Annotated in this window: 65 protein-coding genes and 1 tRNA gene (1 of these 66 cut by a window edge); 32 read left to right on the forward strand and 34 right to left on the reverse strand. The window is 67.1% G+C overall.

The genetic code is table 11. The features are described 5' to 3' along the window. Nucleotides 1-178: 178 nt before the first annotated feature. The 4 genes from GGQ62_RS13220 to GGQ62_RS13235 form a co-directional block, all read right to left on the reverse strand. Nucleotides 179-667: a demethoxyubiquinone hydroxylase family protein gene (locus tag GGQ62_RS13220; protein ID WP_152578305.1), complete on the reverse strand. Its 489-nt coding sequence runs from the start codon at nt 665-667 to the stop codon at nt 179-181. Between the two features lie 38 nt (nt 668-705). Continuing rightward, the gene (locus tag GGQ62_RS13225; protein ID WP_152578243.1) at nt 706-1,170 is read right to left on the reverse strand and encodes a disulfide bond formation protein B; all 465 of its coding nucleotides are present in this window, start codon (nt 1,168-1,170) and stop codon (nt 706-708) included. Further along, on the reverse strand, nt 1,160-1,753 hold the full coding sequence (locus GGQ62_RS13230; protein WP_153401352.1) for a YqaA family protein: 594 nt from the start codon (nt 1,751-1,753) through the stop codon (nt 1,160-1,162). The genes GGQ62_RS13225 and GGQ62_RS13230 overlap by 11 nt, the downstream gene beginning before the upstream one ends. A gap of 118 nt (nt 1,754-1,871) precedes the next feature. After that, nucleotides 1,872-3,227 carry a S41 family peptidase gene (locus GGQ62_RS13235; protein ID WP_152578303.1) on the reverse strand — a complete coding sequence of 452 codons (1,356 nt, stop codon included), beginning with the start codon at nt 3,225-3,227 and terminating at the stop codon, nt 1,872-1,874. 157 nt (nt 3,228-3,384) lie between these two features. Between GGQ62_RS13235 and GGQ62_RS13240 the strand changes: the two genes are divergently transcribed. Further along, nucleotides 3,385-4,200: an alpha/beta fold hydrolase gene (locus GGQ62_RS13240; protein ID WP_152578242.1), complete on the forward strand. Its 816-nt coding sequence runs from the start codon at nt 3,385-3,387 to the stop codon at nt 4,198-4,200. A gap of 41 nt (nt 4,201-4,241) precedes the next feature. On the opposite strand, the gene GGQ62_RS13245 is transcribed toward GGQ62_RS13240, so the two are convergent. Together GGQ62_RS13245 and GGQ62_RS13250 are read right to left on the reverse strand one after the other, a co-directional pair. Beyond that, nucleotides 4,242-5,819: a M28 family metallopeptidase gene (locus GGQ62_RS13245; RefSeq protein WP_152578241.1), complete on the reverse strand. Its 1,578-nt coding sequence runs from the start codon at nt 5,817-5,819 to the stop codon at nt 4,242-4,244. 20 nt (nt 5,820-5,839) lie between these two features. After that, complete coding sequence (locus GGQ62_RS13250) at nt 5,840-6,199, reverse strand: hypothetical protein (protein WP_152578240.1); 360 nt, start codon at nt 6,197-6,199, stop codon at nt 5,840-5,842. Nucleotides 6,200-6,225: 26 nt separating this feature from the next. Here GGQ62_RS13250 and GGQ62_RS13255 point away from each other — a divergent pair, with 26 nt between their 5' ends. Genes GGQ62_RS13255 through GGQ62_RS13295 form a run of 9 tightly spaced genes read left to right on the forward strand, consistent with a single transcriptional unit; the run spans nt 6,226 to nt 12,200 of the window. Continuing rightward, nucleotides 6,226-7,341: a serine hydrolase domain-containing protein gene (locus GGQ62_RS13255; RefSeq protein WP_152578239.1), complete on the forward strand. Its 1,116-nt coding sequence runs from the start codon at nt 6,226-6,228 to the stop codon at nt 7,339-7,341. Further along, nucleotides 7,338-7,823: a UPF0262 family protein gene (locus GGQ62_RS13260; protein WP_152578238.1), complete on the forward strand. Its 486-nt coding sequence runs from the start codon at nt 7,338-7,340 to the stop codon at nt 7,821-7,823. Before GGQ62_RS13255 ends, GGQ62_RS13260 begins: the two co-directional genes overlap by 4 nt. A gap of 3 nt (nt 7,824-7,826) precedes the next feature. Next, nucleotides 7,827-8,261, forward strand: a complete 435-nt coding sequence (locus tag GGQ62_RS13265; RefSeq protein WP_152578237.1) for a GNAT family N-acetyltransferase — start codon at nt 7,827-7,829, stop codon at nt 8,259-8,261. A 40-nt stretch (nt 8,262-8,301) separates the two neighbouring features. Continuing rightward, nucleotides 8,302-8,856: a dCTP deaminase gene (dcd, locus tag GGQ62_RS13270; RefSeq protein ID WP_152578236.1), complete on the forward strand. Its 555-nt coding sequence runs from the start codon at nt 8,302-8,304 to the stop codon at nt 8,854-8,856. Further along, complete coding sequence (gene rarD, locus GGQ62_RS13275; protein WP_243446179.1) at nt 8,857-9,741, forward strand: EamA family transporter RarD; 885 nt, start codon at nt 8,857-8,859, stop codon at nt 9,739-9,741. A gap of 49 nt (nt 9,742-9,790) precedes the next feature. Then, nucleotides 9,791-10,036 carry a type II toxin-antitoxin system Phd/YefM family antitoxin gene (locus GGQ62_RS13280; RefSeq protein ID WP_152578235.1) on the forward strand — a complete coding sequence of 82 codons (246 nt, stop codon included), beginning with the start codon at nt 9,791-9,793 and terminating at the stop codon, nt 10,034-10,036. Beyond that, nucleotides 10,033-10,458 carry a type II toxin-antitoxin system VapC family toxin gene (locus GGQ62_RS13285; protein ID WP_153401350.1) on the forward strand — a complete coding sequence of 142 codons (426 nt, stop codon included), beginning with the start codon at nt 10,033-10,035 and terminating at the stop codon, nt 10,456-10,458. Before GGQ62_RS13280 ends, GGQ62_RS13285 begins: the two co-directional genes overlap by 4 nt. A gap of 45 nt (nt 10,459-10,503) precedes the next feature. Further along, nucleotides 10,504-11,784, forward strand: a complete 1,281-nt coding sequence (gene murA / locus GGQ62_RS13290) for a UDP-N-acetylglucosamine 1-carboxyvinyltransferase (RefSeq protein WP_152578301.1) — start codon at nt 10,504-10,506, stop codon at nt 11,782-11,784. Continuing rightward, nucleotides 11,781-12,200, forward strand: coding sequence for a DUF2948 family protein (locus GGQ62_RS13295; RefSeq protein WP_152578233.1), 420 nt, complete (start codon nt 11,781-11,783; stop codon nt 12,198-12,200). Before murA ends, GGQ62_RS13295 begins: the two co-directional genes overlap by 4 nt. Before the next feature lie 43 nt (nt 12,201-12,243). On the opposite strand, the gene GGQ62_RS13300 is transcribed toward GGQ62_RS13295, so the two are convergent. The 10 genes from GGQ62_RS13300 to GGQ62_RS13345 form a co-directional block, all read right to left on the reverse strand. Continuing rightward, entirely contained in the window at nt 12,244-13,242 is a 999-nt protein-coding gene (locus GGQ62_RS13300) for an NADP-dependent oxidoreductase (protein WP_152578232.1), read from the reverse strand. Between the two features lie 78 nt (nt 13,243-13,320). Next, nucleotides 13,321-15,123 (reverse strand): monovalent cation:proton antiporter-2 (CPA2) family protein, encoded by a 1,803-nt coding sequence (locus GGQ62_RS13305; protein WP_243446178.1) that lies wholly within the window; start codon nt 15,121-15,123, stop codon nt 13,321-13,323. A gap of 2 nt (nt 15,124-15,125) precedes the next feature. After that, a complete protein-coding gene (locus tag GGQ62_RS13310; RefSeq protein ID WP_152578231.1) occupies nt 15,126-15,563 on the reverse strand; it encodes an iron-sulfur cluster assembly scaffold protein in 438 nt (145 codons plus the stop codon). A 106-nt stretch (nt 15,564-15,669) separates the two neighbouring features. Beyond that, on the reverse strand, nt 15,670-16,398 hold the full coding sequence (locus GGQ62_RS13315) for a DUF4163 domain-containing protein (RefSeq protein ID WP_152578230.1): 729 nt from the start codon (nt 16,396-16,398) through the stop codon (nt 15,670-15,672). Continuing rightward, nucleotides 16,395-16,784 (reverse strand): DUF5615 family PIN-like protein, encoded by a 390-nt coding sequence (locus tag GGQ62_RS13320; protein WP_152578229.1) that lies wholly within the window; start codon nt 16,782-16,784, stop codon nt 16,395-16,397. The genes GGQ62_RS13315 and GGQ62_RS13320 overlap by 4 nt, the downstream gene beginning before the upstream one ends. Before the next feature lie 6 nt (nt 16,785-16,790). Then, complete coding sequence (locus tag GGQ62_RS13325) at nt 16,791-17,012, reverse strand: DUF433 domain-containing protein (protein ID WP_152578228.1); 222 nt, start codon at nt 17,010-17,012, stop codon at nt 16,791-16,793. Nucleotides 17,013-17,063: 51 nt separating this feature from the next. Next, nucleotides 17,064-18,428 carry a cysteine--tRNA ligase gene (gene cysS, locus GGQ62_RS13330; RefSeq protein WP_152578227.1) on the reverse strand — a complete coding sequence of 455 codons (1,365 nt, stop codon included), beginning with the start codon at nt 18,426-18,428 and terminating at the stop codon, nt 17,064-17,066. Between the two features lie 5 nt (nt 18,429-18,433). Then, nucleotides 18,434-19,087 carry a CvpA family protein gene (locus tag GGQ62_RS13335; protein ID WP_152578226.1) on the reverse strand — a complete coding sequence of 218 codons (654 nt, stop codon included), beginning with the start codon at nt 19,085-19,087 and terminating at the stop codon, nt 18,434-18,436. 53 nt (nt 19,088-19,140) lie between these two features. Beyond that, nucleotides 19,141-20,541, reverse strand: coding sequence for a DNA repair protein RadA (gene radA / locus GGQ62_RS13340; protein WP_152578225.1), 1,401 nt, complete (start codon nt 20,539-20,541; stop codon nt 19,141-19,143). Nucleotides 20,542-20,598: 57 nt separating this feature from the next. Continuing rightward, on the reverse strand, nt 20,599-20,922 hold the full coding sequence (locus tag GGQ62_RS13345; RefSeq protein WP_152578224.1) for a polyhydroxyalkanoic acid system family protein: 324 nt from the start codon (nt 20,920-20,922) through the stop codon (nt 20,599-20,601). Between the two features lie 145 nt (nt 20,923-21,067). On the opposite strand from GGQ62_RS13345, the gene GGQ62_RS13350 reads away from it, so the two are divergent. After that, a complete protein-coding gene (locus GGQ62_RS13350) occupies nt 21,068-23,413 on the forward strand; it encodes a patatin-like protein (RefSeq protein WP_152578223.1) in 2,346 nt (781 codons plus the stop codon). A gap of 16 nt (nt 23,414-23,429) precedes the next feature. Here GGQ62_RS13350 and GGQ62_RS13355 read toward each other — a convergent pair whose 3' ends face one another. Beyond that, nucleotides 23,430-24,164: a hypothetical protein gene (locus GGQ62_RS13355; RefSeq protein WP_152578222.1), complete on the reverse strand. Its 735-nt coding sequence runs from the start codon at nt 24,162-24,164 to the stop codon at nt 23,430-23,432. Nucleotides 24,165-24,396: 232 nt separating this feature from the next. Between GGQ62_RS13355 and GGQ62_RS16460 the strand changes: the two genes are divergently transcribed. Next, nucleotides 24,397-25,254: a DUF4394 domain-containing protein gene (locus GGQ62_RS16460; protein WP_152578299.1), complete on the forward strand. Its 858-nt coding sequence runs from the start codon at nt 24,397-24,399 to the stop codon at nt 25,252-25,254. Nucleotides 25,255-25,339: 85 nt separating this feature from the next. Here GGQ62_RS16460 and GGQ62_RS16465 read toward each other — a convergent pair whose 3' ends face one another. Then, complete coding sequence (locus GGQ62_RS16465) at nt 25,340-25,897, reverse strand: PEPxxWA-CTERM sorting domain-containing protein (protein WP_243446177.1); 558 nt, start codon at nt 25,895-25,897, stop codon at nt 25,340-25,342. A 307-nt stretch (nt 25,898-26,204) separates the two neighbouring features. On the opposite strand from GGQ62_RS16465, the gene GGQ62_RS13370 reads away from it, so the two are divergent. From GGQ62_RS13370 to GGQ62_RS13400, 7 genes are all read left to right on the forward strand, one after another. Beyond that, nucleotides 26,205-26,741 (forward strand): F0F1 ATP synthase subunit delta, encoded by a 537-nt coding sequence (locus GGQ62_RS13370; RefSeq protein WP_152578221.1) that lies wholly within the window; start codon nt 26,205-26,207, stop codon nt 26,739-26,741. Nucleotides 26,742-26,744: 3 nt separating this feature from the next. Next, nucleotides 26,745-28,274: a F0F1 ATP synthase subunit alpha gene (atpA, locus tag GGQ62_RS13375; RefSeq protein WP_152578220.1), complete on the forward strand. Its 1,530-nt coding sequence runs from the start codon at nt 26,745-26,747 to the stop codon at nt 28,272-28,274. Nucleotides 28,275-28,385: 111 nt separating this feature from the next. Further along, nucleotides 28,386-29,279, forward strand: a complete 894-nt coding sequence (locus GGQ62_RS13380) for a F0F1 ATP synthase subunit gamma (protein ID WP_152578219.1) — start codon at nt 28,386-28,388, stop codon at nt 29,277-29,279. After that, complete coding sequence (locus tag GGQ62_RS13385) at nt 29,276-29,575, forward strand: hypothetical protein (RefSeq protein ID WP_152578218.1); 300 nt, start codon at nt 29,276-29,278, stop codon at nt 29,573-29,575. Before GGQ62_RS13380 ends, GGQ62_RS13385 begins: the two co-directional genes overlap by 4 nt. Before the next feature lie 9 nt (nt 29,576-29,584). Further along, on the forward strand, nt 29,585-29,989 hold the full coding sequence (locus GGQ62_RS13390) for an organic hydroperoxide resistance protein (protein WP_152578217.1): 405 nt from the start codon (nt 29,585-29,587) through the stop codon (nt 29,987-29,989). Nucleotides 29,990-30,012: 23 nt separating this feature from the next. After that, nucleotides 30,013-31,467 carry a F0F1 ATP synthase subunit beta gene (gene atpD, locus GGQ62_RS13395; RefSeq protein ID WP_152578216.1) on the forward strand — a complete coding sequence of 485 codons (1,455 nt, stop codon included), beginning with the start codon at nt 30,013-30,015 and terminating at the stop codon, nt 31,465-31,467. Nucleotides 31,468-31,479: 12 nt separating this feature from the next. Then, the gene (locus GGQ62_RS13400; protein WP_152578215.1) at nt 31,480-31,857 is read left to right on the forward strand and encodes a F0F1 ATP synthase subunit epsilon; all 378 of its coding nucleotides are present in this window, start codon (nt 31,480-31,482) and stop codon (nt 31,855-31,857) included. Between the two features lie 13 nt (nt 31,858-31,870). Here GGQ62_RS13400 and GGQ62_RS13405 read toward each other — a convergent pair whose 3' ends face one another. Further along, nucleotides 31,871-32,185, reverse strand: a complete 315-nt coding sequence (locus GGQ62_RS13405; RefSeq protein ID WP_152578214.1) for an REDY-like protein HapK — start codon at nt 32,183-32,185, stop codon at nt 31,871-31,873. Nucleotides 32,186-32,371: 186 nt separating this feature from the next. Between GGQ62_RS13405 and GGQ62_RS13410 the strand changes: the two genes are divergently transcribed. Both GGQ62_RS13410 and GGQ62_RS13415 read left to right on the forward strand, forming a co-directional pair. Continuing rightward, nucleotides 32,372-32,869, forward strand: coding sequence for a hypothetical protein (locus GGQ62_RS13410; RefSeq protein ID WP_152578213.1), 498 nt, complete (start codon nt 32,372-32,374; stop codon nt 32,867-32,869). A gap of 14 nt (nt 32,870-32,883) precedes the next feature. Further along, a complete protein-coding gene (locus GGQ62_RS13415; RefSeq protein WP_152578212.1) occupies nt 32,884-34,062 on the forward strand; it encodes an acyl-CoA dehydrogenase family protein in 1,179 nt (392 codons plus the stop codon). A gap of 94 nt (nt 34,063-34,156) precedes the next feature. Here the strand turns inward: GGQ62_RS13415 and feoB are convergent, their stop codons facing one another. The 3 genes from feoB to GGQ62_RS13430 all read right to left on the reverse strand — a co-directional run bounded on the left by feoB (nt 34,157) and on the right by GGQ62_RS13430 (nt 37,086). After that, on the reverse strand, nt 34,157-36,010 hold the full coding sequence (gene feoB, locus GGQ62_RS13420; protein ID WP_243446669.1) for a ferrous iron transporter B: 1,854 nt from the start codon (nt 36,008-36,010) through the stop codon (nt 34,157-34,159). Then, nucleotides 36,007-36,270: a FeoA family protein gene (locus tag GGQ62_RS13425; protein ID WP_152578211.1), complete on the reverse strand. Its 264-nt coding sequence runs from the start codon at nt 36,268-36,270 to the stop codon at nt 36,007-36,009. Before GGQ62_RS13425 ends, feoB begins: the two co-directional genes overlap by 4 nt. A 153-nt stretch (nt 36,271-36,423) precedes the next feature. Continuing rightward, the gene (locus GGQ62_RS13430) at nt 36,424-37,086 is read right to left on the reverse strand and encodes a COQ9 family protein (RefSeq protein ID WP_167649679.1); all 663 of its coding nucleotides are present in this window, start codon (nt 37,084-37,086) and stop codon (nt 36,424-36,426) included. A gap of 219 nt (nt 37,087-37,305) precedes the next feature. On the opposite strand from GGQ62_RS13430, the gene rpsU reads away from it, so the two are divergent. Next, nucleotides 37,306-37,512 carry a 30S ribosomal protein S21 gene (gene rpsU / locus GGQ62_RS13435; RefSeq protein WP_152578209.1) on the forward strand — a complete coding sequence of 69 codons (207 nt, stop codon included), beginning with the start codon at nt 37,306-37,308 and terminating at the stop codon, nt 37,510-37,512. Nucleotides 37,513-37,523: 11 nt separating this feature from the next. After that, nucleotides 37,524-38,045 carry an FKBP-type peptidyl-prolyl cis-trans isomerase gene (locus GGQ62_RS13440; protein ID WP_152578208.1) on the forward strand — a complete coding sequence of 174 codons (522 nt, stop codon included), beginning with the start codon at nt 37,524-37,526 and terminating at the stop codon, nt 38,043-38,045. 172 nt (nt 38,046-38,217) lie between these two features. Here GGQ62_RS13440 and GGQ62_RS13445 read toward each other — a convergent pair whose 3' ends face one another. The 11 genes from GGQ62_RS13445 to GGQ62_RS13495 form a co-directional block, all read right to left on the reverse strand. Beyond that, nucleotides 38,218-39,288 carry an RluA family pseudouridine synthase gene (locus GGQ62_RS13445; RefSeq protein WP_152578207.1) on the reverse strand — a complete coding sequence of 357 codons (1,071 nt, stop codon included), beginning with the start codon at nt 39,286-39,288 and terminating at the stop codon, nt 38,218-38,220. Then, nucleotides 39,288-39,677, reverse strand: coding sequence for a fluoride efflux transporter CrcB (gene crcB / locus GGQ62_RS13450; RefSeq protein ID WP_152578206.1), 390 nt, complete (start codon nt 39,675-39,677; stop codon nt 39,288-39,290). Before crcB ends, GGQ62_RS13445 begins: the two co-directional genes overlap by 1 nt. A 37-nt stretch (nt 39,678-39,714) precedes the next feature. Then, on the reverse strand, nt 39,715-40,530 hold the full coding sequence (locus GGQ62_RS13455; protein WP_152578205.1) for a hypothetical protein: 816 nt from the start codon (nt 40,528-40,530) through the stop codon (nt 39,715-39,717). Beyond that, nucleotides 40,527-40,856: an MmcQ/YjbR family DNA-binding protein gene (locus GGQ62_RS13460; protein WP_243446668.1), complete on the reverse strand. Its 330-nt coding sequence runs from the start codon at nt 40,854-40,856 to the stop codon at nt 40,527-40,529. The genes GGQ62_RS13455 and GGQ62_RS13460 overlap by 4 nt, the downstream gene beginning before the upstream one ends. Then, a complete protein-coding gene (locus GGQ62_RS13465; protein ID WP_152578203.1) occupies nt 40,853-42,181 on the reverse strand; it encodes a replication-associated recombination protein A in 1,329 nt (442 codons plus the stop codon). The genes GGQ62_RS13460 and GGQ62_RS13465 overlap by 4 nt, the downstream gene beginning before the upstream one ends. Before the next feature lie 11 nt (nt 42,182-42,192). Further along, nucleotides 42,193-42,480: a DUF3297 family protein gene (locus GGQ62_RS13470; protein ID WP_153401346.1), complete on the reverse strand. Its 288-nt coding sequence runs from the start codon at nt 42,478-42,480 to the stop codon at nt 42,193-42,195. 105 nt (nt 42,481-42,585) lie between these two features. Further along, nucleotides 42,586-43,188: a 50S ribosomal protein L9 gene (gene rplI, locus GGQ62_RS13475; RefSeq protein WP_152578202.1), complete on the reverse strand. Its 603-nt coding sequence runs from the start codon at nt 43,186-43,188 to the stop codon at nt 42,586-42,588. Between the two features lie 11 nt (nt 43,189-43,199). Beyond that, a complete protein-coding gene (rpsR, locus tag GGQ62_RS13480; RefSeq protein WP_152578201.1) occupies nt 43,200-43,424 on the reverse strand; it encodes a 30S ribosomal protein S18 in 225 nt (74 codons plus the stop codon). 15 nt (nt 43,425-43,439) lie between these two features. Further along, entirely contained in the window at nt 43,440-43,883 is a 444-nt protein-coding gene (gene rpsF, locus GGQ62_RS13485) for a 30S ribosomal protein S6 (RefSeq protein WP_152578200.1), read from the reverse strand. Between the two features lie 159 nt (nt 43,884-44,042). Next, nucleotides 44,043-45,086: a phytase gene (locus GGQ62_RS13490; RefSeq protein ID WP_152578199.1), complete on the reverse strand. Its 1,044-nt coding sequence runs from the start codon at nt 45,084-45,086 to the stop codon at nt 44,043-44,045. Between the two features lie 4 nt (nt 45,087-45,090). Then, nucleotides 45,091-47,868: a TonB-dependent receptor gene (locus GGQ62_RS13495; RefSeq protein ID WP_152578198.1), complete on the reverse strand. Its 2,778-nt coding sequence runs from the start codon at nt 47,866-47,868 to the stop codon at nt 45,091-45,093. Nucleotides 47,869-48,081: 213 nt separating this feature from the next. On the opposite strand from GGQ62_RS13495, the gene GGQ62_RS13500 reads away from it, so the two are divergent. The 8 genes from GGQ62_RS13500 to GGQ62_RS13535 all read left to right on the forward strand — a co-directional run bounded on the left by GGQ62_RS13500 (nt 48,082) and on the right by GGQ62_RS13535 (nt 52,112). Next, a tRNA-Trp gene (locus GGQ62_RS13500) sits at nt 48,082-48,157 on the forward strand. A gap of 140 nt (nt 48,158-48,297) precedes the next feature. Further along, nucleotides 48,298-48,537, forward strand: coding sequence for a preprotein translocase subunit SecE (gene secE / locus GGQ62_RS13505; protein WP_152578197.1), 240 nt, complete (start codon nt 48,298-48,300; stop codon nt 48,535-48,537). 15 nt (nt 48,538-48,552) lie between these two features. After that, nucleotides 48,553-49,089, forward strand: coding sequence for a transcription termination/antitermination protein NusG (gene nusG, locus GGQ62_RS13510; RefSeq protein ID WP_152578196.1), 537 nt, complete (start codon nt 48,553-48,555; stop codon nt 49,087-49,089). Nucleotides 49,090-49,170: 81 nt separating this feature from the next. Beyond that, complete coding sequence (gene rplK / locus GGQ62_RS13515; protein WP_152578195.1) at nt 49,171-49,605, forward strand: 50S ribosomal protein L11; 435 nt, start codon at nt 49,171-49,173, stop codon at nt 49,603-49,605. A 4-nt stretch (nt 49,606-49,609) separates the two neighbouring features. Next, nucleotides 49,610-50,308: a 50S ribosomal protein L1 gene (rplA, locus tag GGQ62_RS13520; protein WP_152578194.1), complete on the forward strand. Its 699-nt coding sequence runs from the start codon at nt 49,610-49,612 to the stop codon at nt 50,306-50,308. A 313-nt stretch (nt 50,309-50,621) separates the two neighbouring features. After that, complete coding sequence (rplJ, locus tag GGQ62_RS13525) at nt 50,622-51,137, forward strand: 50S ribosomal protein L10 (RefSeq protein WP_152578296.1); 516 nt, start codon at nt 50,622-50,624, stop codon at nt 51,135-51,137. A 64-nt stretch (nt 51,138-51,201) separates the two neighbouring features. Beyond that, complete coding sequence (rplL, locus tag GGQ62_RS13530) at nt 51,202-51,576, forward strand: 50S ribosomal protein L7/L12 (protein ID WP_152578193.1); 375 nt, start codon at nt 51,202-51,204, stop codon at nt 51,574-51,576. Between the two features lie 146 nt (nt 51,577-51,722). After that, entirely contained in the window at nt 51,723-52,112 is a 390-nt protein-coding gene (locus tag GGQ62_RS13535) for a cupin domain-containing protein (RefSeq protein ID WP_152578192.1), read from the forward strand. 63 nt (nt 52,113-52,175) lie between these two features. On the opposite strand, the gene GGQ62_RS13540 is transcribed toward GGQ62_RS13535, so the two are convergent. Continuing rightward, nucleotides 52,176-52,808, reverse strand: coding sequence for an outer membrane protein (locus GGQ62_RS13540; RefSeq protein ID WP_152578191.1), 633 nt, complete (start codon nt 52,806-52,808; stop codon nt 52,176-52,178). A 456-nt stretch (nt 52,809-53,264) separates the two neighbouring features. Here GGQ62_RS13540 and rpoB point away from each other — a divergent pair, with 456 nt between their 5' ends. Continuing rightward, nucleotides 53,265-53,725 carry the 5' end (the start) of a DNA-directed RNA polymerase subunit beta gene (gene rpoB / locus GGQ62_RS13545; RefSeq protein WP_152578190.1) on the forward strand. It continues 3,682 nt past the right edge of the window, so only the first 461 of its 4,143 coding nucleotides appear in the window; its start codon is at nt 53,265-53,267; the stop codon falls past the right edge of the window.

A 53,725-nucleotide genomic window follows, 5' to 3' on the forward strand; every position in this document is an offset into this window, starting at 1 on the left:
TGCCGCTTTCGACCACTTGGATCACCGTCATCGCCGTGCGGGCGACCGCTGGCGCGGCGGGGTGGTTGTGCCCCGGGACAGCGTCGCTCGCGATGCGCTGCATCGCGCCGCTGCTCGCGTCTTGCCCTGAGCCAGAATCACCGCCGTGCCGATGACCCAAGTTTGATCGAAAACCGCTCTAAAGCCGCTTCGCCACGCCGATGGCGACGCGGCACCCGGCGCGAATGGCGGCCTGCATAATCGGGAAGCCATTCTCGCCGCTGTGGGCGGCGGCGGTCTCGCGATGGGCGACTTCGTCGGCGCGGAAATCATCGACCATCGCCGCCAGCGTCGGGTCGGCGCCATCGGCCAGCGCGTCCGCCTGCTCGCCATAATGGGCGTCGATGACGGTTTCGACCGCCACGGTCGCCGCCATCGCCGCCTTGGGGCCGATCAGCGCCGTCGCGGCGCCGAGCGCATAGCCGGCAACATGCCAGATCGGCGCGAACACCGTCGGGCGGACGCCGCGTTCGACCATCAGCGCATTGAACGCTTCGAGGTGGCGCTGCTCCTGCGCGGCCATATGGGCGATCTCGCCGGCAACGCGCCCGCGCCCGCCCATCACCGCCAGCTGTCCGGCATAGATGCGCGCCGCACCATATTCGCCGGCCTGGTTGACGCGGACCATCGGCCGCGTGTCGACCCGCCGGTCGCCGGGCAGGTGCCTTACGCGCGTTTCAGTCGCCACAGGGCCGTTCCTCCGATTGCGATCGATATCAGTGCATTCCACCCTGCCATGGAAATGCCGAAAAGCGACCAGGCGATGGCGTCGCACCGGACCAGCGGCTGTGCCATGATCTGGCCCATCACATCGGCGGCCGATCCGGTGACCGGTGCTGCGGCACAGGCGGTGATGCCCGGCCACCAGTGCTGCTCGACACCGACATGAAAGACCGCGATCGCGGCGCCCGCCAAGACCGCCAGCGCTGACAGTGCCAGCACGGCGCGGGCATGGCGCAGCACCCAGCCGAGCAACGCCAGCGCCAGCGCCGCGACCAGCGCCCAGCGCTGCCACAGGCACATTTCGCACGGCGCCAGCCCGCCGACATGTTGAAACGCCAGCGCACCGCCGAGCAGCGCCGCGGGGCCGGTCAGCAGCAGCGCCGTGACGGGCCAGCGGTCAGAGCGCATAGCGGACGATGACGAACCCGCCGACGAACAGCCCCGTCGCCACCAGCGCCAGCTGGTGGAAATATTTGTCGATGATGACCTGCGCCGCGTCGCCATAGCGGCGCAGCACCAGCGCGACGAGGAAGAAACGCCCGCCGCGCCCCAGGATCGACGCCGCGATCAGCACTGGCAGCCCCAGGCCCACACTGCCGGCGGCGATCGTCGCCACCTTGTAGGGGATGGGCAGAAAGGCGAAGGCCAGCATCCACCAGAAGCCATGCGCCTTGATGTTGGCGGCAAAGGCAACGAACCGGTCTTCATAGCCATACAGCTGCAGCAGCGGCACGCCGATCGTCTTGAACAACAGCGCGCCGATGGCATAGCCGAGCAGCGCCCCGCACACCGACGCGACGGTCGACACCGCGGCATAGCGGAAGGATTTTTCCGGCCGCGCGATCGACATCGGGATCTGCATGACATCGGGCGGGATCGGGAAGAACGAGGAATCGGCAAAACTGATGAATGCCAGCCATTTGATGGCACCGGGCCCGGCTGCCTTGGCGAGCGTCCAGTCGTAAAGGCGACGAAGCACAAGCGTTCCCATCAAGTCGGCGAGCTTGACCGCTTCCTTAGTCGGCGATGCTGCACTGCGCAATCGCCGCTGCCGGGTCTATTTCCGCAGCGAGGCTGCCAGGACTATTTCCGCAGCGAAGCTGCCAGGACTATTTCCGCAGCGAAGCGGCTGCCCCCGCCGGCGCCGCCGCCGCCGTCTGCACCGGGCCACCGGGCGCCAGCCGATCGATCAGCCGTGTGGCGTAATCGAGCTGGAAGTCGGTGATGCCCTTTTTCTTCAGCTGCTCGGGCGTGTCGGCAAAGCGCGGGTCGGTCTTGTCGTCGGTCTCGACGATCTTCTCCGTGCCGTCCTTCATCTCGTTGATCAGATGCTTGCGCAGATCGGCCTCGCGCACCCGCGGCCGGTCGGCGCGCGTCGCATCCGACAGCTGCGGTACGGTGATGTCGGGCTCGATCCCGGCCTCTTGGACGCTGCGGCCCGATGGCGTGAAATAGCGCCCGGTGGTCAACCGCAACGCCGAGTCCTGGCTGAGCGGAATCAGCGTCTGCACTGATCCCTTGCCGAAGCTGCGCTGCCCCAGCACGATGGCGCGGCGCTGGTCCTGCAACGCCCCGGCGACGATTTCCGCCGCCGACGCCGAGCCTTCATCGACCAGCACGACCACCGGCCGGCCGCCGGTCAGGTCGCCGGACTTGGCGAAATAGCGCTGGATGTCGTTCTTGGTGCGGCCGCGCTGCGAAACGATCTCGCCCTTGTCGAGGAACACGTCGCTGACATCGATGGCCTGGTCGAGCAGACCGCCGGGGTTGGAACGCAGGTCGACGACAAACCCCGCCAGCTTGTCGCCCAGCGTCTTCTCGATGCTCGTCACCGCCGTCCGCGTCGCGTCTCCGGTGGTCTTGTTGAAGGTCGATATGCGGATGATGCCGACATTGCCGCGGACTTCATATTTGACCGGCTTGATCTGGATGACTTCGCGCTTCATCGAAAAATCGAGCGGCTTGGTCGACCCTTCGCGTACCACCGTCAGCTTGACGTCGGTGCCGGGCTTGCCGCGCATCTTGTCGACCGCTTCCTGCAGCGAGGTGCCATAGATCAGCTCGCCATCGAGATGGGTGATGTAATCGCCCGCCTTGATCCCGGCGCGCGCCGCCGGCGTGTCGTCGGTGGGGGAAATCACCTTGACCGCGCCGTCCTCGGTGGTGACGGTCAGGCCAAGGCCACCATATTCGCCATCGGTGGTCTGGCGCATGTTCTGGAAATCGCGCGCATCGAGATAGGACGAATGCGGGTCGAGGCTGGTCAGCATGCCGTTGATCGCGCCTTCGATCAGCGCCTTGTCGTCGACCTTGTCGACATAATCCGCCCGCACCCGCTCGAACACGTCCATCAACGTGTCGAGCTCCTTGTAGGTGTCGCTCTGCGCCGCCGCACGCACGGCCACCCCGGCCGGAATCACCGCCAGCGCGGCAAGGGGCAGCACGATCTTCCAGCGGGACGACATCACGGGGCACCAGCCTTTTCGCAACACAGACGCACAGGATAGCACAAGCCGGCCGCCGCGCCAGCGCCGCGTTGCCACACAGATCGTGCCTCGGATTGTCACCGAAACCGGCTATGGGCATCGCGCGTTGACGCTGCACATAATCAGGAGAGCTTCCATGCCGATGATCGAAACCGACGATGGCACCGCGCTGTATTTCAAGGAATGGGGCGATGGCCCGGCGGTGATCCTCATCCATGGCTGGCCGCTCAGCGCCGACAGCTGGGACGACCAGGCCATGGCGATCGCCGAGCATGGCTATCGTGTCATCGCCTATGATCGCCGCGGGTTCGGCCGCTCCGACCAGCCGTGGGAAGGCTATGACTATGACACGCTCGCCGACGACCTGGCCGCGGTGATCGAGGCCTGCGACGTCGAGGATCCCGCGCTGGTCGGCTTTTCGATGGGCGGCGGCGAAGTCGCGCGCTACCTGACGCGCCACGGCGGCGCCTCCAAGGTCGCGCTCATCGCCTCGGTCGTGCCGTTCCTCCTGCAGACGCCCGATCATGCCGATGGCGTTCCGCAAGCGGTGTTCGACACGATCACCGACGGGATCGAAAAGGACCGCGCCGACTTCCTCAAGGGCTTCCTGAAGGACTTCTACGGCGTCGGCCTGATCAGCGCGCCGGTCAGCGATGCCCAGCTCGAATGGTCGCTGCAGATCGCGCTCCAGGCCGGCCTGAAGGGCACGATCGATTGCGTCGAAGCCTTTTCGGCGACCGATTTCCGCCCCGACCTTGCCAGCTTCACCATGCCGACGCTGATCATCCATGGCACCGCCGACAAGACCGTGCCGATCGAGATCACGGCGCGCGCTGCCGCCAAGGCGATCCCGCACGCCCGGCTCGTCGAATATGACGGCGCCCCGCACGGCCTGCTCGCAACCCACAAGAACGAGATCAGCCGCGACCTGATCGCCTTCCTCGACAGCTGAAGCCAAGCCCGGCCCGGGTGCGACCCCGGGCCGGGGGCCGGCTATTGCGGCCGGAACACGCTCGTCGCCAGCCACGCCGGCCGTGTGGGCGTGTCGGCGACGTCGCGCGCGATGGCGGTAACGAAATCGTCGAGCTTGATCGCCTCGTCGGCCAGCACGCCCGGTTGCGCCAGGTCGTCGTCGGGCGCGTGATAGCGGTTGGCGCGCCAGTCATGCTCGATGGCGAATTCCGGGCTGCCCTTGACGAAGCCGAACTTGAACGCCAGCGCCGGGATGCCGGCCTTGACGAAGCTGAACTGGTCGGTGCGAACGAAGCTGTTGCGGTCGGGCAGGGGGTCGGGCGTCAGCGCTAGCCCCTGCGTTCCCGCAACCTTGCGCGCCACGGCGCCCAGCGTGCTTTCGCCATCGCCCTGGACCAGCACCAACTTCAACGGCCACAGCGGCAGCGGCATGTCGAAGTTGAGGTTGGCGACGATGGCCGCCTTGGGCACCGTCGGCCGCTGCGCGAAATAATGGGAGCCGAGCAGGCCCTTTTCCTCCGCCGTGACGATGACGAACAGCATCGATCGCTTCGGCCGCGGCCCGGCCTTCAACTGTGCGGCGATGTCGAGAACGCTCGCCACCCCCGAAGCATCGTCCATGGCGCCATTGTAGATCGGGTCGCCGTTGATCGGCTTGCCGACGCCGATATGGTCGAGGTGCGCCGACATCACGACATATTCGGACCGCAGCCCGGGATCCGACCCGTCGAGCCGGGCGACCAGATTGGGGGACAGCACCGGCTGGCGGGTGGCAGCGACATCTGCCTGCAGCCGCCGGGCAAGGGCAAAGCCCGGCACCGGCTGCGACGCGTCGGCGAGGGCCGCCATTTCGGCAAAGCTGTGGCCCGATGCCGCGAACAGCGCCTCGCTGCGGGCCGGATCGACGCTGGCGATGAAGAAGCCGTCGGGCGTGTCGCGCAGCGCGGCATCGGCAAGATACATGCCCGACTGGCTGGCAAGCAGCATGCGCCGTGCCCAGGGGATTTCGACCTGCGCCGGCGTGACCAGGCTGATGACACCCACGGCCCCGGCATCGCGCAGAAAGCCGTTGCGCGCCGACCGGTTGGCCGCCTTCATCGGCCCCGGCAGGTCGGCCGGCCCGCCGGAGATCACCACGGCGATCTTGCCCTTCAGGTCGACGCCGGCAAGGTCGTCATGCCCGGGCAGTTTCAGCCCATAGCCGATGAACACCAGCGGCGCGTCGATCGTCGCTGCCCGCGGCGCATTGCCGGGGGAGATCAGCAGGTCGCTGCCGATCGCCAATGGCGTGCGGCTGCCGTCGGCACCGATCAGCGCTCCGCGCGACGCCGCATGGTCGACGCGCTGTTCCTCGAACCGCACCGGCTGGTAAAAGCCGTCGGTGCCCGCCGGCGCCAGCCCCAATGCCTTGAACCGGTCGATGACATATGTTGCCGCCAGGTCATAGCCCTTGCTGCCCGGCAGTCGCCCCTCGGTCGCATCGCCGGCGATCGCCTCGATATCCGCCCACCAGGCCTTGCCGCGCGGCGTGTTCGCCTCCGCCGCAAAAACCGGTGTCGACAGCAACAGGGCGGAAATGGCGAGCGAGCGAAGGATCATGCCCCCACGCTAACGGCTTCTCACGGCGTGTCGAGGGTACAGCCATATTCGGGGTCGAACTGCGCCGTGCGCTTCGAAACCCAGGGCACGCGCGCGGTGATGCGCCGCGCCGCCGCATCCTCCGCCACCTCGACGATCTCGGTGCCGGGTTCGAAATCGGTCTTGCACGATGCCATGTCGCGGTTGCCGACATAGCGGCACGAACAGACGACATGGGCGATATAACCGGCGCCGACATCGGCCCGCTTGCCCAGGCTGCTGTATTTCAACCCCAGCCAGCCGCCTGACAGGAGGCACAGCAGCAGCACCGGCCCCCAGATCAGCCAGCGCCGCTTGCGCGCCGATGTTCCGGCGATTTCCGGCCCCGCGCTTGCGTTCATGCCGCTGCCCCTTCTAACGTCGACCGATGACGGGCAAACGAGACTCCATGCGGCGGCAGCAATCAAGCCTGTTTGTGGCGGGCGTCGCTCTGGCGTTCGTCGCGGCACCGGTCGCCGCACCCGTGGCCGCCCGCGCGCCGCTGGCACCGCCAACAGGCGCGCTCCCCGCCGCCGACGCCTTTTTCACCGATCCGGCGCTGGCCGAAACCCGCGCGCTCATCGTCCTGCAGGGCGGCAAGCGCATCTATGAACGCTATGCCCCGGGCTACGGCCCCGGCAACCGCTTCATTTCCTGGTCGATGGCGAAATCGGTCACCGCGACGCTGGTTGGCGATCTGGTCAGCGACGGTCGGCTGGAACTCGACACGCCGGCGCCCGTACCGGAATGGCGCCGCACCGCCGATGATCCGCGCGCCGCGATCACCCTGCGCCAGCTGCTCAACATGTCGTCGGGACTGAAGCACATCGAATCCGACCCCCCCGAAGCCGCCGACACCAACCGCGCGCTGTTCGCCGACAAAAGCCGCGACATCGTCGCCCATGCGACGGCGGCGCCGCTGCAGGCGCAGCCGGGCACGGTCTTCCAATATTCGACGCTGACGACGCACATCCTCGCCGACATCGTGCAGCGGACCATTGCGCCCGGCGCCACCACGCCGGCAGCACGGCGCCGGGCGATGCGCGACTTCATCAACACCCGCCTTGCCGGCCCCGCCGCCATGCCGTCGCTGCTGTGCGAATTCGATCCCCAGGGCCATCTGCTCGGCGGCTCCTTCTGCCACGCCAGCGCGCGGGACTGGGCCAATTTCGGGCAGCTCTATCTCGGCCGCGGCGTCGTCGCCGGCCGCGCCGTGGTCAGCCCGGCCTGGGTCGATTTCGTCCAGACCCCGGCGCCGACCAACCCGGCCTATGGCGGGCAATTCTGGCGCAACCGCACGCCGGCGAATGGCAAGGACAGTGCGCTGTTCGCGTCGCAGGGCCCCGCGGATGCCTATGCCGCCATCGGCCACCTCGGCCAATATGTCATCATCGTGCCGTCGAAGCAGCTGGTCGTCGTCCGCCTCGGCAAGACGCAGGACGATCGCCTGCAGCCGGTGCGAACGGCGCTCGGCCGGCTGGTCAACGGGGTGGCGGTGCCATGACCCCCGATTATCGCATCACCGACATCAAGCTCGACGAACGCACCATCCTGTGGCGCAATGCCGATATCGAGCAGGAACGCCGCGTCGCCATCTTCGACCTGCTGGAAGGCAACAGCTTCCAGCCGCTCGCCGCCGGCGATTATGGCAACCACGGGCCGTACAAGGTCAAGCTCGGGGTCGAGGAAGGCCGGCTGACGGTCGCCATCAACGCCGCCGACGACAGCGAACTCGAATGTTTCGTCCTGCCGCTGGCGCCGTTTCGCCGCACCGTGCGCGATTATTTCGCCATCTGCGACAGCTATTACCAGGCGATCCGCCAGGCCAGCCCGGCCCAGATCGAAACCATCGACATGGCCCGCCGCGCCATTCACAACGACGCTGCCGAAGCGCTGAAGGAACGGCTGGAAGCAAAGGTTCTCGTCGATTTCGACACGGCGCGGCGGCTGTTCACGCTGATCTGCGTGCTGCATATCAGGGGATAAGGCGTGGCGCCGGGGTGCACCGTCCGCCTGCTTGGCCCTGCCGACGCCGCGCTGCTCGCCGACCCGGCCGACGACGTCTTCGACGCTGCCGTCCTGCCTCACCTTGCCGAAGCGTTTCTCGGCGACCCGCGCCACCATATCGCGGTCGCCATCGCCGATGGCCGCATCGTCGGCTTTGCCTCAGGCGTCCATTACATCCACCCCGACAAGCCGGCGCAGATGTTCATCAACGAGGTCGGCGTCGCCGGGCCGTGGCAGCGGCAGGGGCTTGGCCGCGCCGTGATGGCAGCGCTGCTCGACCATGCCCGCACCCTTCGCTGCGGCGAGGCCTGGGTGCTCACCGATGACGACAACGCGGCGGCACGCGCGCTCTACACGGCCGCCGGCGGCGCCGACGCACCGGCGGGGCGCATTTTCGTTATCGACCTGGGCGAATGAATCGCGTTGAAGGACGAGATCAACCAAGATCTGGAAACCTATGTCCGTCCAATCCGACCGCTGGATCCGCGAGCAGGCGCTCGCCAATGGCATGATCGAGCCCTTTGTCGACCGCCAGACGCGCGAGGGCGTCATTTCCTATGGCCTGTCGTCCTATGGCTATGACGCGCGGGTGTCGGACGAGTTCAAGATTTTCACCAATGTCGAATCGGTGACGGTCGACCCCAAGAACTTCCATCCGTTGAGCTTCGTCGACAAGAAGACCGACTGCTGCATCATCCCGCCGAACAGCTTTGCCCTGGCGCGCACCGTCGAATATTTCCGCGTTCCCGACGATGTGCTGGTCATCTGCCTCGGCAAATCGACCTATGCCCGCTGCGGCATCATCGTCAACGTGACGCCGCTCGAACCCGGCTGGGAAGGTCATGTGACGCTGGAATTCAGCAACACCACGCCCTTGCCGGCCAAGATCTACGCCAATGAAGGCGCCTGCCAGTTCCTGTTTCTCAAGGGCAACGAGCCCTGCGAGGTGACCTATGCCGACCGCGCCGGCAAATATATGAGCCAGCGCGGCGTGACCCTCCCCAGGCTCTAGATGACGGACACCGCCGCCCGGCCGGCCATGGCCATCGACATGCGCCAGGGCCTGATGGCGGGCTTCGGCGCCTATCTCATCTGGGGCCTGCTGCCGCTCTATCTCAAGCTGCTCGTCGGCGTGCCGGCGGCCGATGTGCTGGCGCATCGCATCATCTGGTCGCTGCTCGTCATGGCCATGGTGACGACGGTCAGCGCCGGTTGGGGCCGGTTCCGCGCCGCGCTGGCCCGGCCGCGGCTGCTGGCATTGCTGCTCGGCAGTTCGGTCTTCATCACCTGCAACTGGCTGATCTACACCTGGGCGATCCTCGATGACCATGTCCTCGATGCCAGCCTGGGCTATTTCATCAACCCGCTGATCAGCGTCGTCTTCGGCGTCGTGCTGCTGGGGGAACGCCTGTCGCGGCTGCAATGGCTGGCGGTTAGCTGCGCGCTGTCGGGCGTGGTGGTGCTGACCGTCGCGCACGGCGAACTGCCGGTCACCAGCCTGGCGCTGGCGCTGTCGTTCGCACTCTACGGCCTGATCCGCAAACAGGCGCAGGTCGATGCCGTCACCGGACTGCTCATGGAAACGCTGATCATCGCCCCGGTGGCGCTGGTCTGGCTGCTGACGCGGCCGAGCGGCGGCTTCGCTCTGCCGATGCCCATGCTGTTGCTGCTGGCGGCCGGCGGCGTGCTGACCGCGGTGCCGCTGCTGATGTTCGGCATCGCCGCCCGCCGGCTCAAGCTGTCGACCCTGGGGCTGATGCAATATCTGTCGCCCAGCCTCGTCTTCCTGCTCGCGGTGTTCGTCTTCCACGAAGCGCTCGACGTCTGGCGGCTGGTGGCCTTCGCCTGCATCTGGCTCGGCCTCGCGATCTACAGCCTGTCGCTGACACGCCGGTGACACGCCCCGCGATTATGGCTATATCGTATGGCCAGAACGGAGTCCGCCCATGTCGCGCTACAGCGTTGCCGATGCCAAGAACGGCCTGTCCGGGCTGATCGACCGCGCCACGGCAGGCGATGAAGTCATCATCACCCGCCACGGGACGCCGGTTGCCGAAATCAAACCGGTCCGGCCGGTCACAAGGCAACCGGGCGCAGGCCTTGCGGCGCTGCGCGCGTTCCGTGAATCGGGACCGCGCAACGAGATCGGTTCGGTCGAAATCCTGCGCCAGATTTACGAAGACGACCTTTGACCCTCTATCTCGATGCCAGTGCGATCGTCCCTCTGTTCGTGGCGGAGGCAGGCACCGACCCGGTTCTCAAGGTGCTCACCGATCATCCGGATTTGCCGCTGGTAGGTGATTTCGCCCTGGGTGAAGTCGCGTCGGCGCTCGGGCGGCTGGCAAGGATCGGTCTCATCTCTTTCGAGCGTGCCTCCGCGGCCCTGGCGATGGCCGACAACTGGCGGCTGGTCGGCACCGAAACGCCTGCATTCGATCCGGTCGACATCCGCGTTGCGGCATCGCTTGTTCGGCGCTTTGAATTGAAGCTGCGACTGCCGGATGCGATCCATGCCGCAACGTGCCAAAGGCTCGACGCGACTCTGGTGACGTTCGATCGCCGTCTCGCGGACGCCGCGTCTGCACTCGGGCTCGCGGTCATCGTCCCGGCCTGACGCGACCCTATGGCGCGTCGGCGCCTGTGCCGCTACACCCTCGCCATGGACCAGATCGTCATTCGCGGTGGCCGCCCGCTCAAAGGCCGCATCCCCATCTCCGGCGCCAAGAACGCCGCCCTGACGCTGATGCCCTGCGCGCTGCTGACCGACGAGCCGCTGACGCTGCGCAACCTGCCGCGCCTCGCCGATATCGATACCTTCGGCCACCTGCTCAACAACCACGGCCTGTCGACGACCATCGAAGGCACCCACCCCGATGAATTCGGCCGGGTGATGACGATCCGCGCCAACCGCATCACCTCGACCGTCGCGCCCTATGACATCGTCCGCAAGATGCGCGCCTCCATCCTCGTGCTGGGGCCGCTGGTGGCGCGCGCCGGCGAAGCCACCGTGTCGCTGCCCGGCGGCTGCGCCATCGGCAACCGGCCGATCGACCTGCACCTGAAGGCGCTCGAACATCTGGGCGCCGAGATCGAGCTTGCCGCCGGCTATGTGAAGGCGACGGCCAAGGGCGGCCTGCCCGGCGGCCGCTATACCTTCCCGATGGTCAGCGTCGGCGCCACCGAAAATGCCGTGATGGCGGCGGTGCTGGCGCGCGGCGAATCGGTGCTCGACAATGTCGCGCGGGAGCCGGAGATCGTCGACCTGTGCAACTGCCTCGTCGCCATGGGCGCCAGGATCCAGGGCATCGGCACCGAAAAGCTGACCATCCAGGGCGTGCGCGACCTCCACGGCGCCACCTATGCGGTGATGCCGGACCGGATCGAAGCCGGCAGCTACGCCTGTGCCGCCGCGATCACCGGCGGCGAAGTCGAGCTTGTCGGCGCGACCGAATCCGACCTCGGTTCGACACTCGCGGCGCTGCGCGAAGCCGGTGTCGAGATCGCCCCGACCGCCGATGGCCTGTCGGTCAAGCGCCTCAACGGCCTCCATGGCATCAACATCTCGACTGCGCCCTATCCGGGTTTTGCCACCGACATGCAGGCGCAGTTCATGGCGATGCTCGCCGTCGCCGATGGCGCGTCGCTGCTGACCGAAACCATCTTCGAAAACCGCTTCATGCACGTCCCCGAACTGGCGCGGATGGGCGCCGACGTCACGGTGCGCGGCCGTTCGGCCGTCGTGCGCGGCGTCGCCGGGCTGCACGGCGCACAGGTGATGGCGACCGACCTGCGCGCCTCGATGAGCCTTGTCCTCGCCGGGCTGGCGGCGGAAGGCGAAACCGTCGTGTCGCGCGTCTATCACCTAGATCGCGGCTATGAACGGCTCGAGGAAAAACTGTCGGCGGTCGGCGCCGACATCGAACGGGTGTCGGACGGTTGAGCGACACCGTGCCCGATGATCGCCTGACGCTGCTGGCGAGCGACCCCGGCGACCTGCCGGTGCTGTCCGCGTTGATGCAGGACGCCATCGTGCGCGCCGGCGACATCGGTTGGGACCGCCGCCGCCGGCGCCTGGTGCTGGTCGCCAGCCGCTATCGCTGGGAAGCGGCAACGGAGGTATCGCGCGTCCGCACCGCGCTGCGGCTCGACTCGGTGCTCCGGGTCGAACGGCAGCATTGGCCAGCCGATCCCGACGCCATGCTCGCCCTGCTGTCGATCGCCGCCGACAGCGACCGGGTCACCCTGTCGTTCGCCGACGCCGCCAGCCTTCGCCTCCATGTCGAATGCGTCGACGCCGTGCTGGAGGATCTGTCCGCACCCTGGGGCGTCCGCCACCGTCCGCACCACGAGATGTGATCGCGCGCGTCGCGACCCCGTCTCGTCGGTGCCGGCGTCCCTGTTACAGCCTGACCAGCATCTTGCCGGTGTTGCCGCCCGAAAACAGCCCGATGAAGGCTTCGGGGGCCGTGTCGACGCCGTCGTGGATGGTTTCCTCCCACGCCACCCGGCCATCGGCGATCCAGCCCATCATGTCGGTCAGGAACTGTGGGCGCAGGCTGGCGAATTCGCTGACGATGAAGCCGCGGATGCGCAGCGACTTGCCCACGACCTGGATGATGTTGCGCGGGCCCACCGACGGCTCGGTGTCGTTGTAGCTGGAGATCATCCCGCATTCGGCAAAGCGCGCGAACGGCCGCGCCACCTCGATGGCGACTTCCAAATGTTCGCCGCCGACATTGTCGAAATAGACGTCGATGCCCTTGGGCGCCGCGGCGCGCACCTGGCCGAGCAGGTCGCCGTTGCGGTAATTGATGGCATGGTCGACCCCGCGTGACCGCAGCCAGTCGCATTTGGCGTCGGTTCCGGCCGTCGCCACCACCGTGCAGCCCTTGATCTTTGCCACCTGCGCAACGACCGACCCCACCGCGCCGGCGCCGCCCGAAACGAACACCGTCTCGCCTTCCCTCGGCTGGCCGATCTCGAGCAGCCCGGCATAGGCGGTCAGCCCGGGCATGCCGAGCACGCCCAGAAACGCCTGGTCGGGGACATTGGCCTGGCGCGGCAGCTTTTCCAGCGCCGCCGCCGGCGCCACGAGCGCCTCGCGCCAGCCGAAGAACGACGACACCAGGTCGCCCGGAGCAAATCCTTCGGCGTTCGATTCGACGACTTCGCCGATGGCCCCGCCCTGCAGCACCTCGCCGATCTGGAACGGCGGCACATAGCTGGCGCGATCGTACATGCGCCCGCGCATATAGGGGTCGACCGACATGAAGCGGTTGCGGACCAGAACCTCGCCGGCGCCCGGCGCCCCAACCTCGGTGGTGGCAACTTCGAAATTCGCCGCTGTCGGCGTGCCGACGGGGCGCGTGCGCAGGCGGATTTCACGGGACTGGGTCATGAAGGGGCTCCTTGGGGCCGGTGCGGCCATGGCCCAAGGGTAGGCGCGGCGGCGGCCGCCGTCACCCTCGTCACTTCGCTATGCCTCTTCCATCGGGATTTCGCCGAGCGCGACAGGGTCGAATGTCAGCGCGCTGCGGATCAGCGTATCGGACCCGGTCGTCGGGTCGTCGCTGCACAATTGCAGGTCGAGCCGTTCGGAATCGCGGCGGCGGAATTCGCCTTCGATGGCATCGATCAGCTCGTCGGGCGTCCCCAGCGCGCCCAAGGCCTCGCGCCCCATCGCGATGCCGCTTTCGAAGGTTTCGCGCACCACCGTTTCCACCCCCGCATGGCGCAGCGCCAGCAGGTGCATGCGGTCGAAGGCGCGCGCCAGGATCGGCAGTTCCGGCCATTGGTTGCGGATCGGGCCCAGCGTCACTGCCGGGTCCCAGGCGCCATCGATGGCAAAGACCAGCAGGCTGGCATTCTCGATTCCGGCCGCCCGCAGGATGTCGGTGCGCCGGCCATCGCCATAATAGACCTTGACGCCGAACTGGCGCGACACGTCGATCAGCTCGGCATCGAGATCGATCGTCGTCACCCCGACACCGCGCGCCGCCAGCATCTGCGCGACGACCTGGCCGAAGCGGCCGCCGCCGACGATGATCGCCCGGCCGCGGTCGCCGCCATCATGGCCTGCGGTTTCGGGACCATCGGGAATGGCGCCTGCCGCTTCCGATATCCTGATCCTCGATGCCAGCAGGAAGATCAGCGGCGTCACCGCCATCGACACCGTCACCACCGCCCCGAACAGCTGCGCCGCGCTGGCGGAGATCAGCATGCCGCGCGCCGCCTCGGCGAACAGCACGAAGCCGAATTCGCCGCCCTGGCTCAGCAGCAGCCCCATCTGGAAGGCCCGCGTCGTGCCGGTGCCGAACGCCCGCGCCAGCGCGAAGATGACGCCGGTCTTCACCGCCATGACGCCGATGACCAGCGTGATGATCAGCGCCCATTGCGCGCGCACCACGCCCAGGTCGAGCGTCATGCCGATGGCGACGAAGAACAGCCCGAGCAACAGCCCGCGGAACGGCTCGATATCGGCCTCCAGCGCATGGCGATACGGCGATTCGGCGAGCATGACGCCGGCGACGAACGCCCCCAGCGCCATCGACAGCCCCAGCGACGCCATCAGCAGCGCGCTGCCCAGCACCGACAGCAGTGCGGCGGCGACGAACGCCTCGCGCGCGCCCAGCGTGCCGATGATGCGGAACACCGGCGGCAGCAGGAACCGCCCGACCAGCACCAGGAACACCAGCGCCGCGACGGTCATCGCCGCCATTTGCCAGCCGGGCAGGGCATCGGGGTCGGGCACCCGCGACAGCGCGGCGACGATGGTCAGCAGCGGCACGATCGCCAGGTCCTGGAACAGCAGCATCGAAAAGCTGCGCTCCCCGAAGGCGGTGCCGGCGATCTTGCGCTCGTTGAGCAGCTGCATGACCAGCGCCGTCGACGACAGGCCGAGCGGCAGGCCGACGACCAGCGCCGCCTGCCAGGTAAAGCTCGTCATCGCCATCACCAGGCCGGTGAGCGCGAGGCCGCACAGGATGACCTGCGCCGCCCCCAGCCCGAAAATGTCGCGCCTGAGCGCCCAGAGCCGCGACGGCTGCAGTTCCAGCCCGATGACGAACAGCAGCAGGACGATGCCGAATTCGGCGAATTTGAGCACCTGTTCGGGCTCGCTGACCAGCCCGAGCAGCGACGGCCCGATGATGATGCCGGCCGCCAGATAGCCGAGCACCGCACCCAGCTTGAAGCGGATGAACAGTGGTACCAGCACGACGCTGGCGCCCAGATAGACGACCGCTTCGGGCAGGAAGGCGGGGGTTTCGGCCGCCGCCAAGGTCAGGCTGCGCGCGCCAGGGCGGCCTGTTCCGCCGCCGCGATGGCCGCGTCGAAGGCAAGCAGGATCGATGGGTGCCGCGCCCGGTGCGGCCGCGCCGGCGCGAACACGTCCATGCCCGGCCAGCTCGGCACCGCGTCGCTGTGGCCGGCCAGCCAGTCGGCGACTTCGGCGCGGGCGGCGCGCAGCCGGTCGAGGTCGCTGCCGATGATCGCCGTTCCAACAAGTGTCGCTGCCGCCTGGCCCAGGGCACAGGCGCGCACCTCCTGGCCGTGGCGGACGATGCGGCGGTCGCCGTCCAGGTCGATGTCGGCGGTCACCTTGCTGCCGCAGACCGGCGACACCTTGACTGCCGATCCCTGCGGCGCATCGAGCCGCGCCGCACCGGCGGTGGCGGCGGCGAGCCGCAGGATCCGGGTGTTGTACAGCGCTTCGGACATGCAAAAGGATATAGGTGACGCGGCGCCGGGTGGCGAGACCCATTGCCGTGCCGGCCCTGCCATTGCCGTACCGGCCCTGCCAATGCGGCGCCAGCGCGGCCCGCGCTCAGTCGCCGAACAGATCGGCGCGATACGCCGGCTTGACGAAGGCGCGCACGCCCTCCGGCCAGACCATGGTGATCAGATACGATCCTTCCGCATAGGATCCGGCGACATAGGGGGCAACCAGCACCCGCAACTGCGCGGCGCGGTTCGCCATCCCGCCCCATGGCACCATCGGCTGTTCCGCCAGCTTCGGGCAGGCGCTCATGTCGCTCGACGGCGCGGCGCCCAGCCGCCGTGTCTGCTCGTCGCGCAGCGCCTTGCAGAATGCCGGCGCGATCAGCGCCCGCGCGCGCGGCCAGTCGCTGAACAGCGCCTCGAACGGGATCGACCGCTTCGCCGTCTTGTCCCAGATGCGCGCCGCATAGCCGGTGTTGCCATGCGCGCCGCCGGTAAAGGCATAGGTTTCGCCGACCAGCGCCAGCAGGTGCGGGGTGTCGGCAGCAAGGCTCCAGTCGGCCACGCTTTCGTAGTGGCGGAAGGGATAGCCCTGTTTCCCCGCGTCGACCGCAGCCTTGGCGGCATCGGCCTTTGCCGCGGCCGCCTGTTTCAACGCCGCGGTGCGCATCGATGCGAGCAGCGCCGGCGCGGTCGCCGCCTCGGGTGCCACCCGCCACCGCCAGCTGATCTCGGGCGAGGCTTGGCGAATGATGAGGTCGGACGCCGGCACGGGCCGCGGCGCGGCTAGCGCCGGAGCAGCGATCAGTGCGAGCGCAAGGAATGCCCGTTTCACTGATTTTCCCCCGCAAACGGCCAACGGCTCATTTCGACACGACCATCGGCAAAAACCTCGATCAGTTCGTTGGTCGTTTCGCTGCCAGCGGCAGCGATGGCATCGAGTGCCAGTATCAGCAGCCGCCGCTGCTCCTCGAAGGCCACGGCGGGCACGACGATCAGCAACCCGGCATGCAGATCGACATAGCGATAAAGCCGGATGAAATCGGTACGGTTGTTGGTCACGAATGTATAATCGCCACCGACGATGATCGGCATAAGAAGATGGTCGGGGGCTTTGCGCAGGCCGAGATAGTTGACATGGGTCGCTTCGATACCCCGCGAATGGGCAAGCCCGGCAAGTCGCGGACTCAGACATTCGTCAATCAGCAGCCGGGTGACCATGGCGCCCTAAAGGCGTCCCGTTTCGCGTGCCCAAAATTCTACCGCTTCACGCGCACCCAGCGGCAGGTAAGGATAGTCGCCGACGATTTCCTCCACGTCCGCGCCCTTGCGGATATAGGCGAGAATGGTTTCCGCCGGCACCCGCGTGCCACTGACAACGGGCATTCCACCCAGAATCTCGGGATCCGACACCACGCTTGCAGTGGGCCGCGTCGTCACTGTTGCCATCACAACGCTCCTTTGTTTGCCGATATAGCAGGGGGCAGCGTCGCCGACGAGTCAGGCGCGGCGCCAAGTCGTCGGCCGGTCCTTGGAATCTTCAAGCACAATGCCGGCGGCGACCAGTTCGTCCCGAATGCGGTCGGATTCGGCAAAGTTCCGGGCGGCCCGCGCCGCTGTCCGGGCATCGACCTGCGCCTGGATGGCCGCGTCCACGACTTCCGAGACGGGCGCAAGACCGCCGCGGCCTTCCAGCGTCAGCGATAGTCCGAGCAAGCCGGCCGAGGCCTTGAAAGCACGCAAAGCATCCAGATCCGGCAAGCCCTTGCCGATCGCCTTCGCCATCGCGTGCAGGCGCGCCAGCGCCGCCGGCGTGTTGAGATCGTCGGCCAATGCCGCGACAAACTCCGGGTCGGGAACGCCGCCGTCGGCAGCGTCGCCGGCCAGCGCGACAAAGCCATCGAGCCGCGCCTGCGTCGCCTTCAGCAGATCCGCCGTCCACTCCAGCGGCTGCCGGTAATGCGCGCTCAGCAGCGCCAGCCGCAGCACCTCGCCGTGCCAGCCCTGCGCCAGCAGCTCGTCGACGCCGACGACATTGCCGAGCGACTTCGACATCTTGGTGTCGCCGCCCATGTTCAAAAAGCCGTTGTGCATCCAGATATTGGCCAGCGGCGCGCCGTCATGGGCGCAGGTCGATTGCGCCAGCTCGTTCTCGTGGTGCGGGAACTGCAGATCCTGCCCGCCGCCGTGTATGTCGATGGTCGTGCCGAGCGATTCCGCGATCATCGCCGAACATTCGATATGCCACCCCGGCCGCCCCGTCCCCCAGGGCGAGTCATAGCCCGGCTGGCCTTCGCCCGACGGCTTCCACAGCACGAAATCGGCCGGCGATTGCTTGTACGGCGCCACCTCGACCCGCGCCCCGGCGATCATCTCGTCGAGCGGCCGCCGCGACAGCCGGCCATAACCCGCAAATGCCGGCACATCGAACAGCACATGGCCCTGCGCCACATAGGCATGGCGCTTGGCGACCAGCGTTTCGATCATCGCCGTCATCGCGCCGATGCTCGTCGTCGCATGCGGCTGGATCGGCGGCGGGATCACCCCCAACGCCCCCATGTCGGCAAGGTAGAAGCCCTCGTACCGCTGCGTGATCGTGCCGATCTCGACGCCCTCATCCGCGGCCCTGGCGATGATCTTGTCGTCGATATCGGTGATGTTGCGGGCATAATCGATGCGGCGATCCGGATAGACATGCCGCAACAGGCGGTACAGCACGTCGAACACCACTGCCGGGCGGGCGTTGCCGATATGGGCGCGCCCATAGACCGTCGGTCCGCAGACATACATCGTCACCCGGTCGGGCTCGACCGGCGCCAGCACATCCTTCTGGCGCGTCAGCGTATTGTACAGCCTGATCGTCATCGGCGTCAGATCGGCGTCGCTGGCGTGGTCTTTTCCTGCTCGTCGAGCAGCTTGTCGAGCGCGCTGCGTTCGGCCGGCGCATAGCCGGCGCCCTTGCCGACGGGCGGAAGACCTGTCCCGGCATGCGGATCGCGCCCGGTCGCCGCCGTGTCGGGCGCCAGCCGGCGATGTTCCTCGACGAAATCGACCAGCGCCTTCGACACCATCGCCAGCGTCGGCGCGGTGCGGGCGGTGGCGATCCAGTCGGGCGACGGCTCACCCGGATCGATCGTGTCGAAGGTCAGGTTGACGACCAGGAACAGCAGCGCCGCCGCCAGCACACCCTTGGCAGCGCCAAAGCCCAGCCCCAGCACGCGGTCGATCGGCCCGATGATCGACGCCTTGGTGCCCGCACTCAATTGTCCGCCGATCAGCCGCACGGTAATAAACGCCGCAAGGAAGATCGCCACCAGCGCCAGGATCGCGCCGCCCGATTCCGTGCCGGTCAGCTTTGCTGCAAAGCCCTTGACCGGCGTGTAGAAGAACCGCACCGCGACGAACCCCGCCACCCAGGCGAGCAGCGACACGACCTCGCCGACAAAGCCGCGCGCCAGTCCGGCCAGCGCCGCCAGCACGACGATGATTCCGACGACGATATCAAAAGCGGTGAGCGCGGCCATCGCCACCCCCTAATGCAGATTTGCGTACAGGGGAATCGCCATGCGCACCCGCGTCAATCAAGATCGGGGGCCAGCCGGTCGACCAGCGCCGCCAGCGTCGGCAGCGTCTCCACGCGCAGCGCGCCGCTGGCGGTGCCCTTGGGCGCGAATGCCGATGCGAACCCCAGTTTCGCCGCTTCCTTCAACCGCAACGTCGCCAGCCCGGCGGGCCGCAACTCGCCCGACAGCGCCACTTCGCCGAACGCCACGCAATCGGCGGGCAGCGGCCGGTCGGTCAACGCCGACACCAGCGCCGCCGCCACCGCCAGGTCGGCCGCCGGGTCCTGCACCTTCAACCCGCCGGCGACGTTGAGATAGACCTCGTGCGTCCCGAACCCCAACCCGCAACGCGCCTCCAGCACCGCCAGCAGCATCGCCAGCCGCCCCGAATCCCAGCCGACCACGGCGCGGCGCGGCGTCGCGCCCGACGGCACCTTGACCACCAGCGCCTGGATTTCGCACAGCACCGGGCGCGTCCCTTCCATCGCCGGGAACACCACGGCGCCCGTCACGGCACTGTCGCGGTCGGTCAGGAACAGCGACGACGGGTTGCTGACCTCCTCCAGCCCCTCGGCGCCCATCGCGAACACGCCGATCTCGTCGGTGCCGCCGAAACGATTCTTGACCGGGCGCAGGATGCGATACTGGTGGCTGCGCTCGCCTTCGAAATAAAGCACGGTATCGACCATGTGCTCGAGCACGCGCGGCCCTGCCAGCTGGCCGTCCTTGGTGACATGGCCGACGAGGATCAGCGCGCAGCCGGTCGTCTTGGCATAGCGGATCAGCTCCTGCGCGCTCGCCCGCACCTGGCTGACCGTTCCCGGCGCACCCTCCAGCGTGTCGGAATGCATCGTCTGGATCGAATCGATGACGAGCAGGGCCGGGGGCTTGCCGCTGCCCAGCGTCGTCAGGATATCGCGCACGCTGGTTTCGCTCGCCAGCTGGACATCGGCCTTGGCAAGGCCCAGCCGCCGCGCCCGCAGCCGCACCTGGTCGGCGGCTTCCTCCCCCGACACATAGGCGACGGCATGGCCATCGCGCGCCATGCGGCCGGCGGCCTGCAGCAACAGCGTGGACTTGCCGATCCCGGGGTCACCGCCGATCAGGATGACGCTGCCCGGCACCAGCCCGCCGCTGCCCTTGGCAGGGCCTCCGACGGCCCCCCCGAGCGCCCGGTCGAGTTCACCGATGCCCGTCGACAGCCGTTCCGGCAGCACCACGTCATCGGCCAGTGACGCCATGGCGAACTTGCGCCCGCCGCCGGCGAGCGAGTGTTTGGCGGCAAACGGCGTCGCCGCGGGCGCGGCTTCGGCCTGAATGGTGTTCCAGGCCTGGCAATCGGCGCACTGCCCCTGCCAGCGGCTGCTTACCCCGCCGCACGCCTGGCAGACATAACGGGTGGCAGCACGGGCCATGAAAGCTCCACAGGAATAGAACGTAAAGGGAACAAGTAGCGGCCCGCCGCCGCCCGGTCAATCCTTGCCCGGCAACAGCAGCTGGCTGCCCTGCCGCCGCACCCCGGCGCTGATGGCATCGGCCATGAACGCCAGCATCCCCGGCAGCAGGAAACTGCACCGCACCACCGTGTCGCCGATATCGAGCGTCGCCGTCAGCCGCTGCCCCATCGCCACCAGTTCGATCACCATCCGGTCGGCGCTCGGCCATGACGTGTCGAGCGCCGCGACGCCGCCCGGAATATGCGACCCCAGGTTGCCGACATTGGCGCGCAGCCGCTCCCTGGCGACGTCGCGCCCCAGATTGTGCGGAATATCGACGATCGTGGGGGTGCCGGCCATGGCGCGATTATGCCCCAACCCCGCCGATCGGCAATGCGCTTTCCTTGCACGTCGGCAGCAGCGCCATGCCGGCGGCATCCGCCGCGGCTGTTCGCGGCGTCGATGATCTCCTAGTGTCGGCAGATCAAGGGACCGGTGTCACCGCATGCGCGAAAAGGAACTGCGCCTCGCTCTCGTCTGCTACGGCGGCGTCAGCCTCGCCATCTACATGCACGGCACCACCAAGGAAGTGTGGAAGCTCGCCCGCGCCTCGATGCGCCGGCATCAACCGCCTGGCGCCGTCCTGCCGCCGGCATCGGATACCGAGATCGTCTATGGCGCGCTGCTCGACGCGCTGGCGCCGCGGCTCGACCTGCGGGTGCTCGTCGATATCGTCGCCGGGGCTTCGGCGGGGGGCATCAACGGCATCCTGCTCGCCCAGGCGATCAGCCAGGGTAGCGACATGGAACCGCTGCGCGAACTCTGGCTCGAAGGCGCCGACAGCGACCGGCTGCTCGAACCCGAAGGCGCCGCCGAACGCTTTTCCAAGCTCTGGGCGACCCCGCTGGTGCGCTGGGCCGAACGGCGCGGCCTTGCCATGGAGGATGCCGCCGATCCGGCGACCCGCGGCGAGGTGGCGCGCAAATTGTCGCGGCTGATGCGCTCGCGCTGGTTCACCCCGCCGTTTTCGGGGTCCGGCTTTTCCGGCGTTCTCTACGATGCGCTCAAGGCGATGGAATCGGGCGAACATACCCCGCCGTTGCTGCCGCCGCTGCAACCGCTCGACCTGTTCGTGACGGTCACCGACTATCATGGCGCCGCCGAGACGTTGCGCCTCCATTCGCCGCCGGAAATCACCGAGAACGAGCATCGCCTCGTCATCGGCTTCAACGATGCCGGTCCCGGCGCCGATGGCACGCGCCATCTCGGCGATATCGCCGAACTCGCCTTTGCGGCGCGTGCGACCGCCTCCTTTCCCGGCGCCTTCCCGCCGGCACGCATCGGCGAAATCGACGCCGTGGTCGCCGATCGCAGCGCTGCCTGGCCGGGGCGGGCGGCCTTTTTGCGACGGATCTTTCCGGGCCGGACCAAGCCCGAGGCAGTGACGCTGATCGACGGCGCGGTGCTCAACAGCCGGCCGTTCGGGCCGGCGATCGAGGCGCTGTCGCAGCGGCCGTCGCATCGCGAGGTCGACCGGCGGTTCGTCTATGTCGATCCCAAGCCCGGCATGCACGGGCAGGCGCCCGACAATGGCCCGCGCGATTCGATGCTGTTGCCGGGGTTCTTTTCGACCGTGCTGCGCAGCCTTGCCGATATCCCGCGCCAGCAGCCGATCAACGACAATCTCGCCGCCATCGAGGCGCTGTCGGCGCGCGTCCGCCGGCTGCGCCATGTCGTCGACGGCATGACCCCGGCCGTCGATGCCGCCATCGAAAATGCCATCGGCTTTCGCGTCTTCATGTTCACCCCGACGCCCGAACGCCTCGCCGACTGGCGGTCGCGGACCCAGGCCGTCGCGGCGCGCGAGGCGGGGTTCGCCTATGCCGCCTATGGCCAGCTCAAGATCGCCCAGATCGTCGAATCGCTGTCGGAACGGCTTGCCGCGGTCGGCGGTGCGTCGATCGACAGCGTGCGCGCAGGCCTGTGGCGGCATGTCCATGCGCGCGGGCTCGACCGGGCGGCGCAGGGGCTGGAAAAGGCCGGCGCCGCGTCGGACTATGTCACCTTCCTGCGCAGCTTCGACCTCGAATATCGCATCCGCCGGCTGCGCTTCGTCATCCGCCGCGTCAACACCATGGCGGAAACCGCCGTCGCCCCGGCCGACCGGCACAGCCTGGAGGTGATGAAGGCCGGGCTTTACGAAATCGTCGGCCCGCATCTGCAACGCCGGCTGCCGGAATATCATCCGCCGGATGTCGTTGCCGCGGCCGCTGCCGCCGCCGCCGAGCCGGCGGCCGCCCTGGCGGCGCTGGCTGCGTCCTATGCCCTGAAGGCGCTCGACACCGCCAGCGACACGGCGCTGGTCGCATTGTTCGCGCAACTGGCGACCCGCGCCCAGCGGCGCGGCCTGCTCAGCGCCTATCTCGGCTTTGCGTTCTTCGACATCGCCATGCTGCCGCTGCTGCAGGGCGATGGCGTCGACGAGTTCGAGGAGATCAAGGTCGATCGCCTGTCACCCGACGACGCGCTGTCGCTGCGGCACCTCGGCGGCGCCCGGCTGAAGGGTGCGCAGCTCAACGCCTTCGGTGCCTTTTTCAGCCGCGCATATCGCGAGCATGACTATCTCTGGGGCCGGCTCCATGGTGCCGAACGGCTGATCGACATCGTCGCCTCGTCGCTGCCGGACGATGCCAAGCTGCCGGCCGATCGGCTGGCGGCGCTGAAGCACGACGCCTTTGCCGCGATCGTCGACACGGAACGGCGGCGGCTGACGATGATCCCCGATCTGCTGGCGGTGCTGGCAACAGCGCTCGGGCTGAAGGACGACGTCCCGCCCGAGAACGCAGGCTGAGTCTGCATCGCCGCAGTCAGGCGCCGCTTGGCGTGCCGCCGGTGACCGGCCGGCGCGCGGCGCCCTGCTGCTGGCGCAGGTACCAGGCGATGATGCCGACGCCGATTACCGTCGGCACCGCCCAGATCACCGGGTTGAAGGCGTGCTGCGGAAACAGTTCGACCAGCCCGACCGACAGGAACGCCGTATAGGCAGCGATCCCGGTCGCCACCATCGCCTTCAGATGCTCGGGAATATAATCGGTGCGGCCCGGGGCGGGGCGGAACATGTACCACAAATAGGTCAGCACCGTGCCGAAGCCGATGATCGACACGCCGATCATCAGCGGCTGGCGCAGCACCACGCCCTGCCAGGCGCAATTGACCGCCGCCGCCAGCACCAGCAACTGCAGCGCCACCATCGTCCAGTGGCGGTTGGCCGGGTGGTTGCGCTTGTTGGCGACCATCATCAGGCCATAGCGCGTCATGCTCATCGTCAGCAGCGCCAGGTACAGCATCATCCAGCCGAACAGCCCGCGATACAGCGCCGCGTCGGTCAGCCCCGGGTGCATGGCGAGCGGCCAGAACAGCGACAGCGTGCCCATGCCCAGCGCCATCCAGCCGGCGGTGCGGATGGCACCGGCGAACACATGCCCCCAGCGCCGGTGCGCGTTGCCACCCTTGGCGGTCAGCACGGCACCCCAGAATGTGACCAGCGCGACGATCCCCGCGCCGACATGGGCGGCAAGCACAAGTTCGAACAGCCAAGGCAATTGCCGCCCTCCCGAGCTGCGCGCATCTCGCCGGACCTTGTTCCAACTCGCACCCCGCTGCAAGCCTTCGATGTCGCGGCGGAACCTGCTGATCGCCCCGCCGATCACCGCCGTGCCGGGCCTTTTTTTCGGTCATACTGCATCCGCACACATTACCGGTTCGTAAAGGTGATTGACGGAGCCATGCCGGCTTGCCGTCGACGCCATCGCGATTCATCAAGGGGAAATTTTCATGAAACATCTGCTCGCTGGTCTGGCCGCGGTCGCCGCCATGGCCGCGCCTGCCCAGGCCGCGCGTCTCTACGCGGTCGACGAAACCAACAACCTCATCACCTTCGACAGCCGCGCGCCCGGCACGACCCTGTCGAGCGTCGCCCTGCAGGGTGTCACCGGCAGCTCGCTGCTCGCCATGGACTATCGCGTGTTCGATCGCACCCTTTACGCCCACACCGACGACGGCCGCATCATCACGATCAATCCCACCACCGGCGCCACCGCGACCTTCGCCAATCTCGCCGTGACCGGCACCAACTTCGCCTTCGATTTCAACCCGACCAACAACAACCTGCGCATCGTGTCGAACGACGACACCAACTATGTCTATAATTTCATGACCAATGCGCTCGTTCCTGGCGCCAACGTCGCCTATGGCCCGGGCGCGCTGATGGGCGCCAACCCCGACATCACCGCCGGCGCCTATACGTTCAACGACACCGACCCGGCGACGGGCACGACGCTGTATGTCATCGACAGCCGCAACAATGTGCTGGCAACCCAGAATGCGATGACCGGGGTGCTCACCTTGGTCGGCGACCTGGGCACCAGCGTCGGCGCGCGGACCAGCTTCGATATCGTCACGCAGGGCGGCAACAACGTCGCCTTCGCCCAGAGCGCCGACCGCTTCCTGTCGGTCGACCTCGGCACCGGCATGCTCAGCCAGATCGGCACCACCGACCGCAGCCTGTTCGCGCTGACCGCAGCCGGGGCGGTGCCCGAACCGACCAGCTGGGCGATGATGATCGCCGGTTTCGGCCTCGTCGGCGCCGCCAGCCGTCGCAACCGGCGGACCATGGTCGCCGTCAGCGCCTGACCGACACGCAAAAAAGGGGCGGCGGGTCAGCGCCGCCCCTTTCCTGCATCTGCCCGTTGCCGGCGGCAACGGGCAGACCACCGCGTCACGCCGCCGAAAGGCGCCGCGCACGAAGCCCGGTGTCGCGCCGGCGGCGCATGGCGGCGCCGCTCAGCCCGAATCCGACAATCATCATCGCCCAGCTTGCGGGCTCGGGCACCGCGGCGATCCGGATGCTGGCGCCGGGGTCGGTGTTGAAGCGGATGCCGTAAAGATTGCCGCCGGCCAGGTCGGCGATGCCATATTGAAAGCCCTGTCCGAGATCGAAACGCAGCCCGATGATGCCGCGCGAGATCGAGAACGGGATGACCGCCGGGCTGGCATAGCCGGCATAGACACCCAGGCTGTTCGGGCCGATGCTGCCACCGCGGTTGGTGAAGAACGCCGCTGGCCGTGGCGGATCGAAGAATGGCGCACCGTCGCTAAGCACCTGTACGTTGCCCGTGGTCGCGACGCCCGCAGGTTCGAAGAAGCCACCGACCACCTCGAACGTGACGCTGTTGCCGCCGCCGAAATCATAGGTGTACGGCGCCGATTCAAAGCTCTGATAGCCCGTGGCCGTGACGACCGCTGCCGAGGCAGCCCCCGCCGTTGTGGCGAGCATGAGCCCGCAAATTATCCTGACGTGCATGAAGACTGCTCCTCCGTTACCGTCCCCCCGCTGCGGTTACGGATCAGGGGACGCGTGCGACGCAGGAAGAAACACCGCCGTATCGAAGTTTCTGCGCCCTGTTCGCTGCCCGCGACGGCGGCACGACAGCCCTGCTGCCTTGCAACATCGCCGGCCTCGTGCTAGCCGCCGCCGCGTCCGGTGAGCATTTGTTCCCGACACATCAACGTCACTCTTGCCGCTGGGCCGCGCGCCCTGGGAACGTCTCTTGGAACCCAATTCCGCTATCGCTCAATCGCACGTGGCGCTCGGCCTGTCGGGTCGCTACGCCACGGCGCTGTTCGACCTCGCGGTCGAAGGCCAGGCGCTCGACGCTGTTTCGGCGAGCCTGGCGACGATCAAGGCGGCGCTTGCCGACAATGCCGACCTGCGGACCCTGACGACCAGCCCGATGGTCAGCCGCAAGGCGGCTGCCGCCGGCATCGGCGGTGTCGCGGCCAGCCTCGGCCTCGATCCGCTCACCAGCAACTTCCTCGGCGTCCTCGCCGGCAACCGCCGCCTTGCCGCGCTGCCCGCCATCATCCGCGACTTCAACGCCCTCACCGCTGCCCGGCGCGGCGAAATCAGCGCGCGCGTCACCGCCGCCCATGCGCTGACCGCCGACCAGCAGGCGGCGCTGGCGGCACGGCTCAAGGCCGGCCTCGGCCGCGACGTGGCGCTCGACATCACCATCGACCCGGCGATCCTGGGCGGGCTCATCGTCCGCGTCGGCAGCCGCATGATCGATTCATCATTGAAAACCCGGCTCGACGCGCTCGGCCAGGCACTGAAGGGCTAATCCATGGACATCAACGCCGCCGAAATTTCGCGGGTCATCAAGGACCAGATCGCCAACTTCGGCAACGACGCCGAAGTCTCCGAAGTCGGCCAGGTGCTGTCGGTGGGCGACGGCATCGCCCGCGTCCATGGGCTGGACAATGTCCAGGCCGGCGAAATGGTCGAATTCCCCGGCGGCATCAAGGGCATGGCGCTCAACCTCGAAGCCGACAATGTCGGTGTCGTCATCTTCGGCTCGGATGCGGGCATCAAGGAAGGCGACACCGTCAAGCGCACCGGCACCATCGTCGACGTGCCGGTCGGCAAGGGCCTGCTCGGCCGCGTCGTCGATGGCCTCGGCAACCCGATCGACGGCAAGGGTCCGCTGACCGACGTCAAGCGCATGCGCGTGGAGGTCAAGGCGCCCGGCATCATCCCGCGCCAGTCGGTCCATGAACCGATGCAGACCGGCCTCAAGGCCTTGGACGCGCTGGTCCCCGTCGGCCGCGGCCAGCGCGAACTGATCATCGGCGATCGCCAGACCGGCAAGTCCGCTGTCGTCATCGACACCTTCATCAACCAGAAGGCCGCCAACGCCGGCACCGACGAGGGCAAGAAGCTCTATTGCATCTATGTCGCCGTCGGCCAGAAGCGCTCGACCGTCGCGCAGATCGTCCGCGCGCTGGAGGAAAACGGCGCGATGGAATATTCGATCGTCGTCGCCGCCACCGCATCGGAGCCGGCACCGCTGCAGTTCCTCGCGCCCTATACCGGCTGCACCATGGGCGAATTCTTCCGCGACAACGGCATGCACGCCGTCATCGCCTATGACGATCTCACCAAGCAGGCGGTCGCCTATCGCCAGATGTCGCTGCTGCTGCGCCGTCCGCCGGGCCGCGAAGCCTATCCGGGCGACGTCTTCTATCTCCACTCACGCCTGCTCGAGCGCGCCGCCAAGATGAACGCCGACAATGGCTCGGGCTCGCTGACCGCGCTGCCGATCATCGAAACCCAGGCCGGCGACGTCTCGGCGTACATTCCGACCAACGTCATCTCGATCACCGACGGCCAGATCTTCCTCGAAACCGAGCTGTTCTACCAGGGCGTCCGCCCGGCCATCAACGTCGGTCTGTCGGTCAGCCGCGTCGGCTCGGCCGCGCAGACCAAGGCGATGAAGAAGGTTGCCGGCACCATCAAGCTGGAACTCGCCCAATATCGTGAAATGGCGGCGTTCGCGCAGTTCGGTTCGGACCTCGACGCCTCGACCCAGCGCCTGCTCAACCGCGGCCGCCGCCTGACCGAACTCTTGAAGCAGGGCCAGTACAAGCCGATGCCGTTCGAGGAACAGGTCGTTTCCATCTTCGCCGGCGTCAACGGCTTCCTCGATGCGGTGCCGCCGACCGACGTGACGCGCTTCGAATCGTCGCTGCTGGCGCACGTCCGTGCCGAACATGGTGCCATCCTCACCGACATCCGCGACAAGAAGGACCTGAGCGCCGACACGACGGCCAAGCTCAAGGAACTGATCGGCGGCTTTGCGAAGACGTTTGCGTAGGTATTGCTGATCGTCACCCCCGCGAAGGCGGGGGTCCATCTCCCGAAACCGGGAATGATGGGACGGTCGGGAGATGGATCCCCGCCTGCGCGGGGATGACAGAAGGACAAGATGGCAAGCCTCAAAGCCCTCAAGATGCGCATCACCTCGGTGAAGTCGACGCAGAAGATCACCAAGGCGATGAAGATGGTCGCCGCGGCGAAGCTGCGCCGGGCGCAGGAAGCCGCCGAAGCCGCGCGCCCCTATTCGGAGCGGATGGCAGCGGTGATGGCCAGCCTCGGCGCCACCGTCCAGGTCGGCCCGGAATCGCCCCGGCTGCTCGCCGGCACCGGCGCCGACCAGGTCCATCTGCTTGTCATCGCCTCGTCGGAACGCGGCCTTGCCGGCGGTTTCAACACCAACATCGCGCGGCTGGCGCGCAAGAAGATGGAAGCGCTGCTCGCCCAGGGCAAGACGGTCAAGCTGCTGTTCGTCGGCAAGAAGGCGCGCGCGCCGTTCATGCGGACCCACAAGCAGCTGATCATCGGCACCATCGACCAGACCCACATCAAGAATGTCGCTTTCGCCGATGCCAAGGCGATCGCCGACGACATCACCGCGCGGTTCGACGCCGGCGAATTCGATGTCGCGCATCTGTTCTTCGCCCGCTTCCGCTCGGCGCTGGTCCAGGAGCCGACCGAACTGCAGATCATCCCGGCAGCGCTTCCGGCGGCCGCCGTGGTCGAGGCCAAGCCGAGCGACGCCGCGCCCGCCGCGGTCGAATATGAACCCGATGAGGAAGCCATCCTCGCCGAACTGCTGCCGCGCAACCTCAGCGTCCAGATCTTCCGCGCGCTGCTCGAAAATGCCGCGTCGGAACAGGGCAGCCGCATGACCGCCATGGACAATGCGACGCGCAACGCCGGCGACATGATCAACAAGCTGACCATCACCTACAACCGCACCCGCCAGGCAGCGATCACCAAGGAACTCATCGAGATCATCTCGGGGGCGGAGGCGCTGTGATCGTCCGCGCCGCCCTTCTGCTGGCGACGGCCGCGCTCGGCATCGCTGCGGCGCCGGCGCCCGGCCCGACGGCGAAGCAGTTCACCGCGCTGCGCGTCGCCAAGGGCGAAAAATGCCCGCCGATCCGCAAGCTGGCCTGCGCGCCGCTCGGCGACCCGACCGAGTTCAAGTGCAGCTGGCAGGAACAGTTCAAGGGCAAGCCCTGGACGACCAGCACCGCGCTGGTCGCCCGCGACGGCGCCGGTTGGACATGGCTCGACGACGGCCCGCGCTGCTCGTCGCTGCCGCAAAGCTGAGGGTGGATCATGGCGTATAAAACCACTGCAACCACCCGCGGCGGCCGCGACGGCCGCGCCATCCTCGACGGCGGCACGCTGGCGCTGGCGATGGCTCTGCCCAAGGACATGGGCGGCGCCGGCGACGGCCACAATCCCGAGCAGCTGTTCGCGCTCGGCTATTCGTCGTGCTTCGGTTCGGCCATCCTCGCCATCGCGCGCCAGCATGGCGTCGATGGCCAGAAGGCGCGCGTGACCGCCGAAGTCACGATCGACAAGGACGACACCAGCTTCGGCCTGTCGGTGGCGATCACAGTGTCGATTCCGGGCGAAGACCGTGCCAAGGTCGAGGAAATCGCCCACGCCGCCCACCAGATCTGCCCATATTCCAAGGCGACGCGGGGCAACATCCCCGTCACCGTCACCGTCGCCTGACCCGAAATTCCAGGAGCACACCCATGGCAACCACCCCCACCACCAACAACGTCGGCCGCGTCAGCCAGGTCATCGGCGCCGTCGTCGACGTGCATTTCGACAGCGACCTGCCGGCCATCCTGTCGGCGCTGGAAACGCGCCTCGGCGGCAACCGTCTCGTCCTCGAAGTCGCCCAGCATCTGGGGGAAAATACCGTCCGCACCATCGCCATGGACGCAACCGACGGTCTGGTCCGCGGCCAGGAAGTCGTCGATACCGGCAGCCAGATCCGCGTTCCCGTCGGCCCCGCCACGCTGGGGCGCATCCTCAACGTCATCGGTGAACCGATCGACGAAATGGGCCCGGTCAACGCCGACATCACCATGCCGATCCATGCCGAAGCGCCGCTGTTCATCGACCAGTCGACCGAAAGCGCGATTCTCGTCACCGGCATCAAGGTCATCGACCTCATCGCCCCCTATGCCAAGGGCGGCAAGATCGGCCTGTTCGGCGGCGCCGGCGTCGGCAAGACCGTGCTCATCCAGGAACTGATCAACAACATCGCCAAGGGCCATGGCGGCACCAGCGTCTTCGCCGGCGTCGGCGAACGCACCCGCGAAGGCAATGATCTCTACCACGAATTCCTCGAAGCCGGCGTCATCGCCAAGGACGAGAACGGCAACGCCACCTCGACCGGTTCCAAGGTCGCGCTGGTGTTCGGCCAGATGAACGAGCCGCCGGGCGCCCGCGCCCGCGTCGCCCTGTCGGGCCTGACCAACGCCGAATATTTCCGCGATGTCGAAGGCCAGGACGTGCTGTTCTTCGTCGACAACATCTTCCGCTTCACCCAGGCCGGCTCGGAAGTGTCGGCACTGCTCGGCCGCATTCCGTCGGCCGTGGGCTATCAGCCGACGCTCGCTACCGACATGGGCCAGCTGCAGGAACGCATCACCTCGACCAACAAGGGCTCGATCACGTCCGTCCAGGCGATCTACGTCCCGGCAGACGATCTCACCGACCCGGCGCCGGCCACGTCCTTCGCGCATCTTGACGCGACGACGACGCTCAGCCGCTCGATCGCCGAGCTCGGCATCTATCCGGCCGTCGATCCGCTCGATTCGACCAGCCGCGTCCTCGAACCGCGCACCGTCGGCGAAGAACATTACGCCGTCGCCCGCTCGGTTCAGGAAGTGCTGCAGAAGTACAAGTCGCTGCAGGACATCATCGCCATTCTCGGCATGGACGAGCTGTCGGAAGAGGACAAGCTGGTCGTCTCCCGCGCCCGCAAGATCCAGCGCTTCCTGTCGCAGCCCTTCCACGTCGCCGAAATCTTCACCGGCACCCCGGGCGTGTTCGTCAAGGTCGAAGACACGATCAAGGGCTTCAAGGCCATCGTCGCCGGTGAATACGACCACCTGCCCGAAGCCGCCTTCTACCTCGTCGGCACGATCGAGGACGCCGTCGCCAAGGCGCAGCGCCTCGCCGCCGAAGCCGCGTAAGAAAGACCGACCATGGCCGACCTTCTCACCTTCGAACTCGTCTCCCCCGAACGGCTGCTGTCGTCGGGCAAGGTCGCCATGGTCGTCGTTCCCGGAACCGAGGGCGATTTCGGCGTCCTGCCCGGCCACGCGCCGCTGATGAGCACCATCCGCCCCGGCGCCATCGCCATCTACGAGGCCGACAGCGACACGCTGACCCGCCGCATCTTCGTCGACGGCGGCTTTGCCGAAGTCAGCGAGCGCGGCCTGACCATCCTTGCCGAAAGCGCCACGCCCGTCGGCGACATCGACCCGGCGCAGGTCGCGACCGACCTCGCCGCTGCCCGTTCGGCGGGCAACGACAAGGCCGTCGCCCGCCTCGAAGCCATGCAGGCCGCCGTCGTCAACTGACGGCGCGCCGGGCTCAAACCAGGCTCAACGCCTCGGTCAGCATGAACACCGGCGCTTCGGCGCGCTCGCCGAATTCGTCCTGTACCGCCTGCATCGCCTCGCTGGCTGCGTCCTTGTCGTATCCCTCCATGTCGGGCACGTCGATCACCTGGACATAGGCATAGGGCGGCGCGCCATCGGCGCGCATCAACCCTGTCGTGCGATACAGCTGGAATTCCTCGATCGACGGCTGCGCGCGCACCACCGGCAGGTTGCGGGCCTTGGCCCAATCCTCGAAATCGGCGGCATCGATGCCCGGCTTCAGGTTGAACAGCGCGATGATCCGCATGATGGTTCCTTTTCCAGTGTCGGGTGGGGCCAGTGCCCGCAACCCATGCCCGTAACAACGCCGCCGCCGCCCATGCGCTCCCTTGCCGCCCTGAAGATCGATGGTTTCGCACCATGGCAAAAGCTTCTAACAGGGTCGGGGGCCAGTTTTTTCGCCACGGAGCCAAGACCGACCATGCGTGCAACGATGCTCCTGATGCTGGCGCTCACGTCGACGCCGTCCTGGTCGCAGGCCCCGGCGCCCGCCCAGCAGCGCGCGACCACCGAGATCATCACCGCACCCGAAGCCACCACCACCCCCGCCGGCGCGCCGTCGATGCTCAAGCCTTCGCCCGAAACCGCGGGGGACGGCACCGCGCCGCGCCAGCGCCTCGTCACCGTGTTCGGCACCGAACCCTGCCCCAAGCCGACGTCGGCCGACGAGATCGTGGTCTGCGCGCGCCTGCCCGATTCGGAAATCTACCGCATTCCCGAACGGCTGCGCATGGCGGAAAAGCGCGTCAGCCCGTTCCAGACCAACCGCAACCTGCTGCTGGGGGATGGCACCGGCGGCGCCGGCGGCTCGATCGGCAGCTGTTCGGTGGTCGGTGCCGGCGGCATGATCGGCTGCGACCGCCGCCAGATCGATGCCTGGGCGCAGGATCGCGCCAACCGCATGGGCACCGACGAAGAAACCCCGCGCTGATGGGCTGCTGAGCGATGCACTTCGACCTCGCCGACGAGCATCGCATGCTCAAGGAACTGGTCGAACGCTTCGTCCGCGACGAACTGCTGCCGCTCGAAACCGCCGTCATGGCGCGCGAGGCGGCGGGCGACGACCCGGCGCTCCCCGCCGCCGACCGGGCCCGGCTTGATGCCCGGTCGAAGGCGCTCGGCCTGTGGAGCCTCGACGCGCCCGAGGCAGAGGGCGGCGCCGGCCTGCCCCATGTCGCCCTCGTCGGCGTCAACGAGGCGCTGGGCAGCACCATCGCCACCTATGTCCTGCCCCCCGATTCGCCCAACCTGCGCATGCTCGCCGCCACCGTCGACGATCGCCAGCGTGCCGCCTATCTGGCGCCCTATGCGCGCGGCGAAACCATCTCCGCCATCGGCATTTCGGAACCCGGCGCCGGCGCCGACCCCGCCGGCATGACGACGCGGGCGGTGCGCGACGGCGATGCCAAGGATGCGGACTGGATCATCAACGGCCGCAAGATCTGGATCACCCGCGCTGCCGAGGCCGATTTCACCATCCTCATGGCCCTCACGGATCCGGCAAAAAAGGCCCGCGGCGGCATGTCGGCTTTCCTCGTCGACCGCGATACGCCGGGCTTCCACGTGCTGCGCCGCATCCCGATGATCGGCGGCGAATATACCTATGAAGTCGTGCTGGAGGATTGCCGCGTGCCGGCGTGGAAGCTGCTCGGGCAGGAGGGGCAGGGGTTCGGCCCGATGCAGCTGCGCCTCGGCACCCGCCGCATGGAAATGGCGGCCTGGTGCATCGGCGCTGCTAGCCGCGCGCTCGACATGATGCGCGAATACGCGCCGCAGCGCAGCACCTTCGGCATGCGCCTGTCCGAACGCCAGACGGTGCAATGGTGGGTCGCCGACGGCGCTACCAAAATCCACGCGGCGCGGCTGATGGCCTATGATTGCGCGTGGAAGCTCGACCAGGGCCGCGATGTCCGCGGCGAAATCTCGATGCTCAAGGTCTTTGCCACCGAAATGGCGCAAGCCGTCATCGACACCGCCATGCAATGCTTCGGCGCCATGGGCATGACGCGCGAAATGCCGCTCCACCTCCTCGCCGGCCGGGTGCGCAACATGCGCATCTACGACGGCCCGTCGGAGGTCCACCGCATGGTCATCGCGCGCAACCTGATGAACACGCGCCCCTGACCCCTCTCCCGCTCGCGGGAGAGGGCGAGAGACGGCGAAGCCGGCCCGGGGTGAGGGTGGGCGTGCAAGACCCTCACCCGCGCCGCGCTGGCGGCTACAACAGCGCCTTCGCCGTCCAATAGGTCACCCCCGCCGCGACATAGGCCGCCGCGAACAGATAGGTGAACATGAACGTCGGCCAGGCCCAGCCGCCGGTTTCCCGCCGCGTCACCGCCAGCGTGGAAATGCACTGCGGCGCGAACACGAACCACGCCAGGAACGCCAGCGCCGTCGGCAATTCCCATTGCCCGCGCAGCTTTTCGATCAGGCCCTCGCTATGGTCGGCGTCGGTGCCCTGCAGCGAATAGACGGTGCCCAGCGCCGACACCGCGACCTCGCGCGCCGCCATGCCCGGCACCAGCGCCAGCGCGATTTCCTTGTTGAAGCCGATCGGCGCGAACAGCGGCTCCAGCGCCAGCCCGATGCGCCCGGCATAGCTGTATTCGATCGCCGGGCGGTCCCAGTCCGCCGGCGGCTTGGGCCAGGTCGCCAGCGCCCACAGCGCGATCGTCGAGACAAGGATGATGCCGCCGGCGCGCGCCACGAACGCCATCGCGCGCTGGTACAGGCCGATGCCGATGTCGCGCGGCGCAGGCCATTGATATTTGGGCATTTCCATCAGGAAGGTCGGGCTCGGCCCCTTCGTCACCGTGTGGCGCAGCGCCCAGGCCGCCACCAGCGCGCCGACGACGCCGGCGACATACAGTGCGAACAAGACCAGGCCCTGAAGCCCGAAGATGCCGACCTGCCGCGCCGGAATGAAAGCGCCGATGACGACGGCATAGACCGGCAGCCGCGCCGAACAGGTCATCAGCGGCGCGATCAGGATCGTCGTCAGCCGGTCCTTGGGCGAATCGATCGTCCGCGCCGCCATGATGCCGGGAATGGCGCAGGCAAAGGAGGAGATCAGCGGAATGAACGCCCGGCCGTTCAGCCCGACGCTCGCCATCAGCTTGTCCATCAGAAAGGCGGCACGAACCATGTATCCCGATTGCTCGAGGCACAGGATGAAGAAGAACAGGATGAGGATCTGCGGCAGGAACACCACCACCGCGCCGACACCGCCCAGCACGCCATCGACGATCAGCGACCGCAGCAGGCCATCGGGCAGTGCGGCCGTCGTCGCCGACTGGCCGGCCATGACCAGCGATTCGATCCATTGCATCGGCGCTTCGGCCCAGGCGAACACCCCCTGGAACATCGCGAACAACAGCCCGGCGAGCAGGAGCGGCCCCCACAGCGGGTGCAGCGCGACGGCATCGATCCGCGCCGACCAGCGCCGCTGCGCGCCCTGCGCCAGCGTCACCGTATCGGCGATCACCCGCGCCTCGCGCTGCAACAGCCTGATGTCGGCGCCGCTGCTCGCCGCCGGTGCCGCGGGGGTACCGCGCAGCGTCGCGGCAATCGCCTCGCCCAGCGTCTCGAGCCCGCGCCGGCGCACCGCCACCGTCGCCACCACCGGCACGCCCAGGATGACCGCCAGCTGGTCGGCGTCGATCCGCGTGCCGTCACGTTCGGCGAGGTCGACCATGTTGAGCGCCACGATCATCGGCAGGCCGAGCCGGCGCAGTTCGAGCACGAAGCGCAGGTGGTTGCGCAAATTGGTGGCATCGATCACCGCGACAATGGCGTCGATGCGCTTTTCGCCGGGCAGCGTGCCCATCACGACATCGCGTGTCACCGCTTCGTCGGGGGACCGCGGCGTCAGGCTGTAGGTGCCGGGCAGGTCGATCAGTTCGGCATTGCGGCCGTCGGGCAACGCCAGCCGCCCGGCCTTGCGCTCCACCGTGACGCCGGGATAATTGCCGACCTTCTGCCGGCTGCCGGTCAGAGCATTGAAAAGGCTCGTCTTCCCGGCGTTGGGATTGCCGACGAGGGCAACGACGGGGTTGGCCAGCGGCGCGTTCACCGCGCGGCCACGGCAGCGGTCTCGATTTCGATCAGCCGCGCCATCGATCGCCGCAGCGCCACGACCATGTTGCCGACGCGCACCGCCAGTGGATCACCGCCGAACGGCGCCCGGTGCAGCAGTTCGATGTCGACGCCTTCGTCGAAGCCCAGTTCGTGCAGCCGCCGCGCCGTATCGGGGTCGATGCCGCCGCGGTCGATGGCCGTGATCGTCGCCGCCGTCAGCACCGACAGATCTTCGAGCAGGAGGGGGGTTGCCATTATTGCGAACGGTTATCACGGCTCCGGCGGCAATGCTACCCTCTGCCGCCAGGGGCGGCGCGACAACAGCCGACGCTGGACCCGACGCTGGCCGGCCCGGGTGCGGGTGGCTCTCGCCGGGCCGTGCGTTTTGCGCCCGAGCGCGGGAACGGCTTACACCGCCGGGTAGCGCAGCCGGCCCAGGAACCGCGCCGGGTTGGGCCAGTCCTTGAAGCTGTTGGTCACCCGCGCCTTGGTCTTTTCAAAGGCCATGATGCCGTCGATGCGCCGGTCGATGAAGCCCCAGGTCGCGCCATGGCCGTCGCTGTCGTCGTCGAGCCAGTAGAGCAGGGTGGCGGAATAGACCGACCCCAGGATCGCCCGCTTCGAATAATAGTTGAAATCGGTCGCGGTATCGCCGGCGGCGCGCCACATCGCGTCGGTCGTCCGCCACAGCGTCCGCGCCGCCAGCCCGGCATGGGCGGGGTTGGCGAGCAGCGTCAGCGCCCGGCGGACGGCCTCGCGGTCCTCGTCGGCCTGTTCCAGCCGGGTGCGCAGCGCCAGCCGGATCCGGTCGCGAATCTTCATGCCGCCGGGGCCGGCAGCGGCGATGGCGCCGGTCATCACCTCGGTCATCATCGCATCGGCGCGCGCCGTGAAGGCATCGACCATCGCCGCTGCATCGGGCAGCGCCATGGCAGCGATGTCGCGGTCGATGCCTTCCGAATCGGCGGCGGCATCGCGCGCCAGCGCCGTCCAGCCATCGAAGGGCACATTGGGCAGCATCGCGCCCACCAGGCGAGGACGCAGGTCGGCGAGGGGGATATCTTCGATCATCTTGGCAGCATAGCCACTTCGTCGCTGCGTCTCCAGCGCCGCGATTGCCGCGCCAACGGCTTCATCGCCGGGGGCGGGCCGGCTTCGCTTGTCTTGTAGGCGATGCTCTGTTATGCGCCGCGCTTCGCTCGGGCAGGCCTGCTTGCCGGATTTGATTCGTATTTTGACAAGCATCGACGCTGTGCCAGCCTCGATGACGTGAATGGAGAGAACGGCTGCATGCAAATCGTGGTTCGCGACAACAATGTCGATCAGGCGCTGCGCGCGCTCAAGAAGAAGCTGCAGCGCGAGGGCGTCTACCGCGAAATGAAGCTGCGCCGTCATTATGAAAAGCCGAGCGAGAAGCGCGCCCGTGAAAAGGCCGCCGCCATCCGCCGCGCCCGCAAGCTGGAGCGCAAGCGCGCCGAGCGCGACGGCACAAAGTAAGTCCTGATCTTATGGCGACAGCCACCCCCGAAACCGCCCCCGGTGGCGGCGTGACCAAGTGGCTTGTCGCCGCCGTCGTGCTCCTGGCAATCGTCGTCGGCCTCGTCTGGGCCGGAACGCAAAGCCAGGTTGCCGCCGTGCGCACCGAGGACATGAAATATCTGGCCGACAACGGCAAGAAGCCCGGCGTGATGACAACGCCGAGCGGCCTGCAATATCAGGTCATCCGCCAGGGCACCGGCCCCAAGCCGGCGGCGACCGACACCGTCCTCGTCCATTACGAAGGCCGCCTGGTCGACGCCGCCCATACGGTGTTCGATTCGAGCTATCAGCGCGGCCAGCCCGCGGCCTTCCCGCTCGACAAGGTCATCCCCGGCTGGACCGAAGGCGTCCAGCTGATGCCCGCCGGGTCGAAATTCCGCTTCGTCGTCCCGCCCGCGCTTGGCTATGGCGCGGCCGGCGCCGGCGGCGTCATCCCGCCCGGCGCGGTCCTCGAATTCGACGTGGAACTGCTCGCCGTCAAGCCGAGCTGATCGAGCATGTTGATCACAGCCTGTTGGAAACACCCCGATTCGGTGTGACTTTCGCGACTTTCGGGGCTGTTTTGATCGACGGAAGCGATTAATCACTTATCGTCACCCCCGCGAAGGCGGGGGTCTCATCTCCCAATTCTCGGAAGATGGATCCCCGCCTGCACGGGGCTCTTCAACTCCCCCGCGACCGCCGCTCGCCGCGCCGGTTGCCGCTCGTCGCCGACGACAGTCGCCGCGACTTGGGCTTGGGCGTCGCCGACAGCGCTGTGATGACCAAAGGCGCCCCCAGCGCCATGTCGAACCCCAGCATTGCGAAGCTTTCGGCGATATGCCCCGGCAGGTCGGCGCTGATGTCGATATGGCCGCCGTCGGGCGCATCGATGACCAGCCGCCGCGCGTGCAAATGCAGCTTGCGGCTGATCCCGCCGGTCAGAAAGGCTTCCTTGCCGCCATATTTGGCATCGCCGACAATGGCATGGCCGATTGCGGCGGCATGGACGCGGATCTGGTGGGTGCGCCCCGTCAGCGGCGAAAACTCGACCCAGGCGGCACGGCCCGCGGCGCGCTCGATGACGCGATAGCGCGTCTTGGATTTCAGCCCGGTCTCGGTATCGACATGCATCTTCTCGCCGCCGCTGCCCGGCTGCTTCGACAGCGGCGCGTCGATCTCGCCGGCCTCGACCTTGGGCACGCCGATGGTCAGCGCCCAATAGGTCTTGCGCGCTTCGCGCCCGGCAAAGGCCTTGGCGAAGAAGGCGGCGGCGCGCGCGGTCCGCGCCAGCAGCAGCACGCCCGATGTGTCCTTGTCGAGCCGGTGCACCAGCTTGGGCCGCGTCGTCATCTCACCGGTCAGGGCGTCGAGCAGGCCGTCGACATGGGTGGTGATGCCGATGCCACCCTGCGTCGCCAGCCCGGGCGGCTTGTTGATGACGATGGCATGGCGGTCCTCATAGATGACCAGCCCGCGAATATAGTCGATCTGCGCCTGGCTCAGCGGGTCGCGCACCTCGATCGTCCGGCGTTCGCGCGTCGTCGGCGACGGCTCGGGCAGGCTGTCGGGGTAAAGCAATGTCTGGCCGGCGGCGATACGGTCGCCGGGCGACGCCTTGGCGCCATCGAGGCGGATCGCCCCGGTGCGGGCCCAGCGCGACACGATGTTGAAGCTGGTGCCCGTCGCATGCCGCTGGAACCAGCGGTCGAGCCGGATGCCGTCGTCGTCCTCGGCGATGATCGTGGTCGGCATCAGGCGCGCGCCAGCCACACGCCGGCCATCAGCGCCAGCACGCTGCCGGCGACGGACGACACCGCATAGGCCGCCGCCAGGCCGATTTCATTGCGGTTGATCATGGTGACGATATCCAGGGAAAAGGCCGAAAAGGTGGTGAAGCCGCCAAGCACGCCGACACCGAGAAGCAGCCGAAGCGTCTCGCTGCCGCTGTCGATCCGGGTCAGCCAACCCGCCAGCAGGCCCATCGCCAGGCCGCCGACGATGTTGACGGTCCAGGTGCCATAGGGCAACCCGATGCCCAGCGTCATCATCGTCCAGCGCCCGACCAGATAGCGCATGCACGCGCCAAAGGCACCACCAAAGGCAACAAGGGCAAGCGGCGGGATGGACGACAGCGCGGGCATTGCCGAACCTTTAGCGCGTTGCGCGTCGTTCCGCCACTTATGCGACGCCGAAGGTCCAGCCCTCGGTCGCGGCGATCGCCGGTGTCATCGCCGGCGGGGCCCACCAGTGCGGCGCCCCGGCGATGGCACGCAGCCCGGCAGCGGTGATCATCGCATCGCCGACATGGTCGGGGAAGGTGGCGGGGAAGGCGACCGGCGTCGGCAACGATCCCAGTCGGACCAGCACCGCATCGAGCGCGCTCCGGTCGCGCAGCTTGCCACGCGCGCCGCCCATCCGGGCAAAGGCCTGGGCATAGATTTCGAGGATCAGCGGACCGGTCGCCGGCACCGGGTCGAACGGCCACACCGGCCAGTCGAGGCGGTTGAGCAGGCGCATCGCCGACAGGGTCGCCTTGCCGACCTGCGAGGCACCGAGCAGCACAAAGTTCGATGTCGGCGTGCCGAGCCGCGAGGCGGCATAGACCTGCTCGGTCACGCGCAGATGCGCCCGCAAATGCCGCGGCCCGTCGGCAGCGCCCAGCCAGAAGGCCTCGCGGCGCTGCGCGATGAAGCTGTGGCCGCCAAGATCGATATCGGCGGCGCAGGCGGCGTCGATCTCCGCCCATAGCGTCCGCGCCGGCGCGAGGAACGGCGGCACCGCGGCAAAGCCGAAACCCGCGTCCATGCCGACCAGCACATCGCCCGACAGTTCGGTAAGCCAGCCGAGGACGCCGGTGCGCGACCAGATCCCGCCGGGCGGCAGCACCAGCTGCGGGGCGGCGTCGCCGGCCGCGCACATCGCCACCTGGACCGAAGGGTGCCGGCTGCCGACGGCGCCGGACCAGTCGATGCCGACGAAGCGGTCGAACCTCAAGGCCGGGCGGCCAGCTGCGCTTTCGACGCCCGCCGCGACCAGGCGCGCTCGACCAGCGCCGCGACCCGTTCCGGATCGGCGGTCGCCAGCCGCACCAGCACGCCCGGCCAACCGGCATAATGCGGCGTCTGGTAAAAGCAGTCGGGATCGGTCGCCATCAGCATCTCGGCCTCGTCGCGCGTCGTCGTCAGCACGAAATGGTCGTCGGTCCGGCCGATGACGATGATCATCTTACCGCGGACCGCGATCGCGTCGCGGCCATAGCTTGTCGACCGCTCGGCACCGGGCAGGGCCAGCGCGCTGGCGATGACCTCGCCCCAGGTCACTGTTTTCCCGGCCCCCGCAGCTGTTCGCGCCGCCGTGCCCATTCCGCCAGTCGCTCGCCGATCCGGGCCTCGTGGCCGCGCGGGCTCGGCTGGTAGAAGTGCTCGCGCGTCATTTCCTCCGGCCAGTAATCGGCACCCGAAAACCCGTCCTCCGCGTCATGGTCGTAGGCATAGCCCTTGCCATAGCCGAGGTCCTTCATCAGCCGGGTCGGGGCGTTGAGGATATGCGCCGGCGGATTGAGCGAACCGGTGGCGATGGCCGAGCGCTTGGCGGCCTTTTCGGCCTTGTAGGCAGCATTGGATTTGGGCGCCGTCGCCAGATACAGGCAGGCGTGGACGATCGCCAGTTCGCCCTCGGGGCTGCCGAGGAAGTCATAGGCGTCCTTGGCCGCCAGCGTCACCGCCAGCGCGTTCGAATCGGCCAGCCCAATGTCCTCGCTGGCAAAGCGCACCAGCCGGCGCAGCAGGTACAGCGGCTCTTCCCCGGCGGTCAGCATCCGTTCGAGATAGTAAAGCGCCGCATCGGGGTCCGATCCGCGCAGCGATTTGTGAAGCGCCGAAATGAGGCCGTAATGGCCTTCGCGGTCCTTGTCATAGACCGGCATCCGGCGATGCAGCAGCGCCGCCAGGCCGGCCGGATCGAGCGGATCGGCGATCCTGACGGCATAGAGCGATTCGACTTGGTTGAGCAGGAAGCGGCCATCGCCATCGGCGGAGGCGATCAGCGCGGCGCGGGCCTCGGCGGTGACGGGCAGGGGCTGTCCCTCGCTCGCTTCGGCGCGGTCCATCAGTTCGCCCAGTGCCGGTTCATCGAGCCGCCGCACGATCAGCACCTGGGCGCGGCTGAGGATGGCGGCGTTGAGCTCGAAACTCGGGTTCTCGGTCGTCGCCCCGACCAGCGTGACGGTGCCGTCCTCGACGACGCCCAGAAAACCGTCCTGCTGGGCGCGATTGAAGCGGTGGATCTCGTCGACGAACAACAGCGTCTTCTGGCCGGCCCGCGCCGCGTCGCGCGCTTCGGCAAACAGCTTCTTCAATTCGGCGACGCCCGAAAAGACGGCCGAGATGCCGACAAAGCGCAGGCCAACGGCTTCGGCGAGCAGGCGGGCAATGCTCGTCTTGCCGGTGCCGGGCGGCCCCCAGAGGATGAGGCTGGACAAGGTGCCGGCGGCCACCATCCGACCGATCGCGCCGTCGGGGCCGGTCAGATGCGCCTGGCCGACGACGTCGTCGAGCACTCGCGGCCGCAGCCGCTCGGCAAGCGGCGGATTGGCCGGCGGGGCAGCGGCAGGGGCGGCGGCGGGAGAACCGAACAGGTCAGCCACCGGGCACGCTCCTAACTGCGGAAATAGGGCTCGACCTTGCCCTTGAGCTTGATGGTCAGCGGCATGCCGAACCGGTCCTTCGACTTGCCGGCGGCGACTTTCACCCAGCCTTCGGACACGCAATATTCGTCGACATTGGTCCGCTCGACGCCATCGAAGACGATGCCGACGCCGCGTTCCAGCAGGTCGCCGTCATAAAAGGGGCTGCGCGGGTTGGCTGCCAGCCGATCGGGCGGCGTATCGGTCACCGCAGGGGCGGTTTCGGGAGCCTCGGGGGCGATTTCGGGTTCGTCGGTCATGGCGGGGGAGTGGCCTCTGGGATGACGGGGGTCAAGACCCCGACGCAAAAAGGCCGTGCCGCCCGATCGGGAAGCACGGCCCTTTGTCCGGTCGAAGCCCGAAGGTCAGGCTTCGGGTTCGGCCTCGGCGACCGGTGCCGGCGCTTCGTCCGTCGGGATGCCAGGTTCGGCATTCGGGTCGAAGGCTTCGACAAAGCCCGATTCTTCGCGGTCGAACATGTCGGCGTTGACGTCGACACCCTTGGCCTGAAGCTCGGCTTCTTCCGGCGAGCGCGCGATGTTGACCTTGACCATCACGACGACTTCGGGGTGCAGCGCAACCTTCACGTCGTGGATACCCAGCGTCTTGATCGGCTTGTCGAGGACGATCTGGTTCTTGTTGACCTTGTGGCCACCGGCGGTGAGCACTTCGGCGAGGTCGCGCGCGGCGACCGAACCGAACAGCTGGCCCGTCTGCGAGGCCTGGCGGATCATCGTCACCGATGCGCCATCGACGTCCTTGGCTTCGCTGCGGGCGATGTCACGGCGCTTGGCGTTATCGGCCTCGATGCGGGCGCGATCGGCTTCGAACTTCTTCTTGTTGGCTTCCGACGCGCGCAGCGCCTTGCCGCGCGGCAGCAGGAAGTTGCGGGCAAAGCCCGGCTTCACATTGACGATGTCGCCGATGGCGCCGAGCTTTTCGACGCGTTCAAGCAGGATGATTTCCATGGCTCCAGCTCCTACTTAACGAGGTAGGGCAGCAAGCCCAGATGGCGTGCACGCTTGATGGCCTGCGCCAGCTCGCGCTGCTTCTTGCCCGACACTGCGGTGATGCGCGACGGCACGATCTTGCCGCGTTCCGACACGAAACCCTGCAGCAGGCGCACGTCCTTGTAGTCGATGACGGGGGCATTGGCGCCCGAGAAGGGGCAGCTCTTGCGGCGGCGGAAAAAGGGACGTCCCATGATCTATCCTTTCGATCAGAACGCGCGCGGGGCGCGGTCGCCGCGGTCACCACCGCGGGGGCGATCGCCACGGTCACCGCGATCGGGGCGGTCACCGCGCGGCGCGCCGTCACGGTCGCCGCGTTCACGCTCGCGCTCGCCGCGCTTGGTCATCGCCGACGGTTCGGTCGGCAAGGCTTCGATGCGGACGGTCATGTAGCGGATGATGTCTTCGTTCAGCGCGACCTGACGCTCCATCTCGGCGATCGCCGGGGCGGGCGCGTCGATGTTGAGCATGACGTAATGCGCCTTGCGGTTCTTGGCGATGCGATAGGCAAGGCTGCGCAGGCCCCAATATTCATGGGTCGCGACCTGGCCGTTGCCATCGGCGATGATCTTGGAAAATGTCTCCGTCAGCGCTTCGACCTGGGCCGTGGCCAGGTCCTGCCGCGCGAGAAAGACATGCTCATAAAATGGCATGTGTGTTCTACTCCATTACCGATCGCTGATGCCGCACCCTTTGCGACACCCCTCCGGCTTGCGTCAAAACAACAGCGCCGGGGACGCAGGATGTCCTGCCCCGGCCGCTATCGAGCGCGGCCTATGGCGCAAGGCCGGGCAAAAGGCAAGCGCGCCGGGTCATCGCAACCCCAATGCCGCCTTGACCTTGCGCCAGTCGACCAGCTTGAAATTCTGCGCCGCCGGCGCGTTGTCACCGTCCTGGGCGATCATCAGCCCGCCGGGAAACTGCGGCCCGAAATTGCCGGTGGCAATCTCGATGCCGTCGGTCTCCGATGTCGCGCCGAACGCTCCGGCGCCGATGCGGAAGCGGCCGACATAGCGGTCGTCGGACAATCGATAGACGGCATAGGCATTGTCGCCCTGGCTCGACACGACGAGATAGCCGCCGTTCCCCCGCCCTTCGGCCGCGATCGCCACCCCTTCGGCGTCGGCGACGATCTCGCGGCCGTCGGCAGCGGCGATCTTCACCGGGGTCGTCGCACCGCCGGCGCGCGCATCGAAGCGCCACAGGCCGACATCTTCCTCGGCGACATAGAGCCGGCGGGTGCGCGGATCGACGACACAGCCTTCGGATTGTGTGCCCAGCTTCATGGTGCGGACGATCCGGGCGGACGGCGCCGGGCCGGACAGGTCGAGCGCCAGCTGGTTGATCGTCCCGTCCTTCAACACGACAAAGGCGTACAGCGCGTCGGGGGCCGCATAGAGGCACAGCCCATAGGCTTCGCCGGCGCCGGCGGGAACGCGTCCCAGCACCGTCAGCTTCGCTGTCGCCGGATCGAGGCCGAACAGCGCGACATGGGCGCTGGCATTGTCGTTGCGGTCGCTGGCCGCGACAATGGCCCGGCCCTTGTGGTTGGCGACATCGACATTGTTGACCCGGCCGGCGTCGCTGAAATCCCGCACCTTGCCGTCGAGGCCATAGACATACAGCCCGGCCTTCTTGTCGGTGCCGATGATCAGGCTGGCGGCCGGATCGGCGGCGTTGCGCCAGACGGCAGGGTCATCGGCGGCATCGGCATTGGCGGTGGCAACCGCTGCGGTTTCGCCCGACGCCGTCACCACCGCGGTCGGCAGCGTTGCCGAAGGCGTCGGAGCCGGAGTCGGGGCCGGAACTGTGGCGCACCCGGCAAGCAGGGCCAGCGGGAGGAGCAGACTGCGCATCGGGTCAGTAGGTCACGCGGATGCCGGCTGTGTAGCGCCGCCCGAAGGTTTCCCGCTCGATCGTGCGCTGGCTGATCCCGGCATAGCGACGGCCGGGGCCGTTGAGCAGGTTCGACGCATCGGCATAGACTTCGAAGTTGGGCGTGACGGCATAGCGTGCCGAAACGTCGAGTTCGTCATCGGCCGCCCAATAGATGTCGCCGCCGGTATCGGCCGGCGTGCCGATTTCCGAAAGCCAGCTTGTCCGCTTCTGGTAGCTGGCGCGGATCGAAACACCATATTTCTCGTAATAGGGCCCGATATTATAGGTCCATTGCGAGGTGCCCGGGAAGCGGATTTTGCGGCCGTCGGGAGTGGTCGCCTCGCTGTCGGTGTAGGTGACATTCGCCTGGATGCCGAAACCGCCGAACCAGCTGCTGTCCTTCAGGAACGGATCGAGCTGGAGCTGCAGCGCCGCCTCGACGCCGGCGATGTGGCCGTCGCCGCCGTTGACGGTGGTGGTGTAGTCATATTGCGAGCGGTTCGGGAACGTCGGGGTGTTGAGCGTGTCGAGGCCGAAGAGCCGGGTGTCCTGGAACAGCACGTCGGTGACGTCCTTGTAGAAGGCACCGAGCGACACGAAGCCGGCCGGCGCGACATACCATTCCCAGTAAAGGTCGACGCCCTTGGCACGTTCGGGCTGCGCCAGCGGGTTGCCGCCGGAGATCGCTTCATCGGCATCGTTGACGGTCAGGTTGGGACGGCTGACGGTATAATCGGGACGCGCGGCGCCGGTGTTGAACGACAGCCGGACCTTCATGTCGCGGTTGATGTTCCAGTTGATATGGGCGCTGGGGAACACCAGCGTCTTGCTGGTTTCGACGCTGATCAGTTCGTTGGTGCCGGTGTCCTCGATGATGGCGAAGGCGGTGCCGCGGTTCTTGATATGCTCGACGCGGGCGCCATAGACGATGTTGCCCCAGTCGAAACGGGTCGTGCCCATCGCAAAGCCCGACCAGACCTGTTCGCGGACATTGTAGAAATTGGCGTCCTGCGGCTCGAAGTCGGCAAGCCCGTCGGCAACGGCGAGAATGGCGCGCGCCTTGGCGTCGGAGAAATAGGTGATCTTGTAACCGGGCTCGATGCGGCCGCGGAAGGATTCGGTGCCGATGATGCCGTTGAGGCTGCTCGGAATGCCCGCGGCGGTCAGCGCGGTGTTGAGGCCGGCGCCCGATGCTTCGAGCAGGTTTTCATTGGCTTCCTTGGTGCGCTGGTCGAACTGGCCGCCGAAACGGAAGGTCGTGTCGCCGAACAGCTCGGTTTTCCAGGCGGCCTCGACCTTGCCGGTATAGGCGTCGGTGATGTCGACCGCGTCGAGCGCCGTCGCCGAGCTGATGCCGTTGGGGAAATCCTGATAGGCTTGGACCTGGTTGCCGGCCGAAAACACCCCGGTCGAACTGCGCAGCGTTCGGAACAGGCGGACCTGGGAATTGTTCTTGTCGCGGAAATCATAATCGGCGGTGATGCGGTCGACGCCGCCGACGCCGTTGGTGCCGAAACCCGGGCTTTGATAGGTGTGGAGATAGGGCAGGCTGCGATCGTCCTTCGACCGCGTGTAGTTGCCGCGCCATTTGACGGTCAGGTCGCCGTTGGTGTGATCGCCGCCGATGGTGTTGGTGAACACCGACTGGCGATAGGCGGTCGCGCGGAAGCGGGCATCGAAATCGACGCCGAACAGGCGCCCTGCCAGCGGGGTGTTGCCGGTGCAGACATCGGCATAGCCGGTGGTGAACGGCGCCGGCGGGTTGATGCCGGCGCCGGGGCAGGGGGCAGTGGCGTTGGGAACGCGGCCCTGCTGGTCGTCGGCGTCGATGCGATAATTGTCGCGCTGCTCGTCGTCGGCGAAGGCGGTGTAGATCGAGCTGACGAACAGGATGTTGTCGCTGTCGGGGCGCCATTCGAGGCGGCCGGTGGCCGAGTAGTTCTTGCGGGTGAGCCGGTAGAATTTGTTCTCGATCTCGCGGCCCCAGACCCGCGGGCTTTCCTCGCCCGGAACAGCGGGGCGCTGATCGCGGCTGACGGTTTCCCAGTCGATCTCGAAATTGTCGGTGACCATGTCGCGCTTGTAATAGCTGCCGGTGACCAGGATGCCGATCTCGCCGGCGCCGGTTTCGAAGCGGTTCGACGCGACCACCGAGCCTTCGATTTCGCCGCCCTGGCCAAGCTCGACATAGCCGCCGCCCAGCTTGCCCTGCAGATGCAGGCCCTTGTAGTCGAAGGGCGAGCGCGTGACGATGTTGACATTGCCGGCGATGGTTTCGCCGTTAAGGTCGGGGGTAACCGCCTTTTGCACGACGACCTGCGACGCGAGCGCCGACGGGATCGAATCGAAGCGGGCATCGCGGCCTTCGGGGGACACGATGAAGATGCCGTCGAACGACAGGGTCGTCCAGTTCAGCGGTGCGCCGCGCAGGTTGACGTAACGCGCCTGGCCCTGGTCGCGCTGGACGCTGATGCCGGGCAGGCGGCTGATCGCCTGGGCGATGTTCTGGTCGGGCAGGCGACCGATCGAATCGGCGGCAAGCACGCTGACGAGCGAATCGGAATTGCGCTGGATCTGCAGCGCTGCCGCCTGGGACTCGGCGATCGGACGCGATCCGGACACGATGATCTCGGCGTCCTCATCGGCCGCAGCCGCGGCCGCGGCGGTGATGACCTGTGCCCGGCCCGTCCCGGTCAAGGTGGTGGCCGCGATCCCGGCGAGCAGAATGGCGCGGGCCGAAAGGCCGGATTTTGTCGTCATGGAAAGGAGCCCCTGCAGAAACGATGCGTTTGTTACGACGCGTTCACGAATTGCGCGGCAGCTAGGCCGCCATCATGACGTGTCGGTTGCAGTCCGCTGACGGAATTGTGACGCGGCGCGGTTCGCCGGCGGCTGTGGTCGGCAGGCCACACGGCGCCGCAAGCAGCGCTTGCAGAGTGTCGGTGCCACCGGTATAGGCCGCAGCCCGACCCTAGGAGTGTAGCTCAGTTGGTAGAGCATCGGTCTCCAAAACCGAGGGCCGGGGGTTCGAGCCCCTCCACTCCTGCCAGTCGCGGTTGAAAAGCCGGGTCTGGCGACAGACTTAGGGTTCGGCGTGCTTGAAGGCCCGGTTGTCCGCCCCGGTAAAATGGGGCAACAGCCGGATTTTGGTGTTTCCAATGGTTCGGTTCGAAAAGAGTAACTGATTCGATGGCGATCGACGTGAAGGCGAAGGCGGTGGCACCCGCCCCCAAGCCCCGGGTTTCCCCCGGCGAGTTCGTGCGCCAGGTGCGCGCCGAAATCGCCAAGGTGGTGTGGCCGTCGCGCGCCGAAACCATCCGCATGACGATCATGGTGCTGATCATGACGACCCTGCTGGCGCTGTTCTTCGTCGGGATCGACCAGGTCCTGGGCCGTTTCGTCAAATTCCTCCTCAGCCTCGCCGCCTAAGGTTCAGAAACGATCATGTCGCGCTGGTATATCATTCACGCCTATTCCGGTTTCGAGAACAAGGTTCGCGAAGCGATCCTGACCGAGGCGACTCGCAAGGGCCTCGACGTGTTCATCGACGAAGTGTCGGTGCCGACCGAAACGGTCAACGAGGTGTTCAAGGGCAAGAAGCGCGCCGTCGAGAAGAAGGTCTTCCCGGGCTATGTGCTCGCCAAGCTCGACATGACCGACGACGTCTATCACCTCGTCAAGAACACGCCGAAGGTGACGGGCTTCCTCGGGCAGCAGAACAAGCCGCAGCCGATCAGCGAATCGGAAGCCGCGCGCATCCTCAACACCAAGGCCGAGGAAATCCCGGCGGCCAAGATGAAGCGCAAGGCGAATTTCGAGATCGGCGACCAGGTCCGCGTGCTGGATGGCCCGTTCGCTTCGTTCAACGGCCTCGTCGAGGAAATCGACTTCGACCATGGCCGCGTCAAGGTTTCGGTGTCGATCTTCGGCAGGGCAACGCCCGTCGAACTCGGCTTCGAACAGGTCGAAAAGCAGAAGTAGGCCCTCGGGCCCTTTCGATTTTCGACTTTCACCGTGGGAGGCCGGTTCGCTGGCCGCTTGCACCACTAGAGGAGAGCCTAAATGGCAAAAAAGATCACAGGTTACATCAAGCTGCAGGTGAAAGCCGGCAGTGCCAACCCGTCGCCGCCGATCGGGCCGGCGCTCGGTCAGCGCGGCGTCAACATCATGGAATTCTGCAAGGCGTTCAACGCCAAGACGGAATCGCTTGAAAAGGGCACGCCGATCCCGACGGTCATCACCGTCTATGCCGATCGCTCGTTCAGCTTCGTCACCAAGACGCCGCCGGCATCGTTCCTGATCAAGCAGGCCGCCGGGCTCAAGTCGGGCGGCACGACGCCGGGCAAGGGTGCACCCGCCGGCAAGATCACCAGCGCGCAGGTCAAGGCCATCGCCGAACAGAAGATGCCCGATCTCAATGCCAACTCGATCGAGATGGCAATGAAGACGATCGAAGGCAGCGCCCGCGCAATGGGCCTCGAAGTGGTGGAGGGCTAAGGTCATGGCACAGTCGAAGAAGGCCAAGGCACTCGCCGCCGCCGTCAATCCCGAGCATCTCTATGCGCTCGACGAAGCGCTGAAGATGGTCAAGGCCAACGCCACCGCCAAGTTCGATGAAACCATCGAAGTGGCGATCAACCTCAATGTCGATCCGCGCCACGCCGACCAGATGGTCCGCGGCGTCGTCACCCTGCCCAAGGGCACCGGCAAGACCGTCCGCGTCGGCGTTTTCGCCCGCGGCGCCAAGGCCGAGGAAGCCCTGGCAGCCGGTGCCGATGTCGTCGGCGCCGAAGACCTGCTCGAAATCGTCCAGGGCGGCACCATCGACTTCGATCGCTGCATCGCGACGCCCGACCTGATGGGTCTGGTCGGTCGCCTCGGCAAGATCCTGGGTCCCAAGGGCATGATGCCCAACCCCAAGCTCGGCACCGTGACGATGAACGTCGGTGAGGCCGTGAAGGCTGCCAAGGGCGGCCAGGTCGAATATCGCGTCGAAAAGGCCGGGATCATCCATGGCATGCTCGGCAAGGCGAGCTTCCCCGAGGCCGATCTGCGCGCCAATTTCGACGCGCTGCTCGATGCCGTGGTGCGCGCCAAGCCGTCGGGTGCCAAGGGCAAGTATCTGCAGAAGGTCGCGCTCAGCTCGACGATGGGCGCCGGCGTTCGCGTCGACACCACGACGGTCGGTCACGCCATCTGAGGCCGCCTGCGGCGACGGGATTGCATTTTTGCACTCGTTGCTGTAGCTGCCACGAACTTCCTGCCCCGGCGTGCGAGCGCCGGGGCGGAAACCGTCCGAGACTGCAGGTGCTCGTCTTCGAGCCTAAGCCACTGGCCTGCATGAGACGGGGAGCGTTTTTTGCCGGCTGCCAGCAATGGCCGCCGGGCTTGCGAACATGGTTTGCCATGGGCGTTTGCGACGATCCCTCGGACGGGCCACCGGCCCGGACCTCCCGTTCGGGCCTTGGCTCAACTGGTGTGACGAACGTCACGCCACAACCCAAGGAGAGAGCATGGATCGCGCTCAAAAATCCGAGCAGATCTCTGGTCTTGCCAAAACGTTGTCGGAAACCTCCGTCGTTGTGGTCACCCGCAACCACGGCCTGACGGTGGCCCAGGTCACCGATCTCCGCAACCGGATGCGCAATGCCGGAGCCAGCTTCAAGGTGACGAAAAATCGCCTTGCGCGCATCGCGCTCGAAGGAACCCCGTACCAGCCGATCGGCGACCTGCTGACCGGCCCGACTGCCTTTGCCACCTCGACCGATCCGGTCGCGGCTGCCAAGGTCGCGGTCGAATTCGCCAAGACGACCGACAAGTTCGAAATCGTCGGTGGCGCAATGGGTACGACGGTCCTCGACGTGAATGGCGTAAAGGCGCTCGCCGAACTGCCGTCGCTCGATGCGCTGCGTTCGACTCTCATCGGTCTCATCAACTCGCCGGCGACCAAGCTTGCACAGCTGGCCAATGCGCCCGCTGCCAAGCTCGCCCGCGTGTTCGGGGCCTATGCCACCAAGGACGCTGCCTGAACCAATCGCTGCACGGGGGAACCCCCGCGCGGCTTCGCAAGACACGAAACACTGGAGACTTTAAATGGCTGACCTTAACTCGATCGTCGAACAGCTTTCGGCACTGACCGTTCTCGAAGCGGCCGACCTTGCCAAGATGCTGGAAGAAAAGTGGGGCGTTTCCGCCGCTGCTGCCGTGGCTGTTGCCGCCGGCCCGGCTGCTGCCGCTGCCCCGGCTGCTGAAGAAAAGACCGAATTCGACGTCGTCCTCACCGGCGACGGCGGCAAGAAGATCAACGTCATCAAGGAAGTCCGCGCCATCACCGGCCTCGGTCTGACCGAAGCCAAGACGCTCGTTGAATCGGCTCCCAAGGCCATCAAGGAAGGCGTTTCCAAGGCTGACGCAGAAAAGTTCAAGAAGCAGCTGGAAGAAGCCGGCGCGACTGTCGAACTCAAGTAAGCTGCGGCGCTGCGGCCAGGCAGGGCAACCTGCACGCCCAGGCGCAAAGCCCTTGCTTCTGAGGAAAGGGGCGGTCCTGCAAAGGGCTGCCCCTTTTCCTTGCCCGCCTCCCGGGTTATCCTCTGGGCATCAGCCCGGAGCCAGCCATGCCCGCTCTCGACACGCAGTTCATCCACCTTGGCCCCGACGCGACGGCCATTGCGCAGCCGCCGTTCACCGACGGCAGCTGGTACGAAGGCTATGGCGACCGCCATGATGGCGATGGCGTCGATTGCCGCCTCGTCAGCATGTACAGCTTCACCGCGGACTGGGAGTCATGGGAAATGCACCCGGCGGGCGAGGAGGTGGTGCTGTGCACCGCCGGGGCGATGACGCTGCACCAGCAGTTCAGCGACGGCACGACGGCGACGGTGACGCTGCATCCGGGCGATTATGCGATCAATCCACGCGGTTGCTGGCACACCGCCGATATCGCCGGGACAGCCACGGCCGTGTTCATCACGGCGGGGCTGGGCACGGAGGGACGCCCGCGCTGAGCCCAAAAAAAGGGCGCCTCCGGTCAGGAAGGCGCCCTTTGTCGTCGCCCGAAGGCAGTCCGACTAGAAGTGGAAGATCACGCCGGCCATCGGGCGGATGCTCTTCAAATCATAGGTTTCGGCCGAGACGCGCAGGCGCAGGCCCGAACGACCGGTGACGCCGCCGAGACCGATGTCGCGCGGGCCGACTTCGACGCCCAGGCCATAGACCCAGTCCTTGCGGCGGCCGTTCTCGGTGACGCCGTCGTTGGGGCCCGTGTTGACGAAATCGAAGCCGCGGTTGCTCTTGGGGTCGACCCAGGTGTAGCCGACGCTGCCGTAAATCAGGCCGCTTTCACCGATACGGCCACCGGCGCGACCGCGAACGCCATATTCCCAGTTGATGTCGCTGAAGCCCTTGGCGGCAAAGCCTTCGACACCGACGAACACCGGGCCGAGCGGCAGATTGGCGCCGACCAGGCCTTCGATCAGGGCGCCGTCGAAGCGCTCGCCATTCGGGCCGACGAAACGCTCGCGGCGGTCGAAGCTGTGGTAGCCGCCGAGGACGCCGAAATAGGGCTCGAAGCCGAACAGCTTGGAACCATCGGGGGTCGTTGCGGTGGTGGTGCTCGCCGGAGCGGACGTCGACATGTCCTGGGCCAGGGCGGGGGACGCAAGGCCGAGCGCGATCACACCGGCAGCGATAAGGTTACGCATGACTAATCCTCAAGCAATTGATACGAATAACAGACCGCAACAATCTCGCGGCTGACCCTCCAATCGCTCGCGGCGACGCGGGTTCCACATTTCGGCGCCTTTGCTATGATTGTTGCGCGGCGGCAACACTTTGTGGCCCAGCCGTCCGGCGCGGGCGACATGCCGGTTGACGATTGCCCCTTCCCCAATGCGCGCGCAGCCCCTATATGGCTGTCACACGACATTCTGGCGGCCACGCGTTTTCAGCCGTGTTCGCCATCCTTCCCGCCCCCGGGACACGGTTCAGATCTGGTGCGACCGGACCGCGACGAATAGGGGGCAGGCAGGTTCCAACGCCCAAGGCCCGTGCGGTATTCGGCCGATTCCCTGGTGGATAGGCCCGAAAGCCGTGCGGTTTTTGTTGTAATCGGCGACATGCCGTCGACGCGACGCGATTTTGAGAGGCGACACGATCCCATGGCCACCCAGATGAAGCAGCCCGGTATTTTCAACGCGCGCCGCCGCATCCGCAAGGATTTCGGCAAGATCGGCGAGGTGGTGCAGATGCCCAACCTCATCGAAGTGCAGCGCGAATCCTACGAACATTTCCTGCGCTCGCGCCCGGCCGACGGCTATGTCTCGGGTCTTGAAAAGACGCTGCGCTCGGTGTTCCCGATCCGCGATTTCGCCGGCACCGCCGAACTCGACTTCGTCCATTACGAGCTCGAAGAGCCCAAATACGACACCGACGAATGCCGCCAGCGCGGCATGACCTATGCAGCGCCGATGCGCGTGACGCTGCGCCTGATCGTCTTTGAAGTCGATGCCGATACCGAAACCCGGTCGGTGCTCGATATCAAGGAGCAGGACGTCTATATGGGCGACATGCCGCTGATGACGCACAACGGCACCTTCATCATCAACGGCACCGAGCGCGT

It is taken from the genome of Polymorphobacter fuscus, assembly GCF_011927825.1.
GTDB lineage: Bacteria > Pseudomonadota > Alphaproteobacteria > Sphingomonadales > Sphingomonadaceae > Sandarakinorhabdus > Sandarakinorhabdus fusca.

Excerpts from the sequence above, each read along its gene's own strand:
- GGQ62_RS13220 (WP_152578305.1), bottom strand. The coding sequence starts at position 667 with ATGGTCCGCGTCAACCAGGCCGGCGAATATGGTGCGGCGCGCATCTAT.
- GGQ62_RS13225 (WP_152578243.1), bottom strand. The coding sequence starts at position 1,170 with ATGCGCTCTGACCGCTGGCCCGTCACGGCGCTGCTGCTGACCGGCCCC.
- GGQ62_RS13230 (WP_153401352.1), bottom strand. The coding sequence starts at position 1,753 with ATGGGAACGCTTGTGCTTCGTCGCCTTTACGACTGGACGCTCGCCAAG.
- GGQ62_RS13235 (WP_152578303.1), bottom strand. The coding sequence starts at position 3,227 with ATGTCGTCCCGCTGGAAGATCGTGCTGCCCCTTGCCGCGCTGGCGGTG.
- GGQ62_RS13240 (WP_152578242.1), top strand. The coding sequence starts at position 3,385 with ATGCCGATGATCGAAACCGACGATGGCACCGCGCTGTATTTCAAGGAA.
- GGQ62_RS13245 (WP_152578241.1), bottom strand. The coding sequence starts at position 5,819 with ATGATCCTTCGCTCGCTCGCCATTTCCGCCCTGTTGCTGTCGACACCG.
- GGQ62_RS13250 (WP_152578240.1), bottom strand. The coding sequence starts at position 6,199 with ATGAACGCAAGCGCGGGGCCGGAAATCGCCGGAACATCGGCGCGCAAG.
- GGQ62_RS13255 (WP_152578239.1), top strand. The coding sequence starts at position 6,226 with ATGACGGGCAAACGAGACTCCATGCGGCGGCAGCAATCAAGCCTGTTT.
- GGQ62_RS13260 (WP_152578238.1), top strand. The coding sequence starts at position 7,338 with ATGACCCCCGATTATCGCATCACCGACATCAAGCTCGACGAACGCACC.
- dcd (WP_152578236.1), top strand. The coding sequence starts at position 8,302 with ATGTCCGTCCAATCCGACCGCTGGATCCGCGAGCAGGCGCTCGCCAAT.
- rarD (WP_243446179.1), top strand. The coding sequence starts at position 8,857 with ATGACGGACACCGCCGCCCGGCCGGCCATGGCCATCGACATGCGCCAG.
- GGQ62_RS13280 (WP_152578235.1), top strand. The coding sequence starts at position 9,791 with ATGTCGCGCTACAGCGTTGCCGATGCCAAGAACGGCCTGTCCGGGCTG.
- murA (WP_152578301.1), top strand. The coding sequence starts at position 10,504 with ATGGACCAGATCGTCATTCGCGGTGGCCGCCCGCTCAAAGGCCGCATC.
- GGQ62_RS13300 (WP_152578232.1), bottom strand. The coding sequence starts at position 13,242 with ATGACCCAGTCCCGTGAAATCCGCCTGCGCACGCGCCCCGTCGGCACG.
- GGQ62_RS13310 (WP_152578231.1), bottom strand. The coding sequence starts at position 15,563 with ATGTCCGAAGCGCTGTACAACACCCGGATCCTGCGGCTCGCCGCCGCC.
- GGQ62_RS13320 (WP_152578229.1), bottom strand. The coding sequence starts at position 16,784 with ATGGTCACCCGGCTGCTGATTGACGAATGTCTGAGTCCGCGACTTGCC.
- GGQ62_RS13325 (WP_152578228.1), bottom strand. The coding sequence starts at position 17,012 with ATGGCAACAGTGACGACGCGGCCCACTGCAAGCGTGGTGTCGGATCCC.
- cysS (WP_152578227.1), bottom strand. The coding sequence starts at position 18,428 with ATGACGATCAGGCTGTACAATACGCTGACGCGCCAGAAGGATGTGCTG.
- GGQ62_RS13335 (WP_152578226.1), bottom strand. The coding sequence starts at position 19,087 with ATGGCCGCGCTCACCGCTTTTGATATCGTCGTCGGAATCATCGTCGTG.
- radA (WP_152578225.1), bottom strand. The coding sequence starts at position 20,541 with ATGGCCCGTGCTGCCACCCGTTATGTCTGCCAGGCGTGCGGCGGGGTA.
- GGQ62_RS13345 (WP_152578224.1), bottom strand. The coding sequence starts at position 20,922 with ATGGCCGGCACCCCCACGATCGTCGATATTCCGCACAATCTGGGGCGC.
- GGQ62_RS13350 (WP_152578223.1), top strand. The coding sequence starts at position 21,068 with ATGCGCGAAAAGGAACTGCGCCTCGCTCTCGTCTGCTACGGCGGCGTC.
- GGQ62_RS16460 (WP_152578299.1), top strand. The coding sequence starts at position 24,397 with ATGAAACATCTGCTCGCTGGTCTGGCCGCGGTCGCCGCCATGGCCGCG.
- GGQ62_RS16465 (WP_243446177.1), bottom strand. The coding sequence starts at position 25,897 with ATGCTCGCCACAACGGCGGGGGCTGCCTCGGCAGCGGTCGTCACGGCC.
- atpA (WP_152578220.1), top strand. The coding sequence starts at position 26,745 with ATGGACATCAACGCCGCCGAAATTTCGCGGGTCATCAAGGACCAGATC.
- GGQ62_RS13380 (WP_152578219.1), top strand. The coding sequence starts at position 28,386 with ATGGCAAGCCTCAAAGCCCTCAAGATGCGCATCACCTCGGTGAAGTCG.
- GGQ62_RS13390 (WP_152578217.1), top strand. The coding sequence starts at position 29,585 with ATGGCGTATAAAACCACTGCAACCACCCGCGGCGGCCGCGACGGCCGC.
- atpD (WP_152578216.1), top strand. The coding sequence starts at position 30,013 with ATGGCAACCACCCCCACCACCAACAACGTCGGCCGCGTCAGCCAGGTC.
- GGQ62_RS13400 (WP_152578215.1), top strand. The coding sequence starts at position 31,480 with ATGGCCGACCTTCTCACCTTCGAACTCGTCTCCCCCGAACGGCTGCTG.
- GGQ62_RS13405 (WP_152578214.1), bottom strand. The coding sequence starts at position 32,185 with ATGCGGATCATCGCGCTGTTCAACCTGAAGCCGGGCATCGATGCCGCC.
- GGQ62_RS13410 (WP_152578213.1), top strand. The coding sequence starts at position 32,372 with ATGCTCCTGATGCTGGCGCTCACGTCGACGCCGTCCTGGTCGCAGGCC.
- GGQ62_RS13415 (WP_152578212.1), top strand. The coding sequence starts at position 32,884 with ATGCACTTCGACCTCGCCGACGAGCATCGCATGCTCAAGGAACTGGTC.
- GGQ62_RS13425 (WP_152578211.1), bottom strand. The coding sequence starts at position 36,270 with ATGGCAACCCCCCTCCTGCTCGAAGATCTGTCGGTGCTGACGGCGGCG.
- GGQ62_RS13430 (WP_167649679.1), bottom strand. The coding sequence starts at position 37,086 with ATGATCGAAGATATCCCCCTCGCCGACCTGCGTCCTCGCCTGGTGGGC.
- rpsU (WP_152578209.1), top strand. The coding sequence starts at position 37,306 with ATGCAAATCGTGGTTCGCGACAACAATGTCGATCAGGCGCTGCGCGCG.
- GGQ62_RS13440 (WP_152578208.1), top strand. The coding sequence starts at position 37,524 with ATGGCGACAGCCACCCCCGAAACCGCCCCCGGTGGCGGCGTGACCAAG.
- GGQ62_RS13445 (WP_152578207.1), bottom strand. The coding sequence starts at position 39,288 with ATGCCGACCACGATCATCGCCGAGGACGACGACGGCATCCGGCTCGAC.
- crcB (WP_152578206.1), bottom strand. The coding sequence starts at position 39,677 with ATGCCCGCGCTGTCGTCCATCCCGCCGCTTGCCCTTGTTGCCTTTGGT.
- GGQ62_RS13470 (WP_153401346.1), bottom strand. The coding sequence starts at position 42,480 with ATGACCGACGAACCCGAAATCGCCCCCGAGGCTCCCGAAACCGCCCCT.
- rplI (WP_152578202.1), bottom strand. The coding sequence starts at position 43,188 with ATGGAAATCATCCTGCTTGAACGCGTCGAAAAGCTCGGCGCCATCGGC.
- rpsR (WP_152578201.1), bottom strand. The coding sequence starts at position 43,424 with ATGGGACGTCCCTTTTTCCGCCGCCGCAAGAGCTGCCCCTTCTCGGGC.
- rpsF (WP_152578200.1), bottom strand. The coding sequence starts at position 43,883 with ATGCCATTTTATGAGCATGTCTTTCTCGCGCGGCAGGACCTGGCCACG.
- GGQ62_RS13490 (WP_152578199.1), bottom strand. The coding sequence starts at position 45,086 with ATGCGCAGTCTGCTCCTCCCGCTGGCCCTGCTTGCCGGGTGCGCCACA.
- GGQ62_RS13495 (WP_152578198.1), bottom strand. The coding sequence starts at position 47,868 with ATGACGACAAAATCCGGCCTTTCGGCCCGCGCCATTCTGCTCGCCGGG.
- secE (WP_152578197.1), top strand. The coding sequence starts at position 48,298 with ATGGCGATCGACGTGAAGGCGAAGGCGGTGGCACCCGCCCCCAAGCCC.
- nusG (WP_152578196.1), top strand. The coding sequence starts at position 48,553 with ATGTCGCGCTGGTATATCATTCACGCCTATTCCGGTTTCGAGAACAAG.
- rplK (WP_152578195.1), top strand. The coding sequence starts at position 49,171 with ATGGCAAAAAAGATCACAGGTTACATCAAGCTGCAGGTGAAAGCCGGC.
- rplA (WP_152578194.1), top strand. The coding sequence starts at position 49,610 with ATGGCACAGTCGAAGAAGGCCAAGGCACTCGCCGCCGCCGTCAATCCC.
- rplJ (WP_152578296.1), top strand. The coding sequence starts at position 50,622 with ATGGATCGCGCTCAAAAATCCGAGCAGATCTCTGGTCTTGCCAAAACG.
- rplL (WP_152578193.1), top strand. The coding sequence starts at position 51,202 with ATGGCTGACCTTAACTCGATCGTCGAACAGCTTTCGGCACTGACCGTT.
- GGQ62_RS13535 (WP_152578192.1), top strand. The coding sequence starts at position 51,723 with ATGCCCGCTCTCGACACGCAGTTCATCCACCTTGGCCCCGACGCGACG.
- GGQ62_RS13540 (WP_152578191.1), bottom strand. The coding sequence starts at position 52,808 with ATGCGTAACCTTATCGCTGCCGGTGTGATCGCGCTCGGCCTTGCGTCC.